The sequence below is a fragment of the Natrinema salifodinae genome (genome assembly GCF_900110455.1).
Classification (GTDB): domain Archaea; phylum Halobacteriota; class Halobacteria; order Halobacteriales; family Natrialbaceae; genus Natrinema; species Natrinema salifodinae.
The window spans coordinates 960415-1017070 of record NZ_FOIS01000001.1; the positions used below are offsets into that span (position 1 = coordinate 960415).

Sequence of the window (56656 nt, forward strand, 5' to 3'; positions counted from 1 at the left end):
GCATTTCCGTGACAGTCACGACTCCGAATCGGTGTCCGCCCCGCACCTCAGAGGACGCCGTGATCCCGGTAGAACCGCCGCGTTCGGGCGTCGGTCAGCAGCGGCCGGTGGACCTGTAACGATGCCACGCCCGGATAGCTGTTGGCCTCGATGATCCGGAACTCGCCCTCGTCGGTGACGACCAGGTCCCAGCCGACGTAGGGGACGTGGGAGAGCGTCTCCGCGATCTCGAGCAACCGCTCGCGAATTTGCTCCCAGCCGGGCACCGCCGTCCCCTCGATTCGAGTGCCGGTGTCGGGGTGGGACTCGTGCCAGTCGACGACGCCGTCGTGGGGGTACTCGGCGCCCGCGCTGAGTCGGCCGGTCTCTCGATCGACCAAGGCCGTCAGCCCGCCGTTCGAGAAGTTGTCCACGGGAACGGACTCGTCAGTTCCGATCCGGTGGATTGCGATCGGAACGAACGCCTCCCCCTCTCGTTCGTCGTACATCGTCAGGACCCGGATCGTGTTCGCCGTCTCGGGGAACATGTCGGCCGCGTAGTCGGCCTGGTCGACGTGCTCGCAGACCAGGTAGTGGTCGAGGTCCGCGAGCGTTTCGGCGAGTTCGCGCTCGCCGATCGGCGCGCCGTCGAACAGGTACTCGCCGTCGCCGCCGTCCTCGCCACCGGTCGTCCGCTCGAGGAAGTGGACGTTGTTCCCGCCGCCCCCGCTGAACCACTTCAGGACGAGCTGTTCCCCGTCCGCGAGGGTGTCGTCGAGCCAGGCGATCGGGTCCTCGGTCGGCCGCCTCGTGGCCGCCTCCGCCGATTCGGTCGGGTGCTCGAGTTCGATGCCGCCGTCGGTCAGCGCCGCCCGCTCGTAGGCCGGATCGAACGTGTGGAAGCGCCCGTCGGCGAGCAGCCCGTACACCGCCGGACGGTGGTCGGGAAACTCGCCGAGCACTCGGTGGAAAGCGAGTTTGTTGTCGATCAGCGCGTTCCAGTGGCCGTTGATCCGTTTCGTACCGACGAACCGCTGGTGGTCCGAGAGGTACGCGTCGGGATTGTTCGACTCGAAGTCGTAGAGTACGCCGGACTTGCTCAGAAAGCCGCGGCGGTAGAGCCAGAGCCGGCGCCGGGGCGAAAGATCGAACGACGGACCGGTCCGTCGCTCCGCACGGAGTAGCTTGCGAAACTGATTCGCCGTCCGGTAGGTTCGGGCGATGTCCATCGACGATGGCGACTGCACCGAGCGGGCCCATATTTATCGGCGCTATAAGATCGCATCCGGCCCTCGAAACAGTCCCGTCAGCTAGAACGCGCGCTTGATCTTCTCGAAGAACCCGTCCGCGATCTCGATCTCGTCGCCACCGGCCTCCGCGAACGCCTCGAGCGCCTCGCGCTGTTCCTCGTTTAAGCTCTCGGGCGTGACAACCTGGACCTGCACGTAGAGGTCGCCGTGGCCGCGACCGCGAAGCCGGGGCATCCCCTTGCCTTCGAGACGGAAGGTCTCGCCGCTCTGGGTACCCGTCGGGATCTCGAATTCGGCAGCGCCGTCCAGTGTCGGGACTTCGACAGTGTCGCCGAAGGTGGCCTGCGGGAAGGAGATGGGAAGCCGGTAGCGCAGGTCGTCGCCCTCGCGTTCGAACTCGTCGTGTTCGCGGACGGCGACGTCGATCAGCAGGTCGCCGTGGCGGCCGCCCTCGGGACTCGGCGCGCCCTCTCCTTCCATCCGGAGGGTCTGGCCCTCCTGAATGCCGGCCGGCACTTCGACGGTCAGCGTCGCCTCGTTGCGGACGTAGCCCTCGCCGCGGCACTCGCCGCAGGTCTCGGAGTACAGCGTCCCCTCGCCCTCGCAGCGGGGACAGGCCGTCGTCTGCTGGACCCGGCCCAGCGGCGTCTGCTGTACTTGGGTCACCTGGCCCCGGCCCTGGCACTCGGGACAGGTCCGGGCGTCGGCCTCCGGCGGGTGGCCGTCGCCGCCGCAGACATCGCACTCCTCGGGGCGTTCGACGGTGAACTGCTTTTCCGCTCCCGTGTAGGCCTCCTCGAGGGTAATCTCGAGTTCGGTCCGCAGGTCACGGCCCTTCCGGGGGCGACGGCGGCCGCGGCCGCCGCCACCGCCGCCGAAGACCTGCTCGAAGAGGTCGCCGAGTCCGCCGCCGCCCATCCCGCCACCCATGCCGCCGAACGGGTCGCCGCCCATGCCGCCGGCGCCGCCGGATTCGCTGGCGTCGAAGCCGTGTTTCTCGGCCTGCTCGTAGCGGTCGTGGCCCATCTGATCGTAGGCCTGGCGCTTCTCCTCGTCGGTCAGGACCTGCTTTGCCTTCTGTATTTTCTTGAACTTCTCCTCGGCGTCGGGGTCGTCGCTGACGTCCGGGTGGTACTCGGTGGCCTTCTCCCGGTACGCCTGTTTGATCTCCTCGGTAGACGCGTCGGGGCTCACACCGAGAACGTCGTAGAAGTCCTCGCTCATTCGTTGTTCCACCGTTACTCGGTTGAGCCACTTGAAACGAACGTTCCCTCCAGCACCGGGTGGGTACTCGTTCGAAGTCGAACGAACCAAACGCGTAGAAACGGCCGCTCAACGGCTATGAATGCGAATGTGAAGGCGAATCGCCGTCGGCGAGCTGACGGTCGATCGCGTTACTCGTCGTCCTCGTCCTCGTCGAAGCTGACGTCCTCGAAGTCGGCGTCGACGAACTCCTCGTCCTCGTCGCCGGCGGCACCTGCGCCAGCATCGGGACCGGGGTTCGGACCGCCGCCCATACCGGCGCCTGCGGCGCCGGCACCTGCGGCACCGCCGGCACCCGCAGCGTCGGCCTGGCCGGCCTGTTGCTGGTAGACCTGCTTGCCGATCTCCTGGAGCTCCTTGCTGAGGGCCTCGGTCGCGGCTTCGATGTCCTCGGCGTCGGCCTCGTCGTCGTCGATCGTTTCTTCGAGGTCCTCGATCGCACCCTCGATGTCGGCGCGAAGGTCGTCGTCGACCTGCTCGTCGTTCTCTTCGAGGAGGGTCTCGGCGCGCTGGATCGTCGCCTCGGCCGTGTTCCGCGCCTCGATGCGCTCGCGCTTTTGCTTGTCCTCCTCGGCGTGTTGCTCGGCCTCGCGTTGCATCTTATCGATCTCCTCGTCGGAGAGGCCGGCACCGCCCTCGATGGTGATCTCCTCGCTGGTGCCGCTGCCCTTGTCCTCCGCGGAGACGTTGACGATGCCGTTCTCGTCGATCGAGAAGGTGACTTCGATCTGCGGCGTTCCCGCGGGCGCCGGCGGGATGCCGGTCAGGTGGAACTCGCCGAGCAGTTCGTTCTCCTCGGCCAGTTCGCGCTCGCCCTGGAAGACCCGGACCTGGACGGTGGTCTGGTTGTCCGCCGCGGTCGTGAAGATCTTCGATTCCTCGGTCGGGATCGTCGTGTTCTTCTCGATCAGGCGCTCGAAGAGGCCGCCCTTGACCTCGATACCGAGCGAGAGCGGCGTGACGTCCAGTAGGACGATGTCGTCGACCTCGCCGCCGAGCACGCCGCCCTGGATCGCCGCGCCCAGCGCGACGGCCTCGTCGGGGTTGACGTTCTTCTGGGGCTCCTTGCCGGTCAGTTCCTCGACCTTCTCGGAGACCTGGGGCATCCGGGTCGATCCGCCGACCAGAAGCACCTCGTCGATGTCGTCCTTCTCGTAGCCCGCGTCTTCGAGGGCCTGCTCGGTCGGCTCGACCGTGCGCTCGATGAGGTCCTCGGTCAGCGACTCGAACTTAGCCCGCGTGAGCGATTCCTCGAGGTGGATCGGACCGTCGTCGGTCGCCGTGATAAAGGGCAGGTTGATCTCGGTCTCCTTGCGCGAGGAGAGCTCGATCTTGGCCTCCTCGGCGGCGTCTTTCAGCCGCTGGAGCGCCTGGCGATCCTCGCGGAGGTCCATGCCGTGTTCCGCCTCGAACTCGTCTGCGAGCCAGTCGATGATCGCCTGGTCCCAGTCGTCGCCGCCGAGGTCGTTGTCGCCGTTCGTGGCAACGACCTCGTAGACGCCACCGCCGAGATCGAGGATGGAGACGTCGAAGGTGCCGCCGCCCAGGTCGTAGACGAGGATGGTCTGATCATCGTCGTCGTCGAGCCCGTAGGCCATCGACGCGGCGGTCGGCTCGTTGATGATGCGCTCGACCTCGAAGCCGGCGATCTCGCCGGCGTCCTTGGTCGCCTGGCGCTGTCGGTCAGAGAAGTACGCGGGGACCGTGATGACGGCTTTCTCGACCTCGTCGCCCAGGTAGTCCTCGGCGTCGCGCTTGATCTTCTGGAGGATCATCGCCGAGATCTGTTCGGGCGTGTACTCTTCGTCGTCGATCTCGACGGTGTAGTCGTCCTCGCCGATGTGGCGCTTGATCGAGGAGATCGTCTTTTCGGGGTTCTGAATCGCCTGGTTCTTCGCGGGTTTGCCGACTAGGCGTTCGTCGTCGGTGAAGGCGACGATGGAAGGGGTCGTCCGCTCCCCTTCGGCGTTGACGATGATCTCCGGATCGCCACCTTCCATCACCGCGAACGCGCTGTTCGTCGTCCCGAGGTCAATTCCGAGAATTTTGTTGCTCGCCATCGTGGAGGCAATTGTGCGCACTTTGTTTTAAAGGTTACTAGCCCGAAGCAGGTTTCGAATAAAAGCCGCTGAGAACGCCTCACGCGCCCGTGTACTCGAGTTTCGAGCCAGCTACGAGTCAGTTTCGAGTCAGTAAAAACGAGTCAGCGGCAGGATGGGTTCCTCCCGGATCGTCGAGGCGAGCGAGCGGCCGCGACCGGTTCCGATCCGATCGCGGTCGGGTCGCCTGGTCGCGTTACTCGTCGGCGTCGTCGTCGGCGACTTCGCCGCCGAGTTCGATCGCATCGCCGTCCGAATCCGCTTTCTCGCCGTCGGTGTCGGCATCGTCGGCTGCCGAATCTCCGTCCTCTGTCGCGGGCTCGGTCGCGTCCTCGTCGGTCGCGGGTTCGTCGCCGCCATCGGCGGCGTCGCTCTCGGACTCCGGCTCGTCGGCGTCCGCGGTCGACTCGTCCCCTGCTTCCTCGTCCGCTTCGTCCTCGTCGAGTTCGCCGTTCGAGACCGTGACCTGGGCGTTCTGGATGACCTTATCGCCCATCTCGTAGCCAGGCGTGTAGACGTCGGCGATCGTCCCCTCGGGCTGGGCGCTGTCGACCTGCATCATGACCTCGTGGCGCTGCGGGTCGGTCTCGGTTCCCGGCTCGGGGTCGATCTCGGAGACGTTCTCGTCCTCGAGGATGCGGTCGAACTCGCGCAGCGTCATCTCGACGCCCTCCCGGAGACTCTCGACGTCGCCGCTGTCCTCCTCGAGGGCCCGTTTGAGATTGTCGCGGACGCCGATGAGCCGCTCGACGAGGTCCTCGGTGGCGCGGTCTTTGATCTGCTGTTGGCGCTTCTTGGCCCGCTTCTTGTAGTTCTGGAAGTCGGCCTGCTTGCGCTTGAGACGGCTCTTCAGGTCTTCGACCTCCTCCTCGTACTCCTCGAGTTGGTCGTCGCGCTCGTCGAGCGCTCGCTCGGACTCGTCGAGTTCGTCCTGAAGGTCGCCGATGGTCTCGGCCTGGGACTCGATTCGCTCGCGGAGGTCCTCGAGTTCCTCGCGCTGCTGGGAGACGGTCCCGTTGAGGTCGCGAGCCTCCTCGACGATCGAGTTGACCTTGTGCGCGAGTTCGTCGTCGTACTCGGTGACCTGATTAAGCACTCGCTGCACGTCCTCGCTCGTTTCGGGCGTCTCACCTGAAGCGGCTGCGGGCGCGTCAGCCTCAGCGTCGGTCTCCCCCGCGGTCGTGTCCGGACTCGCGTCAGCGTCTGTCTCGGCCGACTCGTCGGTCGACTCGGCGGCCTGGTCCGAGCCGTCACCGGCGCTGGTCGGCTGTTCGGGGTCGACGTCGGCCGTCTCGCCGTCGTCGGATTCCTCCTCGGACGGGACACCCTGGGCGGACGCGTTCGTGCCCTCGTCTTCGCTCATGTCCCAGTCAACGAACACCGGTAATAAAAGGGTTGAGGTACGGGGGTCGGCGTGGATCGGCCGAGAGTCGAACGACCCGCTCGCGGCCCGCGTACAGTCGTCGAAACCGCTGAAAACGACCCTTTAGACGCCGTGTCGCTCCTGACAGTCGTTGCAGATCAGGCCACTGAACCACTTCAGGTCCCCGCAGCCGTGACAGAGTCGGTACCACTCGAACTCCAGATCGACCGGGTCGGTCGCGGACTCGGTTTCGCCTTCGTCCTCGGCCTCGGTCCGTCGCTGTGCAACCGCTTCGCTCGCCGCTGAGAACCCGTCCGGATCGGCCCAGCGAACCCGGGTCTCCGGACGAACACATCCCCTTCCACTCCCCATGCCATCGTCGGCATCTATTGTAGCTTAGTTAACTATTATCCGTCTAATATCGGTAGACGAATAATTAACGGAAGCCAATTGATTTCTGGCAATCCAGTTACTACAGACAATATTCTATAAAAATGTCTGACAGACACAGAGCATTCTCATCACTATAACAAGATCGTAAAGCACCATCCGATCCGTTACACGAGACGGAGGAACGGGACGCGGTACACACGGAACCGCCGGACACCCGACCGTATATGTGCGCTTGTCCCCGACTGTGACGCGTGACGCGGACCCCGGCCGACGAATCGACGCCGATCGAACTCCGGTACGAGGACGGGACGATCCGGATCGACGGCCTGGCGGAATCGACCGTCTCGCCAGCATCGATCCGGTCTGCGGTCCCCGAACTCGACTCCGATCCGCGGACCGGCGCCTGGCGCGCGCCCGCCTTCCGGTACGCCGACCTGCGAACGGGCCTGGCGGACGCCGACGCCGCGGTCGACGATCGCGTGCTCGATCCCGCATCCGTCCCGCCGCTCGACTCGGCGTACGAACTTCGCGACTACCAGGCGACGGCACTGGACGCCTGGCTGGAGACGGATTGCTGGGCCGACAGCGAGGGGCCGGCCAACCCAGTCGCGAGAGCGCCCGCGGGCGTCCTCGAACTTCCGACGGGGAGCGGCAAGACCGTCATCGCGCTGAAGGCGATCGAGCGGCTCTCGGTCCCGACGCTCGTGGTCGTGCCGACGATCGACCTGCTCGACCAGTGGGAGCGCGAACTCGACCGCGAGTTCGATGTTCCGATCGGCCGCTTCGGCGGCGGCGAGCAGCGCCTCGAGCCGATCACCGTCTCGACGTACGACTCGGCGTACCTGAAGGCCGACTCGGTCGGCGACCGGTTCGGCTGCGTCGTCTTCGACGAAGTTCACCACCTCGGCGGCGAGGGCTACCGCGAGATCGCGCGACTGCTCGCCGCGCCCGCGCGATTGGGGCTGACCGCCACCTTCGAGCGTCCCGACGGCGCCCACGAGGTCGTCGAAGAGATCGTCGGGCCGCTGGTCCACCGCGCCGACGTCGACGAACTCGCGGGAGACCACCTGGCCAGCTACGACATCAAGCGGCTCGAGGTGTCGCTTACGCCCGACGAACGCGAGGAGTACGAGCGACACCAGGCGACCTTCACGGACTACCTCGCGAAATCGAACATCGAGTTCCACAGCGGGTCGGATTACCGGGAACTCGTCAAGCGCTCGGGGAGCGATCCCGAGGCTCGCGAGGCGCTGCTCGCGCGCCAGCGCGCACGTGAGATCATGCTCGGCAGCGAGAACAAGCTCGCGGCGCTGGCGGAGATCCTCGACGATCACCGAGGCGAGCGAATCATCGTCTTCACGGCCCACAACGACCTCGCCTACGACGTCAGCGAACGGTTCCTGATCCCGACGATCACCCACCGGACCGGCACCGCCGAGCGACGGGAGCACTTAGAGCGCTTCCGGGAGGGAACCTACACTCGGATCGCGACCTCGAACGTGCTCGACGAGGGGGTCGACGTCCCGGACGCCAACGTAGCGGTCGTGCTCTCGGGCAGCGGGAGCGAGCGGGAGTTCGTCCAGCGACTCGGCCGGATCCTCCGCCCGAAAGCGGACGGCGGCCGAGCGATCCTCTACGAGGTCATCTCAGCGGACACCGGCGAAGAGCGGATAGCGGGTCGTCGTCGGGACTGAGAGTCCGTCGGTGGTCGCTCGCACCTTCGCCGCATTCCGCCTGGCGGCTACTGCGGCGGAGGTGCGATCGGATCGAGACCGGTCCGGACTGGTGGCTCTATTAGCCTCGTCGTCGAAAGCGTATATCCGCGATGGCTCAGAAATCAGCGAAAGACGTCGATCCCGCTGACGCTGAACACCGCGAAATCGGCGAGGGATTGCTAGAGGAGGATATGGCGCCGAGTTCGGCGATGGCACACCTCTACCGCGGCGAGGTCCATCGGATGAAATTTTGGCGCGAACGCCTCGATCGGACGTCGAACTGGGCGGTTATCGTCATGAGCGGGGTCCTCACGTGGGGCTTTTCGGGCCCCGATCGACCGCATTACATCCTGTTGCTAGGGGGTGCAGCGGTGACGTCCTTCTTACTCATGGAGGCACAGCGGTATCGCGGCTACGACCTCTGGCGGGGCCGCGTTCGGACGCTCCAGAAGAACGTTTTCGCGTACGGGTTAGACCCGTCCGCGGGCCTCGAGAATCCGGAATGGCGGAAGACGTTGAGCCGAGACTACCGCACACCCGTTATCAAGATCACCACCGAGGAAGCGATTGCGCATCGTCTCCGCCGGATTTACTTACTGCTTTTTACGGTTACGCTAGGCGCGTGGGTGATCCACATCGGCGCATTCGCAACGGAACCGTGGCCAGCCAGTGCCTCCATCGGGGCGATACCCGGTCTCCTCGTAACCAGTCTCGTCGTCGCGCTGTATCTCGTCGCGGTTTTCATTGCCGTGCGACCGCGGACGTGGTTGGCAGAGGACGAACTTCACTCACGAGATATCGGGAAGCATCGATAAGCACCCGGAACGAGCGATCGACGACGGACCGGCGCTCGCGAACCGCGGACGTTTCGAAGCGGTCGATCACTGTCCGTCGCTCAGTGTGAGTCGGCGAGGGTTGCAAAGTCACCGTCGGCGATTATGTATCCCACTCGCGTACGTCGGGGAACAGTATGGACGCGACGACCGTCGAATCGGGTGGCCGTCATCCTCCCGCGGGACTCACGCGGTGGTTTTTGCTCACCGGAAATCGGCTCCTGGTCACGCTGATCATCCTGCTCGGGATCGGCGCAGCGTTCGGCGTCGTCGGACTCTTCGGTCTCGCCACGGTGACCACGCCGTCACGAGTCATGTGGTACCTCAACGGGACCGTCAACGGTCTGTTGACGCTGGTTCCGATCGCGGTCGGCGTGAACCAGATCGTCCTCTCCCACGAATTCGGCTCGATACAAGACCTCTACCAACGCCGGACCGACGTCACGGACTTTCGAGAGCGCGTCGAGGATCGAACCGACACCGCGGTGAACTCCCCGTGCGCGTCCGTCTTCTTCGGAACGCTTCTCTCGTCCGTCTCGGACACTGCGGACGCGCTTCGGCGCGGCCGTGATACCCCTCGATCCGACGACCAAATACCGGACGAGGTCGAGACGGTCGCCGAAGCGATCGTCGACGAAGCGAACCGAGCGAACGACGAGTTGGAAGCGACCAGGTCGAGTATGCTCCGGACGCTCCTCGTTATGCTCGACTACGACGATTCGACCCAGTTCTACGAGGTCCGACGGCTGCGGTCGACCGTACCGGATCGTGACGACGAGACGACGGAGCAACTGCAGGCGATCACGAACCTGTTCGTCGAAATCGACGCCGCGCGACAGTTCCTCAAAACTGTCGTCGTCGAGCGACAATTGGCGCGTCTCTCTCGCCTCCTGATCTATACCGGAATCCCCGCCGTGACGATCGCCGCGATCGGCATCTTCACCTATCGGGATATCACGGGCCTGACGCTGTCACACGCCGCGCTCATGGGCGTAGCCGGAACGCTACTCGTCACGACGCTCGTCCCGCTCGCGGTCTTGAGCGCGTACATCCTCCGCGTGGCGACGATCGCGCGCCAGACGGCCGCATACGGCCCCTTCGTTCCGGAATCCGACGAGGAACTGACTTCCGCGGTCGATTGACGGTCCCCTAGCAGAAAACCGGTTTTCGGACCGACGCGCTCTGCTCGATCACGGTCCTGAGCGGCTCGGCTCGGGACAACCGCGTTCGCGTCTACGGCTCGGAGGAGCTCTGCACGTAGACGTCCCGACGATGACCGTCGACGTCCACGACGCCGAGTCCGGTCCCAATCACTTCCAGAACGAACGAAACAGCGAAGGCGCTCGAACAGGGAACCAAGCCACCGTCTCGCCGGTTCTGAGTCGGTGGATGCTCGAACTCATCGAACGGACGCGCGAGGGGGCGGGCGCGAACCGAGAGGCCGTACCGGGACGATCCTTGCGAACGGTTTCGGACGGCGGCGATCGTTCCTACCGGTAGTTGGTAATGCAGCTTCTTCGTGTTCAGCCGATCGAACTGATAAGTGCATCTGCGTATCTCGCACGATATCCCGTCCACTTGAGTCGACAGGGATGACCCGCAGTCCCTATTTGTAGCTGGAATACGAAGATGAGAGTATGCCGCATAATCAAGACCTCGAAGACGATACCTCAGAAATGGTATCCGAGTACGAATGCCTCCAGTGTGGACGGATAGTCGAGGCAGAGACCAATCCCGGAGAGTGCGAGAAGTGCGGCGGCGACTTCCAGAACCGAGCGAAATCGATCGAATAGTGGTCCGTCACCTTCTTACGAGCTTTCTAATAGTTGACTCCGTCGGACCCCGCAGAGGACTGTGATTTAGCGTTCTTCACGATGCGTATAGCACCCGTACTTGGCGCGAGTTCGAGGGGAACTCCGAACAAGAGACCGTGGTATGATCTACGGGTGATCGACGGCGGCTTCCTCGGGGACCGACCTCCAGCGGCTATCGATGCGACGGTCCCACTCCGGCGCCGAAGCGGTCGGACCGTCACTCCGAAGAAGAGGAAATCACCGGCTTCCGTGGTCAGTATCGTCCCGATCGTGATGGTCGAGTAACCGTTGAATCCCCGCCCGAATCGCCTCGCTGCGGGAGTGGTAGACGTCGTCGTCGACGAGCGATTCGAGCGCCGCGAGCTGATCGTCGGTCATTCGGAACGTCACGCGACCGAGCGTCTCGGCGGTCTCCAGCCGCGACCGGCTGGGTTCGGGTGCGACGGTATCGGAGGACGACTGCCGACCCATCGTCACCGACCTCCCCGTTTGGAATCCGCAGCCGCCCCCTCGTTCGGTTCAGTACTCGCGGCGGCGAGCGTTTCGATCGTACTCCCGGAGACCATGTCCGTTGAAGGACGTTACCGGTAAAAAGGGCTCGCGTAGCGCAGTGAAAGTGAAACAGTTTCCGGCCACCGGCGTACTCGGATCGACCCGCTTCCGGTCGCCGCCTGGTCCCCGTCGAACTCGAGGACCGACCTTCCGTCAAGCGGGGAACGGAACCAGCTACCGACGGATATCTAACGGACAGCGTTATCCTCGTTCGGCCCCTGAACGTGACGCGGGCAACCGCAGAAAAACACCATGCCCGAAGATACGCAACCATCCTCCGAGAGCAGTGCGGCCGAACCCAATCGATTCGAGCGTCTCGAGAGCGCCGACTACGACCGCGTCGACGAGTTCCTTCGCGAGTACGTCGCCTTTACGGCCCGCGAATGGGCGGTCGCCCGTCTCTGTGCCGACTTTCGGACCGAGACGGGAGTCGAAATGACGACCATCGGGGAGAACCTTCCCGAACTCGTTCCCTTCATGGACGATCGGTACACGCGCCAGGCCGTCTACCAGTCGCGGCGATCCTTCGAGGAGAAGGTCCGCGAGGCCGGGGCGACGTTCCTCTACGGCGCCTATTCCGATTTCTTCACGGCCAACGAACTGGACGATATCATGTACGAGGCGACGGAGGTCGCGCGGTTCCTGATCGAAGTCGAGGGTGCGTCTCTTTCGCCCGATACCGAGTTAGAGGCGGAAGAGGGGGTTAGAGCGGCGATGGAAGGCGTCCACCGCGCGAGCCTCGAACTCCGGTACGACCGCTGTCCGAACTGCGGCGAGCGACTCAGCGAGGACGCGATCGAATCGGAGTGAATCTGGGCCCGACCGCTCGGCGATCGCAGCGATATCGTCGTCGATGCTTTCGACGATGCCGCTGGTCATCTCCGTGTCGACTGCAGACGGACAGACCGCGTTGAGATTCCGTGAGGAGCGAGCTCGACCGCGAGCGTCTTCGTCAGGTCGATGACGCCGTGTTTCGCCGCCGTGTAGTGACCCAGGCCGGGCGAGGCGACGAACCCCGCCGTCGAGGACGTGTTGACGATGCGATCGCCCTCGCCGCGCTCGTCCCACGGCCGCGGGTCGAACTCGCTCGTGTCGATCAGCGGGTGGAGCACGCGGAGTCTAGTCTCGTAGGCCTCCTCGACGGCGTTCGGGCCGAGCCCCAGCTCGGTGATCGTGCTCACGAGGAGGTCGAACTCGTCTGCGCGGCGCCTGGCGTACCGTCCGAGCAGCGCGTTCTAGAGGACGTAGTACCGAATGCCGTAGCGGCCGTTGATCGCCGGCGCCAGCCGACCCGCTCGGCGGACCGTCACCGACTCGACCGCGGCGTTGAAGTACGCGTTGCGCTCGTCGAGATCCGGCTCGGTCAGCGTTGAGCAGGGGGACATCGTGGTCGTCCTGCAGCGCCTCGAGTACGTTCATGCGAACGGCTTCGCAACTGCCTTTCGACATGAGGTCCATGTGGACGACGCCAATTTCGGCCATCGTATCAAACCGGAGCAAGGGACTATCGGCGGTCCCTATAGCTGGGACAGGCAATGGGAAGGGACTCGCGGTTCGGTCAATTTCGAAATATAAGAGAGTCGTAAGACGGGCGCCGAACGGATCGGCGCCGCGGACTGGCAGGGAATTGGCGGACCGTTCCGCGCTTGGATGCCGGTGTCGCGTTCGGCTCCGCCGGCCCCAGTGGCTCACTTCGAACGAGCGTCGAACGCGTCGGTCACGTCGAGCGGGGATCGGCGTTCAGGATTCGGAACTCGGGATCCACGCAGGAGCACGGATTCGAGTCGCCGATCGGTTGGATATCGCCGTCCGGCCAGATCCAGACTGTCACGATCTCGTCACAGTTCTCGCAGACTGCCGCGGACTTCGCACGCTCCTCTGACTCTGCCATAGGGATAATCGCTCCATTTTGTCTTATCAACGGGCCCGAACAAGTAGTCCGGCCCTTGAAAGAGCGCCCCATTCACGTATCTGTTCGGGCGACGGAACCGCGACGGGTCCGACCGTCCTGCCGTCGGCCGCCGGTCGACCTCGGATCCGCGCCCGTCCTTGCACGTTCGCAGGGCCAAGGCTCATGCTCGGAAGTCCGTTGCCGACACCTGGCGATGCGCCACGACGAATGGATGAATTTCCACGCCTTGCTGCGGGAGATACGAGCCGAGATGAAGCACCGAGGCGACGCCCATCCCGATGCGTTCGCCGCCTACGACTATCAGGACACGCGGCCGATGCACCTGCACCACCCCAAACGCGATCACGAGCGAGCGAGCGACGCGACTGCTCCTGTGGGGGATCGTCCGGTCGATCGAAACGGAGAGCGAACTCGCCGTGGTGCGTCGGTAAACCGAATTCGGTCTTCGAGGCGGCCGAAAAGGGGGTATAAGCCCCGTTTCGCGTCCAGATCGCCCAAACGGTAGCGGCGTCGGCAAGCGAGTACTCGAGTGATCCGCGGCCGGCCAGTGTCACACCGGCCGCAGATCACGCGAAGATCACGCGACCGATTCACAAAGGTGTTCACCTGACTGTTGCATGCTCGGCGAGCCAAACGGTGTGCTGTCGCGCAGCTACTAACCCTATGATACATTATCGCACAGCCGATTGAGGGATCGCCGACCGCGCCGCTCGGGTTCGCGTCCCGGACGATCGAACAAGCGACCGCGGTCAGTTGCCCCTCCCGATTCCGAGAGGATGGGAGCTCAGCGGAGATGTCGCACGGGCAGCCGCATCGCCGTCCGCTTTTCCAACGTTTATTGCAGCTGAGTCCCAAGGTCGGATCGACGGGGAGGGGGATGGTATCGACCGGAAATACCCTCACCGTCTGACAGGGAGGAATTCGGTCGGCTTGCCCGGCTCTCTGTTGCTTCTGACACACCCCCGGGCTCCGATCGTTCGGTCGTCGGGATTGCTCCGACCGACTGCGACCGCGTTCAATCCCGGAGCGTCGCGAACCGGCTACGCTCGAACCGACTTCTCGCTGCGGTCCCAGTGGCGGTGGGCCGCGATGGCCTCGGCGAACCGCGCCGCGAAGTCGGTTACGTCATCGGAGCTCTGACCCGTCACGACGCCGTGGTCCGAGACGACGCCGTCGTCGTCGCCGGAGAGATCGACATCCGGCAGCTCGACCGCCTCGAGCAACTCGACGCCGCTTCCGAGCGCGGCGATCGGCTTCTTGTGCTTGAACGCCTCCGCGACGAAGTGTTTGGCGGTGCCCTGTTCTCGCAGCCGGTCGATATTGTCGGCGCCGCCGGGGACGAAGACCGCATCGAAGAGGACCGACTCGGCCGTCGAGTGGCTCTCGTCGGCCGCGACCGTCTCGCCGTCGGCGCTCGTCTTGTCGCCGAGCACCTTCGCGACGACCTCGACGCGGGCGCCCCGGTCCTCGAGTTCGGACCGCACCGTTTCGAGGTGGTCGGCGTCGAACCCGTCGTCGACGAGCACGGCGACCTTGCGGGTCTCGATCGAGTCCCCGGTCCGATTCAGCATGCTGAGCGTCGGATCCTCGGCGTCGTGGTCGGGGAGTTCGTCGCCTGGCTCCGCGGGCGGCTCGACGTCGATCCCCTCGGCGACCCGCCTGGCGAACTCGTGATCGACGTTGTTGAACAGGTCGTAGACGATCCGTTCGCGGATCTCCGGACGGTCGACCTTCGCGAGTTCGAAGTGGGCGGCGTCGACGATGTTCTGCTGCTCGGTCTCACTCATGCTGTTCCAGAACAGCCGCGCCTGGCCGAAGTGGTCCTGAAAGCTCTCGCTGCGATTACGGATCTTCTTCCCGTCGATCTTCTCGGCGTAGTGTTCGTAGCCGCCCTCCTCTTCGGGGACCTCCTGCGGGTCGTCGTCGCCGATCGAGTTCGGCTTGTAGGAGACTGTGCTCTCGTTGATCTCCTGGCGCATGAAGCCGGCCCGCTGGTTGTTGTGTCGCTCAGCGAGCGGGCGGTTGATCGGGATCTCGTCCCAGTTGGCGCTGTTAAACCGGTTGAGCTGGGTGTCCTGGTAGGAGAACAGTCGACCCTGGAGGAGCGGATCGTTCGAGAAGTCGATGCCGGGGACGACGTTGCCGGGGTGGAACGCGACCTGTTCGGTCTCGGCGAAGAAGTTGTCCGGCGTCTCGTTTAAGACCATCTTCCCGATCGGTCTGACCGGAACGTCCCGCTCGGGAACGATCTTCGTGGGGTCGAGGACGTCGAAGTCGAACTCCGCGGCCTCGTCCTCGTCGAAGATCTGGACGCCGAGTTCCCACTCGGGCTCGTAGCCCGCCTCGATGACGTCGTAGAGCTCCTGGCGGTTGAAGTCGGGGTTCTTCCCCGCGAGCGTCTGGGTCTCGTCCCACACGAGTTGGTTGGTGCCGAGTTTCGGCGTCCAGTGGTACTTGACGAACACCGAATCGCCGTCCTCGTTGACCAGGCGGAAGGTGTGGACGCCAAAACCCTGCATCATGCGGTAGGCCCGCGGGAGCGCTCGTCCGGAGAGCAGCCACATGAGCATGTGCGTGATCTCGGGTTTCAGCGAGGCGAAATCCCAGAAGGTGTCGTGGGCCGAGGAGGCCTGGGGCATCCCGTCGTCGGGTTCGGGCTTGATCGCGTGGACCAGGTCGGGGAACTCCATCGCGTCCTGAATGAAGAAGACGGGGATGTTGTTCCCGACGAGGTCGAAGTTACCCTCCTCGGTGTAGAACTTGGTCGCGAAGCCGCGGACGTCCCGGACCGTGTCGGCCGAGCCGCGCGAGCCGACGACGGTCGAGAATCGCACGAACACCGGCGTCTTCTGATCGGGGTCCTGTAGGAAGGCGGCCTTCGTCAGGTCCGAGATGTCTCCGTACTCTCCGAGGTCGGGGTCCTCGTAGGGCTGGAAGTAGCCGTGAGCGCCGGTACCCCGCGCGTGGACGACCCGTTCCGGGATCGACTCGTGGTCGAACTGGGTCATCTTCTCCCGGAAGTGGAAGTCCTCCATGAGCGTCGGGCCGCGCTCGCTCGCCTTCAGGGAGTTATCGGTGTCGCTGACTTCGACCCCGTGGTCGGTCGTCAGGTCTTCGCCCTCGGGGTTCTCTCGCACTTCGTCGAGCTGTCGGTGTTTGCTCTCCTCGTCGATTTCGTCGCTATCGTCGCTCGTCCCGGGCTGGGACGCGTTCGTCTCCTGTGACTGTGCGACCGATTCGTCGAGTTCGTCACCGGATTCGTTGTCTGACATGTAATTGAACCGTCTGGCGTGCTGCGTTGGATCGCCCGAGCAGGACTCGCTCGCAGAATTCGGCCGGGCGATCGACCGGGTGGACGACGGGACGGGAGAACACCCATCCCATGCATTCCAACCTCCACGATCGGATCCATAAATGAAGCCGCTGCACGTGCGGGGAATTAGATCGGACCTGTGCGAAGAATAGACAGATCAGGTACTCGATACTCTCCCTGCGCCGCTACCCGTAGTGTTTCACCACGTACTCGACGATGTCGTCGCTCTCGTAGAGCGTCTCCTGCCGGTTGGTGTCGACGAAATGCGGAATCTGGTCCTGCCCGCCCAGGTCCGTCAATTCGCCGTGAGTCCGTTCGTTTCGGACCTCGCCGCTCGCCAGGCGCGGATTGTGAATCACGTATGAGACGCCGAGGTCGGTGAGTTTCTCGCGGACCGACGCGGAGTACGGACAGCCTTCCGCCTGGTACAGTTCGAGCATTGCGAGCGCACCTCCCCCGGACGCGCAGGGCGGCGAAGCAGCGTCACCGGCGGCGGTAGCCGTCCACGTTCCACTCGCCGCCCAGTTCCGGTCGCACGTCCGTCCGAAAGTCGCCCCGCTGGAAGACGGACACGCGGCCGGTCTCCTCGCTAAGCGTGACCGTCGCGATCACGTTCGGCCGCCGAGACGTATCGAGCGCGCTCATGTGGCGCGACCCCATCCAGTCCTCGTACTCGGCCGCCGCCGAATCGACGTCCGCGCGATCGTCGGGAGCGAGGTCTCGAAATCGGACCAACTGCTCTTGAATCACGCCGTCGACGCTGATGACGACCGCGCCGTCCCGAGTCATCGCCACCTCGCGTGCCGTCTCGAAGAAGACGTCGAGATCCAGGCAGACGTCGCGACAGCGGTCCGTCGGCCACGTGTTGTCACCCATCGGATCCGCGAAGGCCGCGACCGAGGGGCCGGTGACGACGGCGATGTACATCCCGGGGCCTTTTACGTACCGTTCGTTCCACCGGTCGAAATCGAGGCTGATCCCCTCGAGCGAGTAGACGAGACAGTCGAGCAGTTCCCGGACGCCGTCGTGGGTCTCGTACTCGATCCGAAGGTCCGAATCCGCCATACGGAACGTTCGGGGCGAACAGCCGTAATCTCGCTGCCTGAATCGGGAGCCGTGCCCACCAGGCGTCTCGCGCCTGGCGACGCCGTCCCCGTCCGGCCGCCCCGCCGTCCGGGCGACTTTTGACCGCGCCGCACCGACACGGGATAGAGAGCGATGCTGACGAAGGACCTGCTCCGCGTGTCGCGGGCCGGCGGCGGGTACTACCCGCAGTTCGCCGGCCGCGAACACCGCCCGCTCGCGGCCCGCGTCATCGGCACCTACCAGGGCCACGTCGGCGAGCCCCGCGGCGACCTCGAGGACGCGCTGACCGACCTTGAACGCGAGGCCGAGGACTTCAAACTCGTCCGCGGCCTGGCGGCGCTGGTCGACCGGGAGGCGACCGTCGAGACCGACGCGGAAATCGAACCCGAACACGCGCGCAAAGCCGCCTTCGAAGCCGCCGAAGCGGTCGGCGTCGTTACCGAGGACGAGCGCGCGACGGCGCTGCACCGGGCGAGCGAGTCGTTCGACGTCTCCGCGGACGCCCTCGAATCCGCGCTCTACGCCGACCTCGAGGAGCGGCAGGTCCTGACCGCGGTCGACCCCCGCTGGGATCCGGACGGCCTGGTCGCCCAGTACAACCTCTCGCTGGCGCAGACGGCCCTCTTCGACGCGACCGACGTGCGGGTCCGCACGAGCGATCCGAAGGCGCTGATCTCGGCGATCAAACGCCTGCGGCTGATGTACGAGATCCACACGCTCGACGCCGGAGATGAGGGACTCTCCGAGCGCGAGGTCGTCGTCACCGGTCCGACGCGCCTCTTTCGGGCGACCAGGCGGTACGGGACGCGCTTCGCGCGGCTCCTGCGGACGGTCGCGAGCGCACGGCAGTGGCGCCTGGCGGCGACGATCGACGACCGCGGCACCGAGCGGACGCTCGAACTCTCCCACGAGGATCCCGTCCGGGTACCCGACGCCGAGCCGGTGGCGGACGTTTCGTTCGATAGCGGCGTCGAAGCGGACTTCGCCGCCCGCTTCTCGAACCTGGGCCTCGACTGGGACCTCGTGCGCGAACCGGCGCCGCTCGCGACGGGAACGCGGGTGATGATTCCGGACTTCGCGTTCGAGTACGAGCATTCGGATTTCCGCGTCTACTTCGAGATCATGGGCTTTTGGACGCCCGAGTACGTCGAGAAGAAGCTCTCGCAACTCGCCGAACTCGAAGACGTCGACATGCTGGTCGCCGTCGACGAATCGCTCGGCGTCGGCGAGGAGATCACCGCCCGCGACCACCGGGCGATCCCGTACTCGGGGACGGTGCGGGTCAAAGACGTCGCCGACGTCCTCCGAGAGTACGAACGCCAGTTGGTCGCCGAGAGCGCGGCCGAACTCCCCGACGAACTGCGGCCCGACGAGGACGCGATCACGGTGGACGCGCTGGCCGACCGCCGCGGCGTGAGCGCGGACGCCCTCGCGGACGTCTCGTTTCCCGAGCACGAGCGGGTCGGCCGGACGCTGCTCCGGCCCGCCGTCGCCGAGTCGCTCGCCGACGAGATCGAGCCCGGAATGACGCTCGCGGACGCCGAAACGATCCTCGACGAGTACGGGATCGCCGACGCGAGCGCGGTCCTCTCGCGGCTCGGTTATGCCGTGGAGTGGGAGGGCCTGGCCGGCGGAACGGTCGTCGATCGGTAACGGACGGTAACGAGCGGTCCACCGGGCGGAATCGCGTCGGTGATAGTTGTCATAATCGAGTGATTCTGGTGTTACCTGTCAGGATCAGTCAAAATCACCCAACACACTTTGTGATTAGCCTTAAGCCCGTAAAGCGTCAGTCATACTATGAACCCATTCGTGTCCCAACAGTCCTCTCCCGACCCAGTCTCTATCTTACTCGTCGAAGACAATCCCGGCGACGTTCGGCTGATCCAGGAGGCGTTCAGAGAAGCGGAGTTCGAGACGACGTTTCACACCGTGACGGACGGTGACGCCGCGCTCGAATTTCTGCAGGACCGGCTCACCGACGACGCCGGTCCCGATCTGGACCTGATGCTTCTGGACCTGAACCTTCCCCGGACGAGCGGATTCGACGTCCTGAAGGAACTCAAGTCGGATCAGAAACTGACGTCGCTCCCGGTGCTCGTACTGACGAGTTCGGAAGCGACCGAAGACATCGTCCGGAGTTACGAACTGTGTGCGAACGCCTACCTCACCAAGCCGAGCGATCCCGAAGAGTTCGCCGATCTCGGGCGGGCCGTCGAGGCGTTCTGGATCGACGAGGCGACGTTACCGCCGGTCCCGTCGTAAGCGCGACCCGAGGTCCGTTCACGGTTGAATTGCGCCGGGTCGCCGCGACGGGACACCGCTGCGACCCCTTCCGAGATCAGGACTCGAGGTCTCGCTGTCTCCCCTTCGGCACCATCGAGCGCAACTCGCCGTGGACGTACAACCCGACGCCGAGCGGTTCTTCCTCACCCGCGACCTCGTGAGCGGCGATCAGGTATCCCCAGTCGCCGTCCCACTCGAGTTCCTGATCTTCGCCGGCCGCGAACCGGCGGGCCTGGTCGCGGTCGAGGTCGATCACGCAATCGGTCGCGACCCGCCCGAAGCGCTGGACGAAGTCCGTCGTCGGCTTCCAGTGTTCCTGACGAGTGCGCAGGCAGGTCATGCCGATCGCCTCTATCTCGACCGGCGAGGGAGCCTGGCCGCCGTAAATCCAGATCTTGCCGGCGCCCTTCTCCCAGAACGTGTAGCCGTCGAAGGTCTCGGGCGGAATGCCAAAGCGGTCCGCAAAGAAGTCGACGACCGCCTCGCGGGTAGCCCTGCCCTCGACGGACCGCTCTGCCTCGGTGGCGGGGAGCCGATCGAACCGCTGGCCGTCGTTCGTCTCGCTCATCACGCGGTCACCTCCAGTTTCGCGACGAAGAAGCCGCCGGTGTCGTTCTGGTGCGGGTAGATCCGGGCCGCCTGCTCGAGGCTCGAATCGAACGCCTCGTCGTCCCACGCCGTGAGTCCGGGTGCGTAGTCGAGATCGAGATCGAAGTCGACGACGCGGCAGTCCTCCTCGTCCAGCGCGTGCTGGACGACGGCCTCGTTCTCCTCGGGCGCGAAGGTGCACGTCGAGTAGACGACCGTGCCGCCCTCGCGGGTCGCCTGGATCGCCCGCCGAAGGATCCCCTTCTGAATCCCCGCGACGGAGGCGATGTGATCCTCCGACCAGTTGTCCAGTGCGTCGGGGTTCTTCCGGATCGTCCCCTCGCAGGAACAGGGCGCGTCGACCAGCGCCCGGTCGAACTCGTCGAAGTCGAACCGCGACAGCGAGTAGTTCCGGGCGTCCTCGTTGGTGACGGCCAGGCTGGTCGCGCCCAGCCGTTCGGCGTTGAAGCGCAGCGCCGAGATCCGCCCGAGGTTGTTGTCGTTCGCGACGACCGTCCCGCGGTCGTCCATCAGCGCCGCGATCTGGGTCGCCTTCCCGCCGGGGGCCGCACAGCAGTCCCAGACCCGCTCGCCTGGCTCGGGATCGAGGACGACCGGCGGCACCGCCGAGACCTCCTCCTGGCCGTGGGTGAATCCGTGGAACGAGGACCAGGTCGAACCGGGTGAGTCGGTCGCTAAACGCAGCACGCGGGGGTTCCAGCCGACCCGGTCGAAGCCGACGCCCTCGCGTTCGAGGGCCGCGGTCGCTCGCTCGACCGAGGCCTTGATCGTGTTCACGCGGACGGCGGTGCCAAGCGGGCGCTCGCAGGCCGCGCGGAAGGCGTCGAAGTCGTCGATGATCGGTCGATACCGCTCGAGTGGCTCCATCGGCCGCGGATTCGGGGGCCCGGCGTTTGTGGGTTTCGAAGCGGGCGGGCGACGCGGCGACGGAGTCCCGAAGCGCGACGCCGCGACCGCGTACTCGCCGCCCTCGATTTTATGCCGCTGACCGGCATCGGTCGGGACATGGGAGGCGTACGCGTGCACGAACCGGAAGCGGACCTCGAGAACCCGACGCTCGTCGAGGGATTCCCCGGCGTCGGACTCGTCGGCAAGATCGCGACCGACCACCTCATCGACCGACTCGACATGCGCCACTACGCGAGCGTCGACTGCGAGGGGCTGCCCCAGATCGGCGTCTACCGCGGCGGCGACCGGACGGCCAGGCCGCCCGTTCGGCTCTACGTCAGCGAGGAGCACGACCTCCTCGCGCTGCAGAGCGACGCGCCGATCCGCTCCGAAGCCGTCGACAGCGTCGCCGACTGCCTGACCGGCTGGATCGTCAGCCACGACGTCACGCCGCTGTACCTCAGCGGACTCCCCGCCGAACGAGAGACCGAGGACCGGCCGGACCTCTACGGGATCACGACCGGGAACGCTGCCGAGCGGCTCGAGGCAACCGACATCCCGATCCCCCCGGAGGACGGCGTCGTCACCGGCCCCACGGGTGCGCTCCTCAATCGGGCCGCCCTCGAGAACTACGGCAGCCTCAGCTTCGTCGTCGAGTGCAACCCGCAGTTCCCCGACCCCGAGGCCGCGAGCGTCCTGCTCGACGACGGAATCGCGCCGGTCGCGGACCTCTCGGTCGACGTCGAAGATCTGTTAGACCGCGCCGAGGAGATCCGCTCGAAGCGGGAGCAACTCGCCCAACAGATGCAGGCGGTCGGACAGGAGGAGAGCTCGCAGGCTCAACCGCTGCGGATGTATCAGTGACGGCTCCCACCATCCGCCGCGGTGGTCGCCTCGGACTTCGGTCGCGGTGATGTGGGGCCGGGGCCGGTCGCGAGCTCGCTCCCGCGGCTCGCTCGACCACGGCCGTTTATATGTAATCGCTGCAACTCGTTCGATATGGATATCACCGACGCGCGTGCGGAGTGCGACGCCGTCCTCGATGCCGTCGGCCAGGCCGTCATCGCGGACCGCGAGTTCCTCGAGACCGTCCTGCTCGGCGTCCTCGCGCGCGGCCACGTCCTCCTGGAGGACGTCCCCGGCACCGGCAAGACCCTGACCGCGAACAGCCTGGCGACGGCGCTGGGGCTGTCGTTCTCCCGGATCCAGTTCACGCTCGACCTGTTGCCGGCCGACGTGACCGGGACCCACGTGTTCGACGAGTCCGAAGGGACCGTCGAGTTCACCCCGGGGCCGATCTTCGCGAACGTCGTGCTGGCCGACGAGATCAACCGCGCGCCGCCGAAGACCCAGGCCGCCTTGCTCGAGGCCATGGAGGAGCGGCAGGTCACCGTCGACGGCGAGACGCACCAGTTGCCACAGCCGTTTTTCGTGATCGCGACGCAGAATCCCGTCGAGCAGGCCGGTACCTTCCCGCTGCCGGAGGCTCAGGTCGACCGCTTTCTGGTGAAGAGCTCGATCGGCTACCCCGACGAGGACGGCGAGCGGGAGCTGTTGCAACGGCGACTCGGCCGCACCGATCGGAGCCCGAGCATCGACCCGGCGTTGGACGACGAGCGCGTCCGGGCACTCCGGGCGGTCCCCGAGTCGGTCCGTGTCGACGACGACCTCGTAGCCTACGTCGCCGCGATCGCTCGGGGGACGCGAACCCGCCGCCAGGTCGACGTGGGCGTCTCGCCGCGGGGAACCCAGCGGTTGCTCGAGGCGACCCGGGCCCGCGCCGTCGTCGCCGGCCGCGACTACGTGACTCCCGACGACGTCAAGCGCGTGGCTCGCCCCGTGCTCGCCCATCGGCTCGTGCTCACCCCCGACGCCTCGGTCGACGGCGCCTCGAAGGCGGCGATCGTCGACGAGGTGCTCGACACCGTCCCCGTCCCGACGCTCGAGTAACGAGTACTCGGGCGGTATCGAGCACTCGGGCGGGATGCACGAAGACGGACGGCGACGGCGATCGGCTACCGCTGCAGGGTCGCCAGCAGGAGCACCGCCCCGAACAGCATGGCGATCACGGCCGCGGCCGGCTGTCCGCTCGGTCCGACGCGGAAGACCGCATAGCTCCCGGCGCCGGCGACCAGGCCGACGAGGACCGTTCCGCCGACGTGGGGGAACTCCGCGCGGATCGTCGTCGCCTCCCGGCCGAGCTGGTCGCCGATCCCGATCGCGTGGTGGCCGGCGTCCCAGGCCAGCACGGTCGCGGTGACGCTCGCGAGCATCGGCACCGGTGGAACCCCGTCGATACCGCCCGCGAGCAGCCCTGTCAGCACGGCCGCAGCCCCGAGCGTGACGGCCCGCCGCGATCCCCTCTGCAGCCCGGCGCCGACGACCATCAGGCCGACGACGCCGCCGGCGAGCACGTATGGGGAGTAGAAGACGCTCGCGAACACCGCGAGCAGCAGGGCGACGATCGAGAGGCCGCCGGTCACGACCGCGGGCCGGTGGGCGGGATCGACCGGGTCGGCGTCGCTGTCGTCGCCGGTCACGGCGACCACCGCCGTTGGCTCGCCGCGGTCGTCGCCGCCAGCGACTCGCCAGGCGGCCAATCGACGACCCTGACGCCCGCTTCTCTGAGCGTCGAGACGCGGACCGATCGCTCGGCCGCTGCGAGTCGCCCGCCTGGCGTGTCCCGCCCCGTCGGATCGGGGCTGACGACCGTCACGGGGTGGCCGTCGGCCTGGAGCAGTCGTGCGACGCGGACGATGTCGTCGTCACAGAGCGGCGCGAACAGGAGCACCTGCGAGTCGGGCGGCAACCGCGACCGGAACCGACGGATGTGAACGCGAAGCAGCGACATCGACGACTCCGGCGGCGTCGGTGCGAACGCCGGATCGATCGTGAGACGTCGACGGGCCGTGGCCCGGTGGTCGGGTCCCGAGCCTGGCGGGAGCCAACATCGGCGCGGTCCGAAACTGGCGATACCAACGCTGTTCCCGCCCTCGACGAGCGCGTCGAGCGCGGCGGTCGCGGCCTCGACGCTCCGATCGACTGCGTGGCGGGCCGTCTCGTCGGGGCGACGGTACGCCGCCGCGCGCGTATCGACGACGAGCATCACCGTCGCCGACCGCTCCTCGCGAAAGGTTACCGTCGTCAGGTCGTCGCCGCGGACCCAACGATTCCAATCGATCCGCGAGAGGGGATCGCCGCGGCGGTACTCCCTGGTCGCGTAGAACTCGAGACCCTCGCCGCCGACGGCCGTCTCGACGCGACCGGTCAGCGGCACCGTCAGCGAGCGCAACGGGACGTCGACCGCGGTCGCCGCGGGCGAACAGCGGAATTCGGTGTCGACGCGGACCCGCTGGACTCGCTCGACCGCGCCGGTAAAGCCCCGCGCGACGACGATCGCGGGCTCGAACTCATGACGTCCCCGACGAGCGGTTACCGTATAGGAGAACGTCTCCGTCTCGCCCGGTCGGAGCGCGGTTCCGTGTCGCGGAACGTTCTCGGTGACGACGAGCTCCGCCGGAACGCCGTCGACGAGCCGGAGGTCCGGGAGGAGCTCGTCGCCCTCGTTGCGGATCCGCACCGTCGCGCGGATCTGTTCGCCGGGCTCGGGATCGTCGGCCTCGAGTTCGCGGGCGATCGACAGCACCGGGTCCGGCGCCCGGCCGATCCGGGCGTAGGCCGCGTACGCGATCCCCACGACCGACGCCAGCAACAGCGCGGGCGCCGTGACGAGGATGCCGACGGCGCCGAACAGCAAGGCGACGGCGGTGACGCCGGTCCAGCGGTTCGTCGGCCGCGTGGCCGAGTCGACGACGGTCGAATCCGCGGATTCTGCCGTGTCGGAGTCGCCGTCGGGCTGCGACTCGCCGATCGTCGTTCGGACGTCGGTGGTCGTGTTCGTCGTCACGCGTCGTCGGTCACCCCCGCTATGCGCGCGATTTCGGCCGCGGCGCGAGTCATTCGACGAGTGCGGTTCCGGCGCGCCACCGCCCGAAGACGGACGTGCCACGGGGCCCAGTCGGGCACGCCGTTCGCGAACTGCGCCGCCGCCCACGGATCGTCGGTCCAGGTCCCGTTCTCGAGCGCCGCTCGGGCCTCGTCCTCGGTCAGGCCCTCTCCGTGTACCAACGCGTCGACCGCCGCCCGCTCGAGCCGCTCGTGGAGTCGCCTGCCGACCTGACCGTAGTTCACGCGCCCCGATTCGATCCCCTCGTCGAACTGGTCGCCGGGGATCGGACACTCCCGCGGGCGTTCCGGCGTCGGCGGATCGGTCTGCGTGACGGCGGTCCGCCGGCGAGCGAGGACCGCTCGCAGCCCCTGCACGAGCGCGATCACGCCGACCGCGTACACGAACGACGTTCGGACGCCGAGGGCGGCGGCCAGGCTCGGCACCGCCGCGACCGCCAGGCCGATCAGGACCAGTCCGCCGCCGCCGAGCGCGTACTTGTTCATGGATGCGGATACTCGATCATCGTCTCGTCTCCCCGTTCTCACCGTCGGCGTCCTCGATCCGCCGCAGGAGTTCGACCGCGCGGCGCTCACGGTCGGCCGTCACGGGCCGATCGCCGTAGCGAACGTCCTCGAACAGCGTCCGCAACGCGTCGACGTCGGCGGGATCCACCCCCGCGTCCCGCGCCGCGGCCGCGAACTCGCCTGGCGTGCTCGCGGCGGGCCGCTCGACGTCGAGCGGCTCGGTCAGCTCTCGCCAGGCCCGGTAGACATCGTTCTCGAAATCGTTGCCCGACTCGATGCGGTCGGCGGCCTGGCCGGCCGCGCGCCCGAAAGCGCTTCGCTGGGCGTCGTCGGTCGCGTCAGCGGGCGACGCCGTCGACTGCCGGCGATCACCGTCGCCGGTGTAGAACAGCGCCGCGATCGCCGCGCCGATCGTCACCAGCAGGACGGCCACGACGAGGAGCGATGGCAGCGTCGGGCCGGGAAGGGCCCCGCCGCCGTCGCCGCCGGGCGAATCGGCGGTTCCGTTCTCCTCGAGGGGAGTCATCTCGGATTCGGGGGCCGGCGGCTCGGCCACCGCCGTTCCGCACCCGCTGGTGAGGAGGAGAACGCCGAGCACGACGAGCGGGAGCAACGCGATCACGAGCGCGATCGTCACCGAGCGGTCGTACGACCGCGTCGTCAGCGCCGCAAGCCCGACCGTCCCGAGGACGAGTCCGAGCAGCGCTCCGTCCGAGTCGAGGAACCCGATGCACAGCTCCGGAACGGCGGACCCGACATCCAACCAGGGTTCGGAGTCACCCCCGGCTGATCCGTCCGATCCGATCCCGCCGTCGCCGGTCCCACCGGTTCCGCCGGTCCCGCCGCCGCTGCCGTCCCCGCCGTCGCCGATGCCGGTACCGTCGCTTTCGATCATCGACGGTAACGTCGCCGCTGCGAGCACGACGGCGAGACAGCACAGGAGGGCAATGAGGGCGACCCGACCGGTGTCTCGATCCACGGCCTTTCTTCCAGCTATTACCTAAAATGTTTTATCATAGGTCGGAAACAAGACGGCGAGCGTCGAGTCGCTCCGTACTGAATCATCCCGTCTCCGACGCGGACGCACCGATCGGGTTCATCGGCGTTGAGAGGCCCCCACGCCATCGATTCTCTCACTCTCTTTCCGGAATGCGCTACTGCAAACGCAACCCCTTTTCTCGTCGTGCCCCTCCGTTCGCCCATGATGGAAGAAACCGACCCGGAGACGTGTCCGTCGACACAGGGTATGCCGATGCTCGGACTCGGCACCTGGCAAAACGAGGACCCGGAGGAGTGTGCCGAAAGCGTCCGAACGGCCCTCGAGATGGGCTACCGCCACATCGACACCGCCCAGGCCTACGGGAACGAGGAGGCCGTCGGCGAGGGCATCGCCGCGGCGGACGTCGACCGCGAGGACGTCTTCCTCGCGACCAAGGTCTGGATCGATAACCTCTCGCACGACGACGTCCTCGAGACGACCCGGAACAGCCTCGACCGGCTGGGCGTCGACTACGTCGACCTGCTGTACGTCCACTGGCCGTCCCGGGAGTACGACGCCGAGGAGACGCTATCGGCCTTCTCGGAACTCTACGACGAGGGTCTGATCGAACACGTCGGCGTGAGCAACTTCCTCCCCGAACAGCTCGCGGCGGCCGTCGACGCCTGCGACGCCCCCATCTTCGCGAACCAGGTCGAACTCCACCCGCTGTTGCCCCAGGCGGAGATCCGCGAGGCCTGTGCCGACTACGACATCGAAGTCGTCGGCTACTCCCCGCTGGCCCGGGGTCAGGTCTTCGACCAGCCCGAGATTCAGGAGGTCGCCGAGAAACACGGCGTCAGCGAAGCGCAGGTCAGCCTGGCCTGGGCGCGGGAGAAGGGTGTCACCGCGATCCCGAAGGCAACCGGCGAAGACCATATCGGCGACAACTGGGAGTCGCTGACCGTCGAGCTCGATCAGGAGGACGTCGACGCGATCGATTCGATCGACGAGACCAGCCGCGAAGTCGATCCCGGGTTCGCGCCCTGGAACTAATCGATCGAACCAGTCACCACCCGAACCGATCGGAAACCGAAGCGAATCCGGCCGTCGGCCCGCTGAGCCGGGATTCTTTTCACGTGTGTAAGCGGTGACCCGACCTGTCTCCCGAGCGGAATAAGCAGGAAAGTTTACGGTACACCGGCTTTTTGGCTCGCGTATGGCTACCCGCTCACGACGCGGTGGCGGTGGTGGGCTCGTCGGCGCGATCAGAGCCGACGTCGAGCGGTTACACGGGGCCTGGATGGAACTGGTCTTCCCCAGGCAGCGTGGCCGCGGCCACTCCGTCATGGGCAAGTGGAAGCCCGAGACGCTCCCGCAGAAGATCGGCTACTACGGCTGGAGCACCCTCGGGATTCTCGGCTTGCTCATCCTCTATCCGCTGACCGTTCTCGGCCTCGCAACCCGCTACTACGCGGTGAAACTCGATTCGACGCGAACCCGCCTCGGGATCGTCGGTGTCACGGGCCTCGCGCTGCTCGTCTGGGGGTTACTGACGATCGCCTGGGGGGCGATGTCGTACATGGAGCAGGTCGACATCCCCCTCGACGCGGTCCTCGCGGTCGCGGCAGCGAGCGGCGTCGCGACGATTTCGACCGCGCTCGCCGCGACGTCCACGAAGGTCGGCGGCCGGAGCCTGACGGTCGTCCTCGCCTACCCGTTCGCGATGACGGCGCTGTTCCTGCCGCCGGTCGTGGCAGCGCTCGTGACGCCGTCGCTGCACCCGTACGTCCTCGATCCCAGCTACGACTTCGCGGTCTGGGTGCTCGACAACGTCCTGTTCGTCGGCGGCGTCAACGAGTACCTTCGGACGAACTTCAGCCTTGAGGGCGCGGCCTACGCCGGAATGTGGCTCGGCATCTCGTTCCCGCTTGGCTGGTTCCTCGGCGTCGTCGTCGCGCTGGCGAATCTGGTTCGCCCGTCGGAGTAACGCGCGCTCGCTCATTTTTCGAGTTCGGTTATAATCGCAGTCGCAGCCTCACCTGGCGACCGAGTCCCGGGTCCGGCGGCTCCCGGTGAGCGGACTGCCGATTTCGGTCATCATTAGGGACCCGACTGCTAACGGTCGCACATGGAGTTTGACCTCCCCACGACCGCCGCCGCGTTCATCGCGGTGATCGCGATCGGCGTCGGCGGCCTGCTCGCCGCGCCGATGATGACGATGGACACCGTCCTGATGATGGTCGCACCGTCGATGATCGTCTTCGGGCTGCTCATGCTCGGTATCGGCGTCAAATACGGCGAGTACCGCGCGACCGGCCGATAGCGACAGACAGAGACGACGCGGTCCATCGGCACGCCGGGTTGCGACCGGCTCTCAGCGGGATACTACAACGGCACTGAACAGTCCGTATCAGCGCCGCCGCTCGGCGAGCGATCGAACGGAGAAAACGGCTAGCGAACGACGCGATCGGTGCCGTCGCCGGCGACCGGCCTACATGTAGCCGAGGTCGCGCAGGCGCTCCATCAGGTCTTCCTTGTCCTGGGCGCGGCCCGCGCGCTCGGTCGTCCCCTCGAGGTCCTGGAGCCAGGCGGGGTCCTCGTCGCTCTTCTCGGTGCTGACTTCGCTGCCCAGCGAGCGGAAGCCGGCGAAGTACTTCGGCGAGATCGGGATGTCCGCCTGCGTGACGCCCTCCGGGAGGTCGTCGTCGGCCTGCGGGACGTAGCCGTCGTCCGGGTACTCGGCGACGGTGTCCGGGACGACGAAGTTCCAGAAGGCGTCCCAGACCGCGGCCTCGTCGAACTGCAGGATGGGCTGGATGCGGTCGTGGGGCGGGTAGATGTCGGGATCGTGGCGCGGCGAGAAGAACGTCTCGTCGGCGCGGGCCTCCTGCTCGTCCCAGCGGACGCCGGAGATGACGCCGTCGATGTCGTACTCCTCGAGCGCGTCGTTGAGCGCGACCGTCTTCAGCAGGTGGTTACCGACGTAGGTGTCGAGCAGGAACGGGAACGTGTCCTCCTCGTACTCGAGAATCTCGCGGACGTGGTGCTGGTTGTGCTCGGAGAGTTCCGAGATATCGATGTCGTCGCCCGGTTCGAGGTCGTGTTCCTCGGCATAGCCGCCGACGTCCTCGTTGCGCGCGTAGATGACTTCGAGGTCCCACTCGTCGGCCCAGTGGTCGACGAAGTCGTGGATCTCGTCGAAGTGCTGGAAGTGGTCGATGAAGACCGCGGGGGGTACCTCGAGGTCGAAGCGGTCGGCGACCTCCTTGATGAAGTACAGGGTAAGCGTCGAGTCCTTCCCGCCGGTCCACATGACCGCGGGGTTCTCGTACTCCTCGAGCCCCTCGCGGGTGACCTCGATCGCTTTCTCGATCTTGTCCTGGATGTGCGGGTAGTCCTCGGGATCTTCGCCCTCGCCGTCACTGTAATCGACGTCGACGTAGTCGGGGAAGTTCTCGGTCATCTCGTGTAATTAGATATAATTAGGAGGTGTAAATCCTTTGGGTCGCCGGAAAGCTCTGTCGGCATCCCGGGGTCCATCGCCGCCGCCGTGGTCGCCGTTGACGGCGGCGACGCACTCGGAGTCAGTCCGCGGACCGCGACAGCGGGCGCGATCGGGCCCGTCAGCGGACTCGGCAACTATTTCGATTCGATCCGAACGAAGCCGCCTGGCCACCAGGCGACCGGGTAGTCGATGCGGATCCATGACGTCACGACGACCGGAGCCGGTGCTGACAGCCGTGACAGTACCGCATTCCGGACCGATTCAGCGTTCCGCAGGCGGAACAGCGAACGACCGACGCTCCCTCGGCTTCGACGCCCAGTTCGTTCGCCAAGACGGCGAGGACGTCGTCGCGGGCCGCGACGTCGTCCGCCCGATCGTCTCCCCGCGTCCGCGCCCACTCGTCGATGAGATCGTCGTCCCGGAGCCGCTCGAGTCCGCGGACCAGGCCCAGAAAGCAAAGCGTCGGCGCGATCATGACGAACGCCGCCACGGCCAGGCGGCCGAGGAGCGCGTACGGTCCCGGATGGTCCATGGGCGTGGTACGTGGCTATGTATCAAACGTCTACCGCCGAGTCGTCGCCGCGTTGTCACTCGTCGGTAGACGACTACCTAGAACGGACAGGAGACCGCGTAGAAACCGCGTCGTCCGCTTAGTCCGAGATGAACTTGTTGTCCCGCCAGTTGACGCCGCCCTGACCCGAGCCGTGATCGCGCGGGCCTTCCACGACTTCGATGTCGGCTGGGCGGGGCTCGCCGTCGACGATACGGGTCGCCTCGAGTTCGCCGTCGTGATCCGCGATCGCCGTGAGCGTCCCCTTCTCCGCGGCTTCGGCGATCTCACAGAGCACGAGGAACATCTCGTACTGCAGCAGCGAGTTCTGGAGGACCGTCTCCTTGTCGCCCTTGAAGGCGGCGAACTCGACGAGTTCCGATTCTATCTCCTCTTCTTCCTCTTCGTCCCAGCGGAAGGATTGTCGCCGCTCGTCGGGGTCCTCCTCGTAGACGCGGTTTTCCGTGACGCTGGCCTTGAGCTGGGCCGTCGGCGTGTACTTGCTGACCGATTGGTCCTCGGCGACGGCCTTGAGAATGAGCGTGTTGTTACGTCGCGTGATCTCGACGTCGTCGATCCCGTCGGGGTACGTCGCCTCGTCGATGTGTTCTCGGAGGTCTTCGAGGGGCAGTTCGAGGGTGGAATGCAACCGATAAACGTGTCTGGATTCCTCTGTTGACATAGTGGGAAGTGGGTACGGCGACAGTCGTGGGTGGATAGTACGAGGGCGTGACTTATATGACCTGCTATTAAATCCGTGAGATATCAGCTCTGAGAAAGATACCTTCGGTTTCGTGACCGGTTAGGCCGTGTTGAGCGTCTCTGCGAGCTCGTCGCGCTCCTCGAGCTCCTCGAGAATGTCAGAGCCACCGACGAATTCGCCGTCGACGAACGTCTGCGGAATCGTCTCCCAGTCGCTGCGTTCCGACAGCGCCTGGCGGAACTCGTCGAGCGACTCGAGGACGTCGACGGTCTCGTACTCGTCGCGGTGGTGGTCGATCAGACCGAGCGCCTTACGGGAGTAGCCACACTGGGGCATCAGCTCCGTCCCCTTCATGAAGAGGACGACCTCGTTGTTCTCGATGGCGTCGGCGACCTGCTCGTTGACCTCCTCCTGATCGAGACCCTGGTTCGGTGGGAATTCCATATCCATTCGTATGGCGGTGAGGGGGATATGCCTTGCGTCGTCGGCACCCCACGACGGCCACTCTCGCGGCGGAACTGCCGAGCGGCGAGCACCGAACGACGACAACGCGGCCGAGCGGCGAGTAGAAGTGGTTAGTCCGACGTTGCGTCCGCCGATGCGGTCGTCTCGATGACGTCGACTTTCTCCGCCGCGTAACCGAAGACGTCCCGATAGCCGTTGGGCGACATGAGGACCGGGTAGAACGACTCGTCGGCGACCTGCTCGTCGCCGTCGGCCGCGGCGAACGACGCGCCCGCCTCGACCGCCGTGAAGTTCTCGACGAAGACCTCGTAGGTGTCCGCCTGGTCCTTCCGGATGACGTCGGTGAGCCGATAGACAGGAAGGTCGCGCCGGACCGTATCTCCCGGCAGGGCGTCGACCGCGGTGAGGAAGGCGCGGGTCAGCCGGTCCGCGTTCTCGGCGGCCGTCTCGGAGCCCTGGAGACCGCACTCGACTTCGATGGTGTCGATCGTGGAGAAGAGCCGTCCGTCCGCGAAGTTGCTCGTTTCGACCATCGCCGTCACGGGTAGCTGCGGGACGACGTCTGTCGCCGTCTCGCTGACGCCGTTGACGATGGCGAAGGGGTCGGCGTGGCTCTGCGTGGAGTGCATCGAGAAGGTCAGACAGCCCTCGAGTTCGGAGACGAGTTCGTGTGCGAGGCTGCCTTCGTGGGTCTTCGCGTCCGGACTGCCCGGGAACGCGCGGTTGAGATCCTCGTCGATGAATCGTACTTGTCGCTCCAAGGCATCTTCGTTAGCGACGATGAGTTTGACGGGCCGTTCGACGGTCGGGCGGTCGTCGAGCAATCGCTCGACGGCCCGGACGCCGCAGGGTTCGTCCCCGTGGACGCCCGCGACGACTGCGATTTCCGGCGTTCCCGACCCGAGCTGTGCAACTCTCATCACTACGTAATTCGGCTGAGAGGGGAAAGGCGATTCGGTCTCTCACGGCCGTACGCGGCCGAAATCATATACTCGGTGACAACCCACACGTGGATATTCGGTGATAACCGCACGTGGGTGCGTGCCGGAGGGAGCCGTCGATTTCGGGGCGACGCCTACTCCTCGAGCGCGTCGGCGTACTCGTAATCGACGGCCCGCGCGGTCGGTCGCTCGCCGTCGAGGGGAATCCGCCACCCGTCTATGTGCGTCGGATCGGCGAGGGCGTTGGTGAGCGCGGTCCGGACCGCGAGCACGTCGACGCCGTAGTAGTCGCGCGGAATCCCCTGAAGATACTGCAGCGCCGTCTCGAAGAGGCTCCGCATCCCGTCGTCGTTCTCGAAATCGACGTGCTTGTAGGCGCCCGCAGCGACCTGGACCATTCCGTGGCAGAACTTGCTCTCGGCGGAGCCGCGTCCGTAGTTGTACCACTCGATCTCGAAGCAGTCGTGGGACTCGTGGAACGCGCCGTCGTTGAACAGTCGGACGCCGTGGGCCGTCGCCCGGCGCAGCGTCGCGTGCTCCCAGCGACCCGCGGCCGCATCCCAGCCGGTCGGCTCTCCGGCGGGCGCCTCGACGGTCGGATCGCGGGTGTGTTCGTCCATACTTGATCGAACGCCCCTCGGGCGGGTAATTCCGTCGGTGATATCCCCGTGGAATGTGTAAGCGCCGTGTTTATTGCGGTGCAGTTCCGCACACCGAGTTGATGCCCCAACCATACGGACGGTGCCAACACTGCGGGGAGCGCCTCTACGCCCACATCGAGGGCGGCTACCAGTGCCTGAACTGCGACAGCCGGTACACCGAGACGGACCTCGAGGACCAGGCGGCCTGATCGAGACGGTCGTCAGGCTGACCGCGAATCGAGACGCCGGTCCGAGACCGGCAGGCGGTCGTGGCTCGCGCGAGCGCAGGAAGTGCAACCGCTGTAACGGCAACACAGCGGTATTGGCACTGGAAACGGCTGTTTCGAGCCGTGGCGAGACGTATCCGTATCGATGCTCCCGGAGCCCGTCCGGACCCGACACGCGAATAAGAGTGGGGCCAGGCTACTCGCGGATCCCTGCTCGTCTTCGCGGGCTTCGCCAGGCGGCGATGGCAGGACTGAAGCTCTAGTTCGTCACGGCGTTGGGACGGCGATACGAGCCGCGAAACGGCGCGTCAGCGCCGAGCGAGCGGTTAGCAGTTGCGGACGCTCCGCACGTCGCGCCGGACGCGAATCGGACGATTTAACCGCGATGAGGGTTTCAGAGTCGACTGCGTGCGAGGGTAGCCAAGCGGTCAACGGCGGCGGACTCAAGATCCGCTCCCGTAGGGGTTCGTGGGTTCGATTCCCTCCCCTCGCACTCATCACAGTGCGGCAAGACGGAGCGTCTTGCCCCCGCAAAGCTTCTGCGCGGTGGCGATCACTGTCCGAGAGACGGATCTCCAACGGCGTTACCGTTCGCTTCGGTTCAACGTGCTCTCCGGAGGCACAGTGCGTCGACGAGAGCTGATCCGACAGACCAAGCAGGACCGATCGGGAATGCGTTTTGGCACCGCTCGGTCACTCGTGATACGTCAGGGTAGTGGGCGAGGTCTCATCGGGTTCTTCCGACGAAGGGGAGGCGGGAAACGTCGCGGCGGCCGTAGCGAGCGTGAACAGGATAAGGATAACCGTCGCCAGAAACCGGCCGGTGATCGGAACCAGGCCGATTACGGAGGCGGCCAGTAGGCTACTACTCGCACCGATAGCCATCACGTAATAGTCACCGACGGCCCGCTTCAGGAGGGAGGGGGCAGGGTCGGTGTCCGAGCGGTCGTCGCTATCGCTCCGGCCCGCTATCTCGAGATACGGTCGAAAGATCTCTAGCTGGTCAGTCGGTCGCACGATTCCGCGGGATTTGTTGTACTCGATGATACCTTTCTCGTCGAGTTTCGGCAGGTGCTTTTGGTACAGCGGGATGTAGACGCGCTGGCGCTGGGTGGACGTCAGTTCCGCGACGGTCGTTTCGTGTTCGTTCGCCGCGATCACCTCTGCGATATCGCGCATCTTGACGGGGTCCTCTCTGTCCAGCAGATACCTGATGGCGTCCCGTCTCCGGTTCGTCTGAAGGATGTGAAAGATTTCGCCTTGAGAGAGTTCCGGCGGCTCGTCGGACGGCGACTCGCTGGAAGCGCCGCCCGACGAGTTGGAGGGGTGGGCTGAATTGAGCGGCATATCCTATAATCGTAGAGGAATACCACCCCACCGTAAAGCTTTCGCAAACTCTATAGAAAAATATTCCTAGATCTGTGTTAATAAAATTGCTACGATGATGTGTATTCAGGGTTGCCAGACAGTTCGCGACGGCGAGTAAAAACCGTAGTGTGGTGGAAGAGCGGCTCTACAGTATGTCATCTGTGAATCTGTTTTCTATATGGATTGTCTCGTCTCGATACGGTACTGCGCTGATACTGATAGTCTCCTAATGTATGCCACTCTCGGCGAATAGTATACGAATGAAGATCGGTACGAGAAAAGACGGACGATCAGGCCGACCGTTGCGGCGATGGCGGCGATTGCGGCGAGGCCGCCGAAGTCGGGCACGGCGTCCCGTCGACGGTGATCGTCGCGGCTGACGCGAGCGTCGCCTCGATCGCGATCGTTCGTCGTTTCGATCTGTACCGGTTCGCCAGGCCGGCGCGGCGTCCGTCGTCGCGTTCGCGAGCGAGAGGGGCAGCGTCGCGCCCTCGGGCACGCCCGAGCCGTTCACTTCGAGAACGCCGGTGCCGCCCTCGACGGTCGGAACGCCGAACCGACCGTCGGCGGTCGTCGTCTCTGCGACGACGATGTCGTTGTGCGCGGCCCGGACGGCCAGGCCGTCCCGCACCGGCTCGCCGTTGACGGCGACGGTTCCGGCGTACCGCACGGGCGGACACCACGGCCACTTTTGCGGTCGGGCCGCCGAGAGAGGGTATGAGCGCTATCGACGAATCCAGTCGCGCGGCCGTCGCCGCCGAGGCGGCACACGAGGGTGCCGCCGTCGCGGCGGACTCGTTCCGGACCGAACTCGCGGTCGAGTGGAAGGACGGCAAGACAGACGTCGTGACCCAGGTCGACCGAAACGCCCAGGAGACGGTCATCGAGGCCATCCGAGCAGCGTACCCGGACGATCCGATCGTCGGCGAGGAGGACGATGCGCTCAAGGAGGTCCCGGAAACCGGCCCGGCCTGGATCGTCGACCCCATCGACGGGACGAACAACTACGTCGACGGCATCCGCGCGTTCGGGACCGCCGTCGCGGCCGTCGCCGACGGCGAACCGGTCGGCGCCGCGACGGTCTGTCCGGCCCTGGGCGACGCCTACCGAGTCGGTCCCGACGGCGCGTTCCTGAACGACGAACCGCTCTCGGTCAGCGACTGCGACGACCCCGAGGCGGCCACCGTCTGCCCGACCTTCTGGTGGGACTTCGACCAGCGCGACCAGTACGCGGCCGCTACTCGCGCGGTCGTCGAGCGGTTCGGCGACATGCGACGGTTCGGCTGCGCGCAACTCGAACTGGCGATGGTCGCGACGGGTGCGCTCGAGGGGGCGCTGACCAACCTGCGGGCCAACCCCTGGGACACCGTCGCCGGCGTCGAACTGATCCGCCAGGCCGGCGGCGTCGTCACCGACCTCGACGGCGATCGGTGGCGCCACGACAGCGAGGGCCTGGTCGCCTCGAACGGCGAGATCCACGACGAGGTGCTCGCGGCGGCCCGCGAAATCGAGGGGTAGAACGGTTGTCGCCCGCGGTCGGTCCCGCCGGCGCTGATAGTCACGCGTACTGAAACCGGAAACGGTAAGCGGTCCCCCCTACGGGATTCGGATATGGACGACTTCATCGACCGGTACGGGGCCGAGCGCGTCTGGGCCGCGACCGTCGCGAGTCTCGCGACCATCGTGGTCCTCGGCGCCGTCCTGTTCCCCCAGCGGGTGTACGTCGAGATCATCTGGCAGTACTTCTGGGGGCCGGTCGTCGCCGACGCCCACAGCGAGCCCTGTCTCGCCTGGGCCGACGGCCAACAGGTGCCCTGTGGCGACAATGTCAGCGGCCCAACCGCCGAGCCCGGCTACACGTTCGTCTCCTACGCCGGCTACATCCCGACCCTGGTCCTGTTGCTGATCGGGGTCATCTTCCTCGTGCGCCGCCTCGAGATCGAGCGCTACCGGGCGGGCTTTTTCGCCCTGTTCCCGTTCATGCTGTTCGGCGGGGCCCTCCGCGTGGTCGAGGACGTCAACGCGACCGCCTACCAGGCGACCAATGAGATGGCCATCCAACTGCCGTGGTCCGGGTTCATCATCAGCCCGCTGATCTACTTCACGGTCTTCTTCATCGCGCTGTTCGCGGTGGTGCTCTCCGTCTGGCTCGACCGTAGGGACTACGTCTCCGGCTACGAGTACCCGCTGGCCGGGGTCGGGACGGCCGCCCTCACCCTGACGATCGGCTATCTGGCCTACACTGCGGCGACGAAACCGTACGCGGAGTTTTACCCGCTGATCCCGCTGGTCGTCCTCGTCGGCGCGACGCTGACGACGGCGATCACCTGGGTCGCGATCGAACGGTACGCGCCCGAACTCAACCGCGGCACCCGGTACATGGGGATCGTGGTCATCTGGGCCCACGCGGTCGACGGCGTCGCGAACGTCGTCGGTCTCGACTGGGCGACCGCCCTCGGCCTGCCGGCCAACCTCGTGCCGAAACACCCGATCAACCGGGCGATCGATAACACGACGGCCGACGTATTGCCCGCCGGCGTCGTCGACATTATCGGCTCCGCCTGGCCGTTCCTGTTCGTGAAGGTCGCCGCGGCCGTCTTCGTCATCTGGATCTTCGACGAGACGGTCTTCGAGGACAGCCCCCGCTACGCAATCCTGCTCATGATCACCGTCGTCGCCGTCGGCCTCGGGCCCGGGACCCGTGACATGCTGCGGGCGACGTTTGGGGTCTGACGTCGCCGTTCGCTCTTTTTCGGATCGAGCGCTCCCGTGGCCGCCGAGTCCCGACTGCGAACGGGGACTTTAATCGCCCGCGGCGGGAACGACCGAGCATGACCGATACGGACGGGTGGTTCGCGGACGCCGACCGCGACGATCCCGACGCGACGGCGACCGCGATCCGCGAGGGCAGCGCCGACGAGCCCCGCGACTGGCCCGCCCTCGCGGTCGAGGCTGGATTCGCGAGCGACGAGGACGACTACTACGACGCGCTCCGCGAGGCGACGACGGCCGCCGCACGAGCCGCCGTGACCGAGCGCGAGCGGGCCGACGACCGCCAGCTCGTCCACGCTGTGCGGGCGATGGACGACTGCAGCCGGACCGCCAACGAACTCGCCGAGCGCCTGGCCGAGTGGGCCGGCACCGTCGACCCCGACGCGGGGACCGGCGTCGAGTACGCCCGCGCCCTGGCGGCCGACGAGACCGAGACCGACGACCTCGCGGAGCCGGCGGTCCGCTCGCTCGCCGAGCGGGTGGCCGGCCTGGCCGACGAGGCCGACGACCTGCGGGACTTCGTCGAACGACAGACGCCGGCCGTCGCGCCGAACCTGGCTGCCCTCGCCGAACCGGTCCTCGCAGCCAGGCTGATCTCGTTGGCCGGCGGCTTGGAGAACCTGGCGAAGAAACCCAGCGGCACGATCCAGGTGCTCGGCGCGGAGGACGCGCTGTTCGCGCACCTGCGGGGTCACGCACCCTCGCCGAAACACGGGATCATCTACACCCACGACGCGGTGCGGGGCACTCACCCCGAAAACCGGGGCTCGGCGGCGCGGGCCCTCGCCGGGAAGCTCGCCATCGCGGCCCGCGTCGACCACTACTCGGGCGAACCGAAGCCGGAACTCGAGGCCGAACTGGCTGAGAGAATCGAGACGATCCAGGCGCGGACGACCCACGACGACGCCGAGTCCGACGGGGGTGGCGACGATGAGTGAGCCCGTTCTCCCCGACGGCGTCGAGCGCCGCGAGTTCGACGGCACCGAACGGCTGGCGACCCGCGGCGACCCCGTCTACGGCGAGCCGACGGACGGCGAGTGGCGCGCCTGGAACCCGAACCGGTCGAAACTCGGCGCGATGCTGGAACTGGGGTTGGACACCGGGCTCGCGGGCGGCGAGACGGTTCTCTACCTGGGCGCCGCGAGCGGCACGACGGTGAGCCACGTCGCCGACTTCGCCGGGCCGACATACGCCGTCGAGTTCGCCGCGCGGCCGGTCAGGGACCTCCTCGACGCCGCCGACAGCCGCGATCAGCTGTTCCCGCTGTTGAAGGACGCTCGAAAGCCGGAGACCTACGCCCACGTCGTCGAGTCCGACGTCGACGTCGTCATCCAGGACGTCGCGACGCGCGGCCAGGCCCGCGTGGCGCTGGAGAACGGGCGGTTCCTGGCCGACGACGGCCGACTCCTGTTGGCGGTCAAGGCCCGAAGCGAAGACGTGACTCGAGAGCCGGCTGCCGTGTTCGAGGCCGTTCGTGAGGACCTTTCGGAAGGGTACGAGGTTTTGGAGGCAAACCGACTCGAACCGTATCACGCTGATCACCTCGGGATCGTCGCGCGCCCGCGGTGAGTTAGCAGTGCCCGTCTCCGGGCACCGGTGCCGGACGGTGCGCGACGCGAAGCGGTCGCCCGTGACGACGAGTTCGTGTCCGACAGTGCCGAGTCGCAGACGAACAGCGGGTACCGGTCAGTCCGACTCGCGAGTCCCGAGGACCGTGTCCGCTCCGAGGATGGCCTCACCCATGGCGAACGTTCGCGTCTGCAACGCGGTGTTGAGACCGAGGAACGCGTCCCCGCCGAGTGTGAACTCGTCCTCGAGCGCGAGCACGCGGGCATCGACGTGGGCCGGCGTCTCGGTCTCGACGATTTCTTCGACAGCCGCCCGATGAGTGGCGGATTCGAAGGGGCCACAGAACAGGACGACCGAGCGGTCGCCCGTCAACATCGAGGCGTACTCCTGTTTGGCGGACTCGCCGTCGGCTCGGTCGAGATCGGTCGGATCGAGGAAAAACAGGCGGTGGCCCGTGCCGATATCACCGGCCGCGTGGTCGCCACCGTCTCCGGGTCCGGTTGCACGTGACGCCGTCTCGTCGCCGGACCGATCGGAGGCGGTTCGTCTCCGCCGGTCGGACGGTGTCCCGGTCACGGGTTCGGTCCGGTCGGGAGCTGCGTGTCGTAAGTAGAGCTCGAGCGTCGCCCGCAGGCCGGCTCTCGTCCCGCGTTTCGCGTACAGTTCGGGAGCGCGCGCCAGGTACTCTCGGCGAGCGCTCTCCGGCCAGTCACGATACGCGTCGGCGGCGAGCCAGTCTTCGAGCCAGGCGAGCGAGTCGCTCGGGACCCCGTGGGGGTCGAAGTAGCGACTGATGTGCTCGATTTCAGATTCGATCTCGACGAACGATGTTTCGAAGACGGACAGGAACCGTTCGAGAAACGCGGCCGATCGATCGTCCGCCTGGTAGAGTTCCGGCAGATACCGAAGGTACGATTGACGGGGGCAGTAGGCCGTCGCGGAATCGACCACCGGAGCGGCGGTCGGAGTGCCGACGAGTTCGATGGCGACGTACAGATATCGCCCCGTCGCGTCCCGGAGCAGGATATCCGTGGGGTCGATCTCGTCGACGCGTGTCCACTCCGATTCGACGTGATCGACCAGCGTATCGCCGGCGGTCTGCTGCCACGAGCGGACTTCGGCGGGCGTGAGTCGATCGCTGCGCGCAGCCAGTTGGGCGGCAGCCGTCGTTGTGAGCTCCCAGATCGAGTCCACGTTCGCTGCTTGCAGCGTCGCGAGGACATCCAAATCGATGGGAGCAGTACTGGCACTGGTTTCGTTCCCGTCGGATTCAGCACCGGTAGACCGCTCTCCGGGCTCGGTGACGGCGGCCGCGGGCGGCTCGTCGGTCCCGGTGGTCGAGCCATCGACACTCGCCGCGGGTTCGGTGGCAGTGCTCTGCGGGTCGTCGGTATCGAACGGCAGCAGCGCCGGGTCATCGGTCGCGTGGTACCGAACGCGAACCTGGGTACTCGCCCCGGATCGAGCGAGTTCGAGCGCTAGTCGATGCCACTCGACGCCGTCAACTCCGGAATCGTACCGGTGCACTGCCAGTCCGACGTGCCGGTCCCGATCCGGGTGCCGGGCGTACTCCGCGACCTCCCGCAGCGCGTAGCAGGTTCGGTCCGCGCTACCGAGCGCGTAGAAGATCCGCCCGTCTCGGGCACCATCCCCGGGAGATCGACTGACGAGTTGATCGCAGCCGGCCTCGAGTTCGTGGAGGCGGTGGAACTCACCGGTGGCGGAGTCGAACTCGAACAGTCCGTGTTCGTTCCGTTCCCCGACCGTTCCGGCGAGCACGATCGTTCCCTGTGGAGCCGTGACGGCGGTCGGAACGAACTCCTCGCCGTCAGCAACGAACGCGTCCGTCGGTACGGGATACGTTTCGTCCCGAATCTCTTGGTCGCCCCGAAACGCCCGAACGGTCGGCACTCCGTCGACGACATCGAGGACGTACGCCAGACCGTCCGCGACCGCGAGATCGGCTGGCGAATGGAGCTGCCGGTCGATGCAGCGGTCGCCGTCACCGAGACAGACGATCCGTTCGTCGCCGTCGAGCGCGTAGATCGTCCCGCCGTCGGAGGTGAGTTCGACCGGCTCTGTCGCTCGCGACCGCAGCGTCCCGGTCTCGCGGCGGCGCCGAGGAGAGATCGTCACGATCGTCCCGTCGGCGTCGTTGACGACGAACACTCGGTTGTCGCTGGCACAGACGGCGCGGGGCGACTCGATCGAAATCTCGTCGCCGTCGAGCAGGCGCTGTCTGGCATCGGCGGTCGGATCGTATCGATACAGCGCCCCTGACGGGTCGATGGTGTAGAGCAGCCCCGTCGGGTCGACGGCGAGATCGACGATCGAGGAGCCGAGGCTCGACTCGCGGATCGTCGTCGTCCGTGCGAGGGAGATGCCGCCATCGGCCACCTCGACGTTCCGAGTCGTCCACTCGGCCCAGTCGGATTCACTCGTCGTCGTCGCGTACGAGAATTCCACTGTCAGCGCCCTCCGTCGTCCGTCATCGTCAGGTCCACGGTCACGTCTTCGACGGCGAACAGCGACGTTTCATCGATCAACACGGTTCGTTCGTCGATGGTCGTGCCACCGTGGGCGGTGACCGTCACGTCGGTCACGCGGTCGATCGCGTCGAGTTCGCCGACCACAGCAGCCAGTTCCGATCCGTCGAGCGCGCGTCCGAACGGCCATCCGTCGCCGTCGTACCCGTACAGCGGGTGGAGATAGGACGTGACGGCCTCGGTGACGTCCGCTTCGTACCCCCCACTGGTGTACCGGGGACGAGTGCGCCCTGCGACGGTGAGTTCGAGCCGGACGTACCGCGGGCCGGTCACGTGGACGCGGTCCGTCAGCAGGGTTCGCTCTCGAAGGTGTCGCCGGACGGACTCGAGAAAGCCCTCACTCGGGTCCGGATTAGGAACGTCGGGTGGCGCGTACGGGACGACGACCACGGTGGTTCGGTCACCGTCGATCGAGACGTTCGTCCGGCTAATTCGAAGTCCGGGCGTCCGCGAGGCGAGGTGTCGATAGTCGCTCTCGGTGACCGCGCGAGATGGCCGCCTGAGATCACGCCTGGCGCGTCGAAGGGTTGCCTCGATCGTCTCGTAGTCGGTGCCGCCGCTGGCTGCACGCAACGGGGTGACGTCGATGTCGGCCGGCGAGACGTCTGCCGGCAGTTGCGTACTCGAGTCCGTGAACTGCCAGACTGCGGTCGACGAGACGTTTCCTTCCTCGCCGCCGCCGTAGACGTAATCAGCGGTGATCGTCGCGTCCGGTGCCGGGACACGACCGGCATCGCCATCGCCGAACGTCACGCGGCCACGCTCTCGGTCGAGTACGTAGTGTGGATCGTCGGGCCCCGACGCGTCGAAGTCGGAGACCTCGACGAACCGGTGACCGTCGACGCGTATCGTGGCCGAGAGGATCGGCCGGTTCGCGAACGCGTACGTCTGCCCGTCGAGTCTCGCCGATGCGTCCGTCCCGTTCGCGTTCCCCTCGGGAGACAATCGCTCGTCGGCGACCGATGCGGCGTGGCTGGCGGTGACGACGTTCGTCCTGATCGCGTCGACCTGTGGCGGAATCTCGTGGCCTGGCGTCTCGACGCGACACCGCACCCAGACGTAGTCGTCCGCTCCGTCGATCGGAAACTCGCAGTTCCGAGCCGGTGGCGGCGACGGAGTGGTGGCTCCGGCGAGTTCGATCGAGCCGCCCTCGTACAGGGCGTTCGTTTCGTCCTCAGCGACTGAGAGCGATCGCCACCGCCCATCCCCGGGGTCGCGGTACTCCCAGGCGAGTTCGACCGACGGAGTAATCGTGACGGACCGATCCCCGGAGACCGGCGCTGGCTCCGGGAGATTGGCGTCGTGGTAGTCGATCGAGAGCGTGAGCCGGTCGGCGCTCTCGAACGGGTCGTAATCGAAGCCCAGATAGACGGCGTCACCTCGAGCGACGTCGTCGCCGAAGGGACGATAGAACATCCCGTCGGTCCGGTTCGCTTCCCCGTGTTCGGTCGATCCCGTTTCGTCGACGGTGACCACCCGCTCGATGGTGGCAGCGGTGAGAACCACCGTCCGGTCGGTCTCGAATCGATAGACGTCGCCGGTGCCATCGGTGACGGCCAGGCGCGTTCCGGCCGGCAGGCGTTCTCCCGTCGCCGCTGCGGGCGGCGACAGCTCAACCGCGGCCGTCGCCGGGGTCGGCGGACGACGGTCGTACCCGATCAGTCGCAGGTACTTCTCGCGGTGTTCGTCGGTGATCTGATCGAGTTGGTAGGTGTGCGTCTCGGTAAGCCAGGCGAGCACCTCGAGGATGGTGATTCCCGGATCGTGCGGGTTGAAGTCGGTCCACTCGTCCGAGTACGCCGGAATCCGTTTTTTCGCCTGTTCGAGCAACTCCTCGTACTCCCTATCGTCGAGATCTGGTACGTCGATTCCCATATCGTATCACCTCTGGCCGCCCGTTCGACGGGGTGAGCGGCGAGCCCGTGATTCCGTTCTGTCGTCGATCGCGGCTTCGGTTGACAGCCGTCCGCGTTTTCGCCGCGACGGTCCCGGACGCGTCATTACGTCGTCTCCTCCACGGTGACGGTGATCCGGTGAGAGCCGTTGCAGACGAGCGTGTCTCGTGGGAGCGAGCGGTGGGTCCCGTGTTCCGACAGCGACCACCGTTCGCCGCCGGTCTCGATCGTGACGTCGAATTCGAGCACCTCGGCGACGGAATCGACGCCGGCGACGACCTCGGAGAGGTCGTCGATATCCGGGACGACACCGAAGTCCCAGCCGTCCCCATCGTTCCCCCGCAAGGGATGGAGATACTGGTCGAGACGACGCTCGACCGCGCCTTTGAGCAAGGAGATGCTCTTGACGGTGGTCGCGTGGAGCGTCATCTCGATCGATAGCTCACCGTATCCCGGTCCGCGGACGACGATGTCCGCGTCGTCGGCGGCGACGAGCGACGCCGGTGCGTGGTCGGACAACGTCTCGCGGACACGATGTTTGAGCTCCATCGACGGGACCGGCTTCTCCCGTTCGGTCTGTGGAACGATCAGCACCGTCACGCGCGAGCCGTCGCCCGCCCCGAGATCGGGATCGCACGTAACCCGGGCCAGTTCCGGGAACGCAGCTTTGGCGACCTGTTCGTAGTCACGAGGGGTTACCGCCCTGCCGCGGTGTTTGAGTCGGTTCGTCGAGCGCGCGACGAGCGTCTCGGTCGATTCGACGTCGGCGCCGCCGTCGGCCGGCGTCGGGTTCGACACCGACTCCACCAGGGCGACCGAACTCTTCAGATCGGATACCGTCTCGGCCTCGACGTTGCCGTCGCTTCCCCCACCAGTAGTATACGTGGCCCGTACGTTGTCCTGGCCGGCCGGCGGAATCGCGCCGTTGGTCCCGTCTCCGAACTCGACGACGCCGAGCGTTTGATTGACGACGTAGTGTCTGTCGGTCGGCTCCGAATCGAGGAAGTCGGCGACTGCGGTCCAGCGGACCCAGAACGCGGTGAGTTCCTCCCGCGAGTTATACTCGGGTTCGACGACCGACGGGTTCTCAGCGATCAGTTCGCGGCGCTGTCCGGCCGGCAGGGTCGACAGTTCGTCTACCCACACATCAATGTCGATTACGGGGGCGTGCGCGCACCTGAACGACTGGTCGTGGGAACCGTCGCTGGAGCCGAGTGTCTCGTCCTCGATCGTGACGGTGTTGTACGCCCACTGCGTGTTCGGATAGATCCCTTCGAGAACGGGCGGGGTCGTCGTCCGCTCGCTCGCGACGTCGGCCGGAACCGATTCCGCCGCGGGTTCGGTTCGGCCAGCGGGCTCCGAATCCGGTGTGACCGACTCCACTCGAGCGCCGTGACGACCGCGATCGATAGCGAACTCGTTTTTGGTCACGCGGGCGCGGATCCAGTGGCGCTTCCGGTCGAACAACTCGACTGCGGTCGTCGAGTCGGGAAACGTGAGCGTGACGATCCCCCGTTCGGTCAGTCCACCGGTTCGGTCGTGGGCGTCGAGCTTTGCCCACTCGGATCCGGCAGCGTCGACGCAGTACTCCCACTGGACTCCGGGATCGAACGACTGTGGATAGGTCGTGTCCGTAACCGGGACGAACAGCGTCAGCGGGCCGTTCTCCAGTACGTCGTCGAACCCGAAGTACAGCGCCTGGCGGGCGTCGGGCGTCTCGACGAACGGCGAAAACGCGCCCGGCCGGTTCGTGAGATCGTCGCTGTAGGCGGCATTGTTGTAGCTAAATACGGTTTCGAACGACTGGGCACCGCGGTCGTAGTGAACGCTGACGTCGCCGAACGCCGGCGCGTCGGGTTCGTCGACGAGCGCTCCGCGGCCCCCCTCACTCGTCACCTCGAACGACGGCTGGCCGTAATTGCCGCTGACCAGGCGGGCGCGGATCCAGACGTTCTCGTGCCCCGAGACCGTCGTAGGCGAAACGTCGTCCGGGACTTCGAATCGAACGACACCGGGAGTCCGAAGCGCGTCAGTTCCGTCCTCAATCGAATCCAATCGCGTCCACCCGTCACCGTTCCAGTACTCCCAGGAGAGTCTCGGAGACCCGCCGAGGACGCCGATACCGTCGGCTCCGGAGAGACCGGCTGTCGCCGCGTCGGCATCCCTACTCGAGGCCGTGACATCGTTCTCGTCGCTCGCCGCGTCGTCGGTCGGCGGCGAGACGAACTCGAGGTCCACGACGCCGCCGAGTTTTGTGAACGCCTCCTGGCAGGCCACGTAGAACGTCGCCGGCGGGTGTGGAATCCGACCGAACGGTCTGATGGGGCCATCGTCCGGCGAAAGCGGCACGTCGTTCGACAACAGCATGTCCGGGTCCAATCCGCCCTCCCGACCGGCGCTGGCGACGTGTACTGACAGCGACTCGATCGTCGTCGAGAGAACGCTCGACTCGCGGTCGTCGATAGAACACCGAACCCACCGGCTCTCGACGCCGTTGACTTCGCGTTCGACCGTCGTTCCGGGGAGACGAAACGTCCGTTCGACACTGCTCTCGTTTCCGTTCCCGTTCCCGTTCGCCTGGCCCACCGTCGTCGAGCCGGACTGTAACCGTTCCTGAAGCGCCTCGACTCCGATTTCGGTGTCTCCACGGCGTCCGTCCGACGGGTGGACAAGCTCGTACCACCCTTCGTTCCCGTCCGCGTCCTCGCCGTAGTACTCCCAGACGGTCGCCTCGAAAAACCGTTCGGCGTCGCCAGCGGTCTCGACCGAGAGCGATAGCGACGAGCCTGCCTCGAGATTGAGCGCGGCCTCGTTTCCCAGATAGAGGACGTGCGATTGCAGGTTTTTTCCGGTGAATAGTTCGGTCGATTCCGCTTCGAGGACGTCGCTGTGATCGACGATGACGTCGGCACCCGGGTTGACGCCGACGACGTCCGTCAAACGAGCGGGCGTCGCCTCGAAGCCACCGTCCTGTGGGAGTTCGAATAGATGCGAATCACCGCCGGCCGGATCGGCAATCGCCTGCGTTCCACCCGGAATCGGCACGTTTCTATCGATATCCGTCGAGATACGGAACGTGAGTGGCGTTCTCGCTGCCTGTGGTGGACAGCGATCGAAGTCGAGCGCGTCCAGAAAAGCGAGTAGGTGTTGCGCCGGAACTTCGTTCAGGCGCTTCCGAGTGTCGGCCTCGAACGACGAGAAGATCCGTAACAGCGTTCGCCCGACGTCGCTCGTGTTCGGATCCCACGTCTCGGTATACGCGTCAGCGCGTTCGAGTAGCGTCTCGAACAGTTCCTCCTGATTCCGCTCGTCGATGATCGGTTCGTCGTTCATGGCGCCACGACCCTCCGTCCGAGGACACCGATCGGCGGCCGACCGACGACCGTCCGGGTCGATCGAACCGTGTCTACCTCGGGTTCGGCTCGTATCGGTTCCAGTGCGTCCATTTTCGGATCACCCATCTCCTTCCGTGATGTGAAACGGATAGACCATGTTCGCCAGGCTGTTCGTCGTCCGAACGCGGTAGTCGATCTCGATCAGAATTCTGTTCGGATCCTCGGCGTCGGTTCTGGCGGTAAGGTCCTCGACGTCGATCCGCGGCTCCCAGCGCACGAGCGCCTCGCGGACGCTACTCTCGATGAGATTCAGCGTCGACGGCGACGCGGACGAGTAGACGTGATCGTGGATGTCACAGCCGAACTCCGGGCGCATGATGCGCTCGCCTTTCGCCGTTCCGAGGATGATTCTGATCGCTTCCCGAATGTCGGCTTCGGCGTCGGAAAGTTCGATGTCGCCACGCTGGTCTGACGTAACCGGGTACTGCCACCCGGTTCCGAGGAAGTCGTCCGCCACGGTTCACCCGATGTGAACGGTTGGACAGCCGCCAACGATCGTGTTTGGCGGCCCATTCTCGATTATTTTGTCGCCCATCCTCGCCGCCGGCAGTTTGTTGATCAACACGCTCTCGCTTCCCATCGCGACGGTACCGCCGACGTGCGGGACGGCCCCCGACGTCAGCGGACAGGTGTGAACGTCTGCGCCGGCGCGCCACGCTGGGCGCTTTCCTATCAACACGTTCGGACTCGCGGTACCGGTCAGCGGCGTTCCGTGTGCGGTCGCATCGCCAAGTCTTGCTGCGGGTTTCATGTATCGATCAGCTGGTTCGTTCTCTCGTCCGTGTCTGTCGCAGTCGATTTGTCTCTCAGTTCAGTTGAATAATGGCGCCGCGGATCGTCAACGGTCCCGTCGAATCGATCCCCATCAGTCCGCTGCTCGAAATATCTAGCCGGGCCTTGCTCGACAGTTCGATCGTGTTCTTGCTCGAGATCGTGACGTCCGTGCCACCGGCGATTTCGACCGACTTCGATCCATCGATCGTGACGTTCGGGGCCGACAGATCGAGTTCGTCGTCGGCGGCGATCGAAATCCGTCCCTTCGAGGAGTCGAGCGTGATGGTGTTGTCCCCCCGGTCGTCGCTGATCGTGATCGTCTCTACGCCGTTCGAATCGTCGACGATGATCTCGTGTCCGTCGCTCGTTCGGATCGTAATGCTCCCGTCGTCGCCGTCGTCGAACGCGATCGTATGTTCGCTTCGCGACCGGATCTCGCGAATATCGTTGTTCCCGGCGTTTCGCCGTGGTGGCTTTTGCGCTCCGTTCCAGAGTGACCCGACGACGTACGGATTGTGGATGTCCCCGTTCTCGAACGCGACGAGCACCTCCTCGTCGACCTCGGGCAGAAAGTACGTCCCGTACTCGTCGCCCGCCATCGGTGCGGCGAGCCTGGCCCAGTGGCTCTCGTCGTCCGTATCTCGCCACGGGAACCGGAGCTTTACGCGACCCAGGTCTTTCGGATCCTCGTTGTCGGTAACGATGCCGACGACGACACCCTGAATACCGCCCTCGGAGGTCTCGCCGTCGAAGATGCCCGGATCGCTCACGATGACACCTCTACCGCCTCGAACGTGGTGCGGTAGCCTGCGGCGCCCATTCGGTGCGTCGCCTTCGTAACGTGGTAGTCCCCCGAGAAGCGGTCCCCGAGCTCGGCGAGTCGGATCGTTTCCCCGGCTCGTATCTCCGGGATGCCGTCGGCCTCGCCGTGAGCCTGAACGGTTCCGTCGGAGTACCGGTTGTGTTTCGTCTCTGCGATACGTTCGGCTTCGTCACGTGACATAGCTGGCACTCTAAACACCTCTTTGTGTGTCGCGTCGGAACTGCCCGCAGTCGCGACGATCTCCGTCTTTTTCCCGATGTCCCACGACCGGACCTCGACCTGGTAGTGACGTTTTCGCTGCGTGATTTCGCCGAAGAAATCGTGGAGCGATTCCCCGTACCACAGTTCGGCGACCGGATCGTCGGTCACTGCTGACGATCGCGGAACGAACCTGACGGCGTCCCGTTTCGCGTAGAACTCGAATCCGTAGGTCGAAGCGAGATCGTGGATGAACCGATAATCGCTACAATCGTTTTGGATAAGTTTCTCGCGTTTGACGTCTGCACTGTCTACCTCTATCGACGAGAACGGATACGACGACAGGACGTCCGTGACGGCATCGCCGATGGTGGTCGTCGACCACGAGTCCGAGCGGGTCCCTTGCATCGCCTCCCAGAGCAATCCGTATCCGGACACCTGCACTGAGGGACCTCGATCAGCGGCGAACTCACCGGTTATCGACTGGATCTTACCGGTCAAAAGCGGCGTGAGTTGGCCATCGTCGCCGTAACCCATCGAAATGTCCACGTCGGTTCCGACGTCGAAGTCGTCCCACGACAGTCCGGCGAACTCGTCTAGTTCCTCGTCGAAGGGATAGTTCAACGTAAAGGAAAACCGGTCTGCCCCCTCGAAGGTCGTCTCCACCACGAGATCGGCTATCCTGCCGCCCGGCTCTTGGAACGTCTGATCGCCGATATCGACCTTGAATCGGGGTGAATATCGTGGATGGTTGTCCAATTCAGCGCTCATGAGTTCGAATATGATGTCGGCGTTGGAGTCGAGTTGATCGTCGGTCGTGTCGCTACAGCGGCGGTAGTTCGAGCGTTTCCCCCGGCTCTATCGCGCGCGGGTTGGCGATGTCGTTCTGGTTTGCGATCGTTCGCCAGTGGGACGGGTCACCGTACTCCTCCGACGCAATGAGCCAGAGCGTGTCTCCCTCGGTTACCGTCCACACCTTGGTCTTGTCCGTCGATTCGGGGGCCACCTCCGACTTGTGATAGTCGGCCGTCTTGAACTCGGAGAAGACGATTGACACGCGAGCCCGGATCGGGATTCCGCTCGGAAGGAACTTGGTGAACTGTTTGTTAGCGCTCCGGACCAGCGCCGTGAAGTCGATTCCGTCACCCCAGACGAACCGGCAGACCGGCGGCGCGTGTAACTCTCCGTCGACCGACAGCAGCAGGTCGATGTACTTCGTGTACCGCTCGCGAACGTCGACTGCAGCGTCGTCGACATCGTCCGACTCGAGTTCGTCGGTCGTATCGAAGAACAGTTCCATCGAAAGCGTCTCCGCGTTCCCGTCCACGAACTGCATGATCGACGCCCCCGATCCCGTGGCTTTCATTTCGCCGTAGTTGACGCTCTTCTCGAGCGTGTAGGAGTTCGGGTTGAACTTACACTCGATCGTCTCTCCCTTTCGTTTCCCGTTTACGATCATGATCTGTGCCTTCTCGAGTTTGCCACCAGTCGCCACCTAGAACCCCCTCCGTTCACGTTCGACTCGCTGTTTCCGTTCGATCTTCCGGTAGAGTCGTTCAACGAGCCGGTCTACGTCGGCCTCGAATTGGAGCGAGTTCCCGTCCCACGGAAGTTCGGACGGCTCAGATCGATCGCGAGCGTCTCGTCGACCTCGGTCGTGACCGTCCGGATCGGACGGCTGCTCGCTTGCAGGCTTGCGCCCTGAAGCGGACCCATCGATACGGCCAACGCGTTGCGGGGTGTCTGCCGAGGAGGTGTTGGCGAGCCCTCTCGGTCGTCCGCGACCAGGTTCGTTCGTCGACTGTCGGCTTCCCCCGGCGTTGCCTCTCCGACGGTCGGCTGGACGCACCGTACCATCATCACGCTCTCCGGTCGAACCCGTCGTGCGTCCGTGGAGCCCCCGCCTCGCCGCCGTCGACCGCGAATCGTGCGAGCGTTCGGCGGCGTCGGCGAATCGATCGCGAGCGGATTCGCCGATGATCGATGTCCCCGCAGACTTCGTTTCGTCCGCTCTCGACCCAGTGGTGCCCGCTCTAGCGGAAACCGATGGTGTAGGGTCGCGATAGACGAGCGCTGGCCGATTGCTACTCGAGTTCATTCTGTTTCTCTCCGACCCCTCTCCGTTCACTTTTTTAGAATCTATTTTGTATTTAGTGATTTCGTTATCGTTACCAGACACGATCGGTACCGATCCGTCGATCCTGGTTGCCGTTGAGGTAGCCACCTGCCGTTCGGTCGCCGTGCTCGGGAGATCGACCTGCGCGCTGGTCGAGTCTCGAGGCGATCGCTCCATCGCCTGGCTCGCACCGACGGTGTCCGACGCTACTATCGCCCGTGTATTGAGGTCAGATCTCCGCTCACCGTCGTCCAGCGGATCGGCTTCCGGCGTCTCGCTCGTCACCGTCCTGCCCTCGGTTCGCGCACCGCTTGCCAGCGGCGACGCTCGAACGGTCGCTCCGCCGCTCGTCGGCATCGGCCCCGCGACGTCGTCGGGGCCGTCGCTACTACTGCGGCTGTCATCGGGCCCCGCTGACGCCACGCTACGTCGTCGTCGCACCGACGGCGACAGTCGACCAAGGTCCGTCATCCCGCTCGTCTGTGGCCGAACTGGACGTGAATCAACGGCAGCTCCGATCGAGTCCTCCGGAGCGTCCGTATCGAAACGTGTTGCACGCTGCGACGGGGCCCAATTCGGATCGGCGACCGTAACGACCCTGGTCGCGGAGACCGCACCGTCGAAAGCGGTCCCATCCGGATCAAACCGCGTTCGATCGTCGGTCGCGTCGAACTCCGAGCGTCGGCCGCCGGTGTGTGGCCGCCGATCGACCGTCGACCGCGACTGCGTCTCGACGGGCTGCCTCTCGACGGGCGATCGAGTTCCCACGTCGTCAGTCGGCCGCCGTTCGTTGGGTCCATCGCGCGTCAGCTCGCCGCGATTTTGGTCGGTCGGTCCGCCCTCGGTGACCGAATCCGCCAGGCGCACCGCCGGCGACCCCAGCACTGATCCGTTCCCGTTCGCGGATCGCGAGTGATCCGCCTGAATGCGGCCGGACGGGTCGGGTCGACTGTCGCATCGATCGGTCGATTCGACCGAGTGGGTGTGGCCGGACGAGGGTCTGACCGAGCGCTGTGACGACGAAATCGAGTCCGTGCCCGAGGTCGCAACACGCGGTGTGAGCGGAGCCGTCGGACCGCCGGTCGTGATCACCGGCTTCGACGGTCGATTACTGGCATTTCGGCGTCTTCTTCGGGCCGACCTGGGGATCGAACTAACGGGACCGAGATCGTGGGGACCGGACGCGGGCGCATCCGTTTCTGCGGGTGCCGTCCCGTCCCTGTTCTCCGCCGTGCCGTCACGTTTGTTCACGCCTGGCGTCGCCGTCGTCTCCTGAGGTCGTGCTCCGTGACCATCCCGATCCGCTGGCTCGGCGCGGGTAACGGAAGCGGACGCGGACGCCGTCGGAGTCGCGTCTGTAGCCGTTCTCGCTCGACCGACCGGATCGTCGCCGTTCGACGCTTCGACGGCGCGTCCGAGCCGAGACCCTCGTAGTGACGATGCCGACTCCGTTTGGGTTTCGATCGCGACGTCGGCCCCGGCAGAGACGGAGCGGGCAACCGACCGCTGAGCGGCCCTCGATCGTCCCGTGCCAGTACGACCGGCGTCGGTGTCGATACCGGTCCCGGTGACAGCAGTTGGGAACGGCCGGCTCGATCGGAACTGTGTCACAATTCTTGTCGTCGTGATCGCCGTCTCGAGACCGCCCTCGTCAATCACCTGCGCGAATCGGCGATCCGAACGACCCTGTGGACCATCGTCTCTCCGCGACGTTTCGGGGTCGGCGGCGTGAGCGGTTCGTATTCGCCGAGCGAACGAGTTCGAGAGACCCCCCGCCGGAGCAGTCGACCGATCGAGGGGCCGCTCACCGTCGACGGGCGATCGGCCACCCTCGACAGAACGGCGGTTCGACGTCGTCAGCCCTGACGAGGAACGCGGTGTCGGTCGACTCGATCCGTTCCTCGATTCGGAATCTGCCACCCGAGACAGCGCCGGCAGGTTCCGTGATTCTGATGCCGCTCGGCCAGCCGTCGGCGATCGATCCGCCGGCGCTGGAGAAACTGGGCACCCGTCAGCGGTCTCGGCCGACACCAGGCGTCGGTCGTTCGCACCGACCGACGAATCCGTCCGCCGAACATCCGCGGTAACGCGAGCGTGATCGGACGGCCCAGATGACGCCGTTTTCCGGCTACTGTTCCCGCAGTCGTCGACGGGATCTCGGTCCGAACTGTCGGGATCGGTGTCAACTGGGTGTTCCGTCGGGACGTCCGTGGTGACGACTGATCGGCTCCGCGCGTCTCCGCCAGGCGAATCGTGATCCCCGTCAGTGACGGTCGCCGTCGACGGGCGTGAAGGGGTACTGCGAGCGGAATCGAGAGGCGCTCCGCCCGAGAGCAACCGTCGTCCGAAATCCGATCGTCGACGTGTAACAGTGGCCGCCGATCGGCTCCGACCCTCTCCGTCGGTATCATCGGTCGGCGCAGTGTCGAATCCGGCGTCGCCCCGCCGCTCAATCGACCGCGACGGATCAGGTTCGTCGACCAGTACCGTATACGCCGCCGAGTGTCGAGGAGACGATCGCCGGCCGGCACGACGCTGTGCCGACCGGGAATCGATCGCCGCGGCCGGATCAGCCAATTCGCCGATGGTCACCCGGCGACGAACGGCATCGATCCCGACGGCGGTTCCGAACGGGGCCGTCCGCTCGCGGTGTCGGAATCGGGCGGTCGACCCCGTCGTGTCCTCCGGTCGACCGGCGGCCTCACCGCGTCGCTCGAGTGCATCGGTAGCGGTCGGTGTCGGCGACCCGGACCGGGCACCGCTATCGCGGTCCGCCACGCGCGTCGGTGATCCAATTACGACGCGTTCACCATCCTCCGTCGCCGTCGGTGACGGAACTGATGGCCGCAGTGGCGACTGAATCGAGTCGCCCACGTCCGGAGCGGCTCCCTCACCACCGATCGGTCGTGGCTCTCGGACGGGTCGGCCGGATCGAGTCATCGGAGCGTCGCGAGGCCGCCTGGCCGTCTCGCCGTCGGAGACCGTCCGGCGAGCGTCGGTTTCGGATTCACCGCTCCCCGCGGAGGCGACCGTTTCGAACCGCACACCGGCGACGCGGCCGGTGTCCGCACCCGAGTCCGAACGCGACTGCGTATCCGACATCGGTCCAGTGCGACCGGGCGACCGGGCGATCGTTCGTGATTCGCTCGTCCGAACGGCCGGCGCACCCGACCGGAGCCAGGCGGCCGATAGAGGGGATCGCCCGTCCTCGGCTGGCGAGTCGGACAGCGACGAGACTGGGGGGTGGCCCGTCTCCGACTCGTCCGCCGGAGCGGGGAGAAACGATCCGTCGGAAGCGTCAGCTTGTGATTCGGACGGTCTCGCGGCAGCTCGCGGTCGCGGGTGGACGCGAAACGTGAACTCGGCCGCCGCGTACCGGTTCCGGATCCGGAGGGCGAACCGATCGGCCAGGCGAGCGGGATCGATCGTTCCGATCGACCTGTGTCGACGATCCGGACCGTCGATCCGCAGTCGGTCCACCGCTCCGGCGGTCGTCACCGTGTCGGTGCTCCCTCCTCCCGGTACGCTGTGCCCGTCTCCATTGTCGTCGTCGCTGTTCGTCTCCGTCGCCACGCCGGACCAGGCGGTGCTTACGCTGATCTCGCGGAGTGCCGACGCTGCCGTCGAACCCGTCCACTCGCTCGTCACGATCGGAGCCCCCGTTGGATACCGACGGCAACCCCTACTCTCCCCGGTCGACCGTCGATCGTTTCTGCGACCATCACGTTGTTCGGTTTATAATTCACGGAAACTTAATTGTTTTCAGACACTATCGTCCCGATCCGATGTTCGTTAGTTCTGTGACGGATTAGCGACGGAATCTCGCGGTGTCGCGTCGACGTCTGACTCCCGAGACGAAGCCGATCGATCGGGATCGGGAGCGGTCGAATCGGCGTCCTGCTCGGCCGCCGTCCGGCCCTCTGAACTGGCCGCCTGTGCAGTTCCGTCGTTCGACCACTGAAGGGGATATATATCGCCGCTTTTCGTGAAAAGCGTCGGCGTCTCCTCGCCGCGTTTGAGACTGTACCCCAGCGGTAGATCGATCGAATCGTCGTTCGGTTCGAGCGAGAACGACTCGGGAATCTCGAAGGTACAGACCGCACCTGGCCGCAGCGTGAGGTCGACGCCGAGTCGGTAGAGGTCGAACTCGGTATCTCGGATCCGGGACTCCGAGAGGTCGACCGACGTTGCCGCTCGGTTTTTGATGCTCAGTTCCCGGGTCGGACGCGATTCGGGCGCGCTGACTGTGACGATCGCGATATCGGTTCGGTGCGTCGTCGTAGCCTCGTATCGATTGTACACGAGTACCGTGGCGCCGATCCAGAGCAGGATCGATCCGAGGACCGTCGCCGAGACGCGAAAGTAGCCGAAGTACCAGAGACCGACGTACCGGAGAGCGAGACCGCCGAGGACGGCGATCAGGAAGCCGACGATGACCGACAGGGTTCGACTCTCGAGCCCTTTCGTGTGAACGTATCCGGTCTTGACGGACGAAAGAGACGAGTCCGCGCCGAAACGCCGTCGATCCTGCAGGAGTAGCAGACCGGACGAGAGCGGCCAACTGACCAGAAATCCGAGGACGACGGCGGAGGGATGAACGCGACCGAGCAGCGCTGCGCCGCCGAGGGCAGCCATCACGACGATGGCACAGAGACAGCCGACGAGCATCGACTGGGCCCACGTCGAGTACTGCTCCCAGCGCTCGTGGATCGGATCGCGGTAGGTGCGATAGCACAGATAGCACGCACCGACGAGCACACCCGTGGCGAACGACGCGAGGAACACCACCGCCGCCGGCGAAAGGGTTCGCGACAGAAGCGGGAGGGAAACGGACGGGACACCGACGTTAGGCGCAACCACTCTGAAGAGGGCAGTCACCACGAGTGCGAACGGCACCGCGCCGACCAGTACGAGGAGGACCGGAACGAGACGTTTTCGGGTGTCTTCGCCGAAAACCGTCGGTAGTCGATTCGTGACACTCATCGCTCTCTCGTGCTCCGTTCGTGTTTCCGGATAGCCTTCGGCTCGCGATCGCCTACCGTCGCCGTCGAGACCGCCCTCGAGCGTCTCTCGGACGAAATGGCGTCACAGCCACGGTCGTGACAGAAATCCCACCCAGCACAATCGTACATATGAGTCAGTTGTTATCTCAAGTTGCGTTTAGGATTATAAAGACTCTGATCGAGACTCACGATAAATTAATGCCGGATTCCGTTAATATGTGATCGCGCGGCCGCGTACGATGACGTCGAGTGGTATGTTTGGCGAACCGAAGCGTCACAGCCGTCGAACGGAGACGTCAAACGGCGCGATACTGCCAGCGGCGGCGAGCAGACGAAAGCGGTACGTGCACACCCGCGC

General features: G+C 65.7%; 53 protein-coding genes and 1 tRNA gene. 20 read left to right on the top strand and 34 right to left on the bottom strand.

Annotated features, from left to right (window positions below; all coding sequences use genetic code 11):
* Positions 1 to 47: 47 nt before the first annotated feature.
* The 5 genes from BMY29_RS04460 to BMY29_RS04480 form a co-directional block, all read right to left on the bottom strand.
* On the bottom strand, positions 48 to 1208 hold the full coding sequence (locus tag BMY29_RS04460; RefSeq protein WP_049990896.1) for a sugar-transfer associated ATP-grasp domain-containing protein: 1161 nt from the start codon (positions 1206 to 1208) through the stop codon (positions 48 to 50).
* Positions 1209 to 1289: 81 nt separating this feature from the next.
* Positions 1290 to 2453 carry a molecular chaperone DnaJ gene (gene dnaJ / locus BMY29_RS04465; RefSeq protein WP_049990895.1) on the bottom strand — a complete coding sequence of 388 codons (1164 nt, stop codon included), beginning with the start codon at positions 2451 to 2453 and terminating at the stop codon, positions 1290 to 1292.
* A 170-nt stretch (positions 2454 to 2623) separates the two neighbouring features.
* Positions 2624 to 4552 (bottom strand): molecular chaperone DnaK, encoded by a 1929-nt coding sequence (gene dnaK, locus BMY29_RS04470; RefSeq protein ID WP_049990894.1) that lies wholly within the window; start codon positions 4550 to 4552, stop codon positions 2624 to 2626.
* Positions 4553 to 4787: 235 nt separating this feature from the next.
* A complete protein-coding gene (gene grpE / locus BMY29_RS04475; protein ID WP_049990893.1) occupies positions 4788 to 5954 on the bottom strand; it encodes a nucleotide exchange factor GrpE in 1167 nt (388 codons plus the stop codon).
* 123 nt (positions 5955 to 6077) lie between these two features.
* Positions 6078 to 6326 (bottom strand): hypothetical protein, encoded by a 249-nt coding sequence (locus BMY29_RS04480; protein ID WP_049990892.1) that lies wholly within the window; start codon positions 6324 to 6326, stop codon positions 6078 to 6080.
* Between the two features lie 272 nt (positions 6327 to 6598).
* Between BMY29_RS04480 and BMY29_RS04485 the strand changes: the two genes are divergently transcribed.
* The 5 genes from BMY29_RS04485 (at position 6599) to BMY29_RS20500 (ending at position 10688) form a co-directional block, all read left to right on the top strand.
* Positions 6599 to 8041, top strand: coding sequence for a DEAD/DEAH box helicase (locus BMY29_RS04485; protein WP_049990891.1), 1443 nt, complete (start codon positions 6599 to 6601; stop codon positions 8039 to 8041).
* A gap of 131 nt (positions 8042 to 8172) precedes the next feature.
* Entirely contained in the window at positions 8173 to 8877 is a 705-nt protein-coding gene (locus BMY29_RS04490; RefSeq protein ID WP_049990890.1) for a DUF2270 domain-containing protein, read from the top strand.
* A gap of 155 nt (positions 8878 to 9032) precedes the next feature.
* Positions 9033 to 10037 carry a DUF7972 family membrane protein gene (locus tag BMY29_RS04495; protein ID WP_049990889.1) on the top strand — a complete coding sequence of 335 codons (1005 nt, stop codon included), beginning with the start codon at positions 9033 to 9035 and terminating at the stop codon, positions 10035 to 10037.
* Positions 10038 to 10167: 130 nt separating this feature from the next.
* Positions 10168 to 10395: a hypothetical protein gene (locus BMY29_RS04500; protein WP_049990888.1), complete on the top strand. Its 228-nt coding sequence runs from the start codon at positions 10168 to 10170 to the stop codon at positions 10393 to 10395.
* 137 nt (positions 10396 to 10532) lie between these two features.
* Positions 10533 to 10688 (top strand): rubrerythrin-like domain-containing protein, encoded by a 156-nt coding sequence (locus BMY29_RS20500; protein WP_143067647.1) that lies wholly within the window; start codon positions 10533 to 10535, stop codon positions 10686 to 10688.
* 258 nt (positions 10689 to 10946) lie between these two features.
* On the opposite strand, the gene BMY29_RS04505 is transcribed toward BMY29_RS20500, so the two are convergent.
* Complete coding sequence (locus BMY29_RS04505; RefSeq protein ID WP_049990887.1) at positions 10947 to 11180, bottom strand: ribbon-helix-helix domain-containing protein; 234 nt, start codon at positions 11178 to 11180, stop codon at positions 10947 to 10949.
* 333 nt (positions 11181 to 11513) lie between these two features.
* Here BMY29_RS04505 and BMY29_RS04510 point away from each other — a divergent pair, with 333 nt between their 5' ends.
* Positions 11514 to 12071 (top strand): DUF5806 family protein, encoded by a 558-nt coding sequence (locus BMY29_RS04510; protein ID WP_049990886.1) that lies wholly within the window; start codon positions 11514 to 11516, stop codon positions 12069 to 12071.
* 65 nt (positions 12072 to 12136) lie between these two features.
* Here the strand turns inward: BMY29_RS04510 and BMY29_RS04515 are convergent, their stop codons facing one another.
* From BMY29_RS04515 to BMY29_RS20910, 3 genes are all read right to left on the bottom strand, one after another.
* The gene (locus BMY29_RS04515; protein ID WP_049990885.1) at positions 12137 to 12442 is read right to left on the bottom strand and encodes an SDR family NAD(P)-dependent oxidoreductase; all 306 of its coding nucleotides are present in this window, start codon (positions 12440 to 12442) and stop codon (positions 12137 to 12139) included.
* 54 nt (positions 12443 to 12496) lie between these two features.
* Entirely contained in the window at positions 12497 to 12646 is a 150-nt protein-coding gene (locus tag BMY29_RS20905; RefSeq protein WP_160290108.1) for a hypothetical protein, read from the bottom strand.
* A 332-nt stretch (positions 12647 to 12978) separates the two neighbouring features.
* Positions 12979 to 13152: a hypothetical protein gene (locus BMY29_RS20910; RefSeq protein WP_173424925.1), complete on the bottom strand. Its 174-nt coding sequence runs from the start codon at positions 13150 to 13152 to the stop codon at positions 12979 to 12981.
* A 271-nt stretch (positions 13153 to 13423) separates the two neighbouring features.
* Here BMY29_RS20910 and BMY29_RS04520 point away from each other — a divergent pair, with 271 nt between their 5' ends.
* Positions 13424 to 13678, top strand: a complete 255-nt coding sequence (locus BMY29_RS04520; protein ID WP_241471304.1) for a hypothetical protein — start codon at positions 13424 to 13426, stop codon at positions 13676 to 13678.
* A 535-nt stretch (positions 13679 to 14213) separates the two neighbouring features.
* Here BMY29_RS04520 and BMY29_RS04525 read toward each other — a convergent pair.
* From BMY29_RS04525 to BMY29_RS04535, 3 genes are all read right to left on the bottom strand, one after another.
* The gene (locus BMY29_RS04525; RefSeq protein WP_049990883.1) at positions 14214 to 16445 is read right to left on the bottom strand and encodes a catalase; all 2232 of its coding nucleotides are present in this window, start codon (positions 16443 to 16445) and stop codon (positions 14214 to 14216) included.
* Between the two features lie 226 nt (positions 16446 to 16671).
* Positions 16672 to 16926: a glutathione S-transferase N-terminal domain-containing protein gene (locus tag BMY29_RS04530; protein ID WP_049990882.1), complete on the bottom strand. Its 255-nt coding sequence runs from the start codon at positions 16924 to 16926 to the stop codon at positions 16672 to 16674.
* A gap of 43 nt (positions 16927 to 16969) precedes the next feature.
* Positions 16970 to 17551: a DNA integrity scanning protein DisA nucleotide-binding domain protein gene (locus tag BMY29_RS04535; RefSeq protein WP_049990881.1), complete on the bottom strand. Its 582-nt coding sequence runs from the start codon at positions 17549 to 17551 to the stop codon at positions 16970 to 16972.
* Positions 17552 to 17704: 153 nt separating this feature from the next.
* On the opposite strand from BMY29_RS04535, the gene BMY29_RS04540 reads away from it, so the two are divergent.
* Entirely contained in the window at positions 17705 to 19225 is a 1521-nt protein-coding gene (locus BMY29_RS04540; protein ID WP_049990880.1) for a DUF790 family protein, read from the top strand.
* 147 nt (positions 19226 to 19372) lie between these two features.
* The gene (locus BMY29_RS04545) at positions 19373 to 19837 is read left to right on the top strand and encodes a response regulator (protein ID WP_049990879.1); all 465 of its coding nucleotides are present in this window, start codon (positions 19373 to 19375) and stop codon (positions 19835 to 19837) included.
* 76 nt (positions 19838 to 19913) lie between these two features.
* Here BMY29_RS04545 and BMY29_RS04550 read toward each other — a convergent pair whose 3' ends face one another.
* Together BMY29_RS04550 and BMY29_RS04555 are read right to left on the bottom strand one after the other, a co-directional pair.
* Positions 19914 to 20426, bottom strand: coding sequence for a DUF7122 family protein (locus BMY29_RS04550; RefSeq protein ID WP_049990878.1), 513 nt, complete (start codon positions 20424 to 20426; stop codon positions 19914 to 19916).
* Positions 20426 to 21334 (bottom strand): RsmB/NOP family class I SAM-dependent RNA methyltransferase, encoded by a 909-nt coding sequence (locus BMY29_RS04555; protein ID WP_049990877.1) that lies wholly within the window; start codon positions 21332 to 21334, stop codon positions 20426 to 20428. The genes BMY29_RS04550 and BMY29_RS04555 overlap by 1 nt, the downstream gene beginning before the upstream one ends.
* 138 nt (positions 21335 to 21472) lie before the next feature.
* Between BMY29_RS04555 and BMY29_RS04560 the strand changes: the two genes are divergently transcribed.
* A complete protein-coding gene (locus tag BMY29_RS04560) occupies positions 21473 to 22219 on the top strand; it encodes a proteasome assembly chaperone family protein (RefSeq protein WP_049990908.1) in 747 nt (248 codons plus the stop codon).
* Between the two features lie 135 nt (positions 22220 to 22354).
* A complete protein-coding gene (locus tag BMY29_RS04565) occupies positions 22355 to 23305 on the top strand; it encodes an AAA family ATPase (protein ID WP_049990876.1) in 951 nt (316 codons plus the stop codon).
* A gap of 65 nt (positions 23306 to 23370) precedes the next feature.
* Here BMY29_RS04565 and BMY29_RS04570 read toward each other — a convergent pair whose 3' ends face one another.
* From BMY29_RS04570 to BMY29_RS04585, 4 genes are read right to left on the bottom strand one after another with little or no spacing between them, the layout of a single operon-like run.
* A complete protein-coding gene (locus BMY29_RS04570; protein ID WP_049990907.1) occupies positions 23371 to 23895 on the bottom strand; it encodes a DUF7519 family protein in 525 nt (174 codons plus the stop codon).
* On the bottom strand, positions 23892 to 25262 hold the full coding sequence (locus BMY29_RS04575; RefSeq protein ID WP_241471302.1) for a DUF58 domain-containing protein: 1371 nt from the start codon (positions 25260 to 25262) through the stop codon (positions 23892 to 23894). Before BMY29_RS04575 ends, BMY29_RS04570 begins: the two co-directional genes overlap by 4 nt.
* Entirely contained in the window at positions 25259 to 25807 is a 549-nt protein-coding gene (locus tag BMY29_RS21385) for a DUF7269 family protein (RefSeq protein ID WP_049990875.1), read from the bottom strand. The genes BMY29_RS04575 and BMY29_RS21385 overlap by 4 nt, the downstream gene beginning before the upstream one ends.
* A 16-nt stretch (positions 25808 to 25823) precedes the next feature.
* A complete protein-coding gene (locus tag BMY29_RS04585; RefSeq protein ID WP_049990874.1) occupies positions 25824 to 26807 on the bottom strand; it encodes a DUF4129 domain-containing protein in 984 nt (327 codons plus the stop codon).
* A gap of 222 nt (positions 26808 to 27029) precedes the next feature.
* Between BMY29_RS04585 and BMY29_RS04590 the strand changes: the two genes are divergently transcribed.
* The 3 genes from BMY29_RS04590 to BMY29_RS04600 all read left to right on the top strand — a co-directional run bounded on the left by BMY29_RS04590 (position 27030) and on the right by BMY29_RS04600 (position 29130).
* Positions 27030 to 27860 (top strand): aldo/keto reductase, encoded by an 831-nt coding sequence (locus BMY29_RS04590; RefSeq protein WP_049990873.1) that lies wholly within the window; start codon positions 27030 to 27032, stop codon positions 27858 to 27860.
* Between the two features lie 163 nt (positions 27861 to 28023).
* Complete coding sequence (locus BMY29_RS04595) at positions 28024 to 28794, top strand: hypothetical protein (RefSeq protein ID WP_049990872.1); 771 nt, start codon at positions 28024 to 28026, stop codon at positions 28792 to 28794.
* Positions 28795 to 28935: 141 nt separating this feature from the next.
* The gene (locus BMY29_RS04600) at positions 28936 to 29130 is read left to right on the top strand and encodes a DUF7333 family protein (RefSeq protein ID WP_049990871.1); all 195 of its coding nucleotides are present in this window, start codon (positions 28936 to 28938) and stop codon (positions 29128 to 29130) included.
* 168 nt (positions 29131 to 29298) lie between these two features.
* On the opposite strand, the gene BMY29_RS04605 is transcribed toward BMY29_RS04600, so the two are convergent.
* The 6 genes from BMY29_RS04605 to BMY29_RS04630 form a co-directional block, all read right to left on the bottom strand.
* Positions 29299 to 30270 carry a phosphoadenosine phosphosulfate reductase family protein gene (locus tag BMY29_RS04605; RefSeq protein WP_049990870.1) on the bottom strand — a complete coding sequence of 324 codons (972 nt, stop codon included), beginning with the start codon at positions 30268 to 30270 and terminating at the stop codon, positions 29299 to 29301.
* 247 nt (positions 30271 to 30517) lie between these two features.
* Positions 30518 to 30844 (bottom strand): DUF7577 domain-containing protein, encoded by a 327-nt coding sequence (locus BMY29_RS04610; protein WP_049990869.1) that lies wholly within the window; start codon positions 30842 to 30844, stop codon positions 30518 to 30520.
* Between the two features lie 118 nt (positions 30845 to 30962).
* On the bottom strand, positions 30963 to 31544 hold the full coding sequence (locus BMY29_RS04615; protein WP_049990868.1) for a DUF7110 family protein: 582 nt from the start codon (positions 31542 to 31544) through the stop codon (positions 30963 to 30965).
* Between the two features lie 120 nt (positions 31545 to 31664).
* Positions 31665 to 32009 carry a glutaredoxin family protein gene (locus BMY29_RS04620; RefSeq protein ID WP_049990867.1) on the bottom strand — a complete coding sequence of 115 codons (345 nt, stop codon included), beginning with the start codon at positions 32007 to 32009 and terminating at the stop codon, positions 31665 to 31667.
* 131 nt (positions 32010 to 32140) lie between these two features.
* A complete protein-coding gene (locus BMY29_RS04625; RefSeq protein ID WP_049990866.1) occupies positions 32141 to 32950 on the bottom strand; it encodes a M14 family metallopeptidase in 810 nt (269 codons plus the stop codon).
* Positions 32951 to 33105: 155 nt separating this feature from the next.
* Positions 33106 to 33591, bottom strand: a complete 486-nt coding sequence (locus BMY29_RS04630) for a DUF309 domain-containing protein (protein WP_049990865.1) — start codon at positions 33589 to 33591, stop codon at positions 33106 to 33108.
* 101 nt (positions 33592 to 33692) lie between these two features.
* On the opposite strand from BMY29_RS04630, the gene BMY29_RS21570 reads away from it, so the two are divergent.
* Together BMY29_RS21570 and BMY29_RS04635 are read left to right on the top strand one after the other, a co-directional pair.
* On the top strand, positions 33693 to 33821 hold the full coding sequence (locus BMY29_RS21570; protein WP_275041252.1) for a hypothetical protein: 129 nt from the start codon (positions 33693 to 33695) through the stop codon (positions 33819 to 33821).
* 428 nt (positions 33822 to 34249) lie between these two features.
* A tRNA-Leu gene (locus BMY29_RS04635) sits at positions 34250 to 34332 on the top strand.
* Positions 34333 to 34532: 200 nt separating this feature from the next.
* On the opposite strand, the gene BMY29_RS04640 is transcribed toward BMY29_RS04635, so the two are convergent.
* A complete protein-coding gene (locus BMY29_RS04640; RefSeq protein ID WP_049990864.1) occupies positions 34533 to 35186 on the bottom strand; it encodes a DUF7344 domain-containing protein in 654 nt (217 codons plus the stop codon).
* A gap of 738 nt (positions 35187 to 35924) precedes the next feature.
* Here BMY29_RS04640 and BMY29_RS04650 point away from each other — a divergent pair.
* From BMY29_RS04650 to BMY29_RS04665, 4 genes are all read left to right on the top strand, one after another.
* Positions 35925 to 36725, top strand: a complete 801-nt coding sequence (locus BMY29_RS04650) for an inositol monophosphatase family protein (RefSeq protein WP_049990862.1) — start codon at positions 35925 to 35927, stop codon at positions 36723 to 36725.
* Between the two features lie 93 nt (positions 36726 to 36818).
* On the top strand, positions 36819 to 37940 hold the full coding sequence (locus BMY29_RS04655; RefSeq protein ID WP_049990861.1) for a DUF63 family protein: 1122 nt from the start codon (positions 36819 to 36821) through the stop codon (positions 37938 to 37940).
* A 98-nt stretch (positions 37941 to 38038) separates the two neighbouring features.
* Positions 38039 to 38917 (top strand): NOP5/NOP56 family protein, encoded by an 879-nt coding sequence (locus BMY29_RS04660; RefSeq protein ID WP_049990860.1) that lies wholly within the window; start codon positions 38039 to 38041, stop codon positions 38915 to 38917.
* A complete protein-coding gene (locus BMY29_RS04665) occupies positions 38910 to 39548 on the top strand; it encodes a fibrillarin-like rRNA/tRNA 2'-O-methyltransferase (protein WP_049990905.1) in 639 nt (212 codons plus the stop codon). Before BMY29_RS04660 ends, BMY29_RS04665 begins: the two co-directional genes overlap by 8 nt.
* 117 nt (positions 39549 to 39665) lie before the next feature.
* On the opposite strand, the gene BMY29_RS04670 is transcribed toward BMY29_RS04665, so the two are convergent.
* From BMY29_RS04670 to BMY29_RS04730, 9 genes are all read right to left on the bottom strand, one after another.
* A complete protein-coding gene (locus BMY29_RS04670; RefSeq protein WP_049990859.1) occupies positions 39666 to 42014 on the bottom strand; it encodes a CIS12 family contractile injection system protein in 2349 nt (782 codons plus the stop codon).
* Between the two features lie 2 nt (positions 42015 to 42016).
* Positions 42017 to 43969, bottom strand: coding sequence for a putative baseplate assembly protein (locus tag BMY29_RS04675; protein WP_049990858.1), 1953 nt, complete (start codon positions 43967 to 43969; stop codon positions 42017 to 42019).
* A 125-nt stretch (positions 43970 to 44094) separates the two neighbouring features.
* Entirely contained in the window at positions 44095 to 47322 is a 3228-nt protein-coding gene (locus BMY29_RS04680; protein WP_049990857.1) for a baseplate J/gp47 family protein, read from the bottom strand.
* Between the two features lie 120 nt (positions 47323 to 47442).
* Complete coding sequence (locus BMY29_RS04685) at positions 47443 to 47841, bottom strand: GPW/gp25 family protein (RefSeq protein ID WP_049990856.1); 399 nt, start codon at positions 47839 to 47841, stop codon at positions 47443 to 47445.
* 3 nt (positions 47842 to 47844) lie between these two features.
* Positions 47845 to 48135, bottom strand: a complete 291-nt coding sequence (locus BMY29_RS04690) for a PAAR domain-containing protein (protein WP_074854629.1) — start codon at positions 48133 to 48135, stop codon at positions 47845 to 47847.
* A 55-nt stretch (positions 48136 to 48190) separates the two neighbouring features.
* Entirely contained in the window at positions 48191 to 48928 is a 738-nt protein-coding gene (locus BMY29_RS04695) for a phage baseplate assembly protein V (RefSeq protein WP_049990855.1), read from the bottom strand.
* Positions 48925 to 49950, bottom strand: coding sequence for a phage late control D family protein (locus BMY29_RS04700; RefSeq protein WP_049990854.1), 1026 nt, complete (start codon positions 49948 to 49950; stop codon positions 48925 to 48927). Before BMY29_RS04700 ends, BMY29_RS04695 begins: the two co-directional genes overlap by 4 nt.
* Positions 49951 to 50002: 52 nt before the next feature.
* A complete protein-coding gene (locus tag BMY29_RS04705) occupies positions 50003 to 50674 on the bottom strand; it encodes a CIS tube protein (RefSeq protein WP_049990853.1) in 672 nt (223 codons plus the stop codon).
* A 4413-nt stretch (positions 50675 to 55087) separates the two neighbouring features.
* Positions 55088 to 56083: a hypothetical protein gene (locus BMY29_RS04730; protein WP_143067648.1), complete on the bottom strand. Its 996-nt coding sequence runs from the start codon at positions 56081 to 56083 to the stop codon at positions 55088 to 55090.
* Positions 56084 to 56656 lie beyond the last annotated feature (573 nt).

Bases quoted from the DNA above. Each gene is read 5' to 3' on its own strand.
- BMY29_RS04460 (WP_049990896.1), bottom strand. From the start codon at position 1,208: ATGGACATCGCCCGAACCTACCGGACGGCGAATCAGTTTCGCAAGCTA.
- dnaJ (WP_049990895.1), bottom strand. From the start codon at position 2,453: ATGAGCGAGGACTTCTACGACGTTCTCGGTGTGAGCCCCGACGCGTCT.
- dnaK (WP_049990894.1), bottom strand. From the start codon at position 4,552: ATGGCGAGCAACAAAATTCTCGGAATTGACCTCGGGACGACGAACAGC.
- grpE (WP_049990893.1), bottom strand. From the start codon at position 5,954: ATGAGCGAAGACGAGGGCACGAACGCGTCCGCCCAGGGTGTCCCGTCC.
- BMY29_RS04480 (WP_049990892.1), bottom strand. From the start codon at position 6,326: ATGGGGAGTGGAAGGGGATGTGTTCGTCCGGAGACCCGGGTTCGCTGG.
- BMY29_RS04490 (WP_049990890.1), top strand. From the start codon at position 8,173: ATGGCTCAGAAATCAGCGAAAGACGTCGATCCCGCTGACGCTGAACAC.
- BMY29_RS04495 (WP_049990889.1), top strand. From the start codon at position 9,033: ATGGACGCGACGACCGTCGAATCGGGTGGCCGTCATCCTCCCGCGGGA.
- BMY29_RS04500 (WP_049990888.1), top strand. From the start codon at position 10,168: ATGACCGTCGACGTCCACGACGCCGAGTCCGGTCCCAATCACTTCCAG.
- BMY29_RS20500 (WP_143067647.1), top strand. From the start codon at position 10,533: ATGCCGCATAATCAAGACCTCGAAGACGATACCTCAGAAATGGTATCC.
- BMY29_RS04505 (WP_049990887.1), bottom strand. From the start codon at position 11,180: ATGGGTCGGCAGTCGTCCTCCGATACCGTCGCACCCGAACCCAGCCGG.
- BMY29_RS04510 (WP_049990886.1), top strand. From the start codon at position 11,514: ATGCCCGAAGATACGCAACCATCCTCCGAGAGCAGTGCGGCCGAACCC.
- BMY29_RS20905 (WP_160290108.1), bottom strand. From the start codon at position 12,646: ATGTCCCCCTGCTCAACGCTGACCGAGCCGGATCTCGACGAGCGCAAC.
- BMY29_RS20910 (WP_173424925.1), bottom strand. From the start codon at position 13,152: ATGGCAGAGTCAGAGGAGCGTGCGAAGTCCGCGGCAGTCTGCGAGAAC.
- BMY29_RS04520 (WP_241471304.1), top strand. From the start codon at position 13,424: ATGAAGCACCGAGGCGACGCCCATCCCGATGCGTTCGCCGCCTACGAC.
- BMY29_RS04525 (WP_049990883.1), bottom strand. From the start codon at position 16,445: ATGTCAGACAACGAATCCGGTGACGAACTCGACGAATCGGTCGCACAG.
- BMY29_RS04530 (WP_049990882.1), bottom strand. From the start codon at position 16,926: ATGCTCGAACTGTACCAGGCGGAAGGCTGTCCGTACTCCGCGTCGGTC.
- BMY29_RS04535 (WP_049990881.1), bottom strand. From the start codon at position 17,551: ATGGCGGATTCGGACCTTCGGATCGAGTACGAGACCCACGACGGCGTC.
- BMY29_RS04540 (WP_049990880.1), top strand. From the start codon at position 17,705: ATGCTGACGAAGGACCTGCTCCGCGTGTCGCGGGCCGGCGGCGGGTAC.
- BMY29_RS04545 (WP_049990879.1), top strand. From the start codon at position 19,373: ATGAACCCATTCGTGTCCCAACAGTCCTCTCCCGACCCAGTCTCTATC.
- BMY29_RS04550 (WP_049990878.1), bottom strand. From the start codon at position 20,426: ATGAGCGAGACGAACGACGGCCAGCGGTTCGATCGGCTCCCCGCCACC.
- BMY29_RS04555 (WP_049990877.1), bottom strand. From the start codon at position 21,334: ATGGAGCCACTCGAGCGGTATCGACCGATCATCGACGACTTCGACGCC.
- BMY29_RS04560 (WP_049990908.1), top strand. From the start codon at position 21,473: ATGGGAGGCGTACGCGTGCACGAACCGGAAGCGGACCTCGAGAACCCG.
- BMY29_RS04565 (WP_049990876.1), top strand. From the start codon at position 22,355: ATGGATATCACCGACGCGCGTGCGGAGTGCGACGCCGTCCTCGATGCC.
- BMY29_RS21385 (WP_049990875.1), bottom strand. From the start codon at position 25,807: ATGAACAAGTACGCGCTCGGCGGCGGCGGACTGGTCCTGATCGGCCTG.
- BMY29_RS04590 (WP_049990873.1), top strand. From the start codon at position 27,030: ATGATGGAAGAAACCGACCCGGAGACGTGTCCGTCGACACAGGGTATG.
- BMY29_RS04595 (WP_049990872.1), top strand. From the start codon at position 28,024: ATGGCTACCCGCTCACGACGCGGTGGCGGTGGTGGGCTCGTCGGCGCG.
- BMY29_RS04600 (WP_049990871.1), top strand. From the start codon at position 28,936: ATGGAGTTTGACCTCCCCACGACCGCCGCCGCGTTCATCGCGGTGATC.
- BMY29_RS04605 (WP_049990870.1), bottom strand. From the start codon at position 30,270: ATGACCGAGAACTTCCCCGACTACGTCGACGTCGATTACAGTGACGGC.
- BMY29_RS04610 (WP_049990869.1), bottom strand. From the start codon at position 30,844: ATGGACCATCCGGGACCGTACGCGCTCCTCGGCCGCCTGGCCGTGGCG.
- BMY29_RS04615 (WP_049990868.1), bottom strand. From the start codon at position 31,544: ATGTCAACAGAGGAATCCAGACACGTTTATCGGTTGCATTCCACCCTC.
- BMY29_RS04620 (WP_049990867.1), bottom strand. From the start codon at position 32,009: ATGGAATTCCCACCGAACCAGGGTCTCGATCAGGAGGAGGTCAACGAG.
- BMY29_RS04625 (WP_049990866.1), bottom strand. From the start codon at position 32,950: ATGAGAGTTGCACAGCTCGGGTCGGGAACGCCGGAAATCGCAGTCGTC.
- BMY29_RS04630 (WP_049990865.1), bottom strand. From the start codon at position 33,591: ATGGACGAACACACCCGCGATCCGACCGTCGAGGCGCCCGCCGGAGAG.
- BMY29_RS21570 (WP_275041252.1), top strand. From the start codon at position 33,693: ATGCCCCAACCATACGGACGGTGCCAACACTGCGGGGAGCGCCTCTAC.
- BMY29_RS04640 (WP_049990864.1), bottom strand. From the start codon at position 35,186: ATGCCGCTCAATTCAGCCCACCCCTCCAACTCGTCGGGCGGCGCTTCC.
- BMY29_RS04650 (WP_049990862.1), top strand. From the start codon at position 35,925: ATGAGCGCTATCGACGAATCCAGTCGCGCGGCCGTCGCCGCCGAGGCG.
- BMY29_RS04655 (WP_049990861.1), top strand. From the start codon at position 36,819: ATGGACGACTTCATCGACCGGTACGGGGCCGAGCGCGTCTGGGCCGCG.
- BMY29_RS04660 (WP_049990860.1), top strand. From the start codon at position 38,039: ATGACCGATACGGACGGGTGGTTCGCGGACGCCGACCGCGACGATCCC.
- BMY29_RS04665 (WP_049990905.1), top strand. From the start codon at position 38,910: ATGAGTGAGCCCGTTCTCCCCGACGGCGTCGAGCGCCGCGAGTTCGAC.
- BMY29_RS04675 (WP_049990858.1), bottom strand. From the start codon at position 43,969: ATGGGAATCGACGTACCAGATCTCGACGATAGGGAGTACGAGGAGTTG.
- BMY29_RS04680 (WP_049990857.1), bottom strand. From the start codon at position 47,322: ATGAACGACGAACCGATCATCGACGAGCGGAATCAGGAGGAACTGTTC.
- BMY29_RS04690 (WP_074854629.1), bottom strand. From the start codon at position 48,135: ATGAAACCCGCAGCAAGACTTGGCGATGCGACCGCACACGGAACGCCG.
- BMY29_RS04700 (WP_049990854.1), bottom strand. From the start codon at position 49,950: ATGAGCGCTGAATTGGACAACCATCCACGATATTCACCCCGATTCAAG.